We start from the raw sequence: 55,514 nt of genomic DNA, 5'->3' as shown, positions 1-55,514 counted from the left end.
CCACCGTGGAGATCGCCGAGCGGGTCTCAGCCCTGAGGGACGCGCTAGACGACTCGACCCAGATCGGCATCCACGCCCACCACAACCTGAGTCTCGGTGTCGCCAACTCCGTCGCCGCCGTCGCCGCCGGAGCCCACCGGGTCGACGCCAGCCTGGCCGGGATGGGCGCAGGAGCCGGCAACGCCCAGATCGAGGCCTTCGTCGCCGTCGCGGACCGGATGGGCCTACCGCACCACGTCGATCTCGCAGCGCTGATCGACGCGGCCGACGACCTTGTGCGACCGCTGCTGCCCGCCCCCGTCCAGGTGAACCGGGACACCCTGACGCTCGGCTACGCAGGCGTCTACGGGACGTTCCTGGCTCCGGCGAGGGAAGCCGCCGCCAGGTTCGGCGTGCGCCCCTTCGACATCCTCGTCGAAGCCGGGAGGCGGCACCTGATCGCGGGACAAGAGGGCGCGATCACCGGCATCGCGAAGGCGCTGCGTCGTGCCTACGGCCACCCGCAGGACAGTCCCAAAGATTATCGATAATCTTCTTGCCGTGGGGCTGGACGAGTGCTAGTTTGGATTTCGGAACAAGTGTTCCGAAACGATCCGAACAAGGAGACTTACCGTGAGCCGTGAGAAGCTGACCGGCATCTACATTCCGATGGTGACGCCCTTCAATGCCGACGAATCCATCAACTTCGCCGGCATCAAGTCCGTGACCGACTTCCTCGTCGACAACGGCGTCAGTGGCGTGATCCCCTCCGGCAGCACCGGCGAGATGGTCGCGCTGACCAAGGACGAGCAGATCGCGGTCAACAAGGCGACGGTCGAGGCCGCTGCCGGTCGCATCAAGGTCGTCGCGTCCACCGGCGCCTACCGCACGAAGGACGTCGTTGACATGTCCGTGGCCGCCGAGGCCGACGGCGCTGACGGCGTCATGGTCGTCACCCCGTGGTACATGGCCCCGAACACCGACGAGCTGTACAAGCACTACGAGACGCTGCGCAAGGCCATCGACATCCCCGTGATGGTCTACCACAACCCGTACTACTCGACCTGCCTGATGACCGACGAGTTCATGGCGAAGCTGTACAACGACGGCCTCATCGACGCCGTCAAGGAGCGCCAGGCCGACGTGTACCGCCAGCAGGACCTGCGCTACCTCACCGACGACAACTTCGGTATCTTCTACGGCTACGACGTCTGCCCCGTCGAGTCCGTGTCCTGCTGGGCCGACGGTTGGGTCTGTGGCACCGGAAACCTGTTCCCGAAGGAGAACACCGAGGTCTTCCACCTGGCCAAGGAGCGGAAGATGGAGGAGGCCATGAAGGCCCACTTCGAGAAGGTCCGTCCGTACCTGCCCCTGTTCACCAAGCCGACCGCGACCGGCCTGCCCACCCCGTGGCTGCAGATCATCAAGGAGGGCCTCAAGCTCCGCGGCGTCGACGCCGGCTTCTGCCGCAAGCCCGTCATCTCCGAGCTCCCCTCCGACGTGGTCGCCACCCTGAAGAGCACGCTCAAGGAGTACGGCTACCTCGCGTAGTCCGGAGGGCGCACGCCACGGCGCCGGCCAGGCAACCACCGTTCCGGCACCGTGGCCCGCGCAAAGCGATCGCGATTGCTCCGTCCCGCCACGAGCGCGACGGAGCAATCGCGTCCCGAGCCCGCGCCGGACGGCACGGCGTCCGGCGAACGCCTAGGGTTGGCACACCGGCCAGCCGGAGGCCGACCGACAGGAAACGGAACGATGAGGCAGCAGGACTTCCAGTCAGGCGAGACCATCCAGATGGTCGAGCGCGCCCTGAAGGTCCTCGATGTCGTCCGCAACAGCACCGCCCCGGTCGGTGTGCAGGAGATCGCACGCACCTGCGAACTCAACCCGTCCACCGCGTTCCGCATTCTGAAGACGCTCGAGAAGTCCCAGTGGGTGTTCCAGCTGGCTGACGGCAGTTATGTCCTCGGCCAGAAGCTCGGCTTCCTGACCGAAAAGCGCAGCCTCAACCTCGCCCTTCGTGAGGTTGCCCTCTTCGTGATGCGGGCTCGTACCGCGGAGCTCGGGCCGGCGATGAACCTGATCGTCCGCGACGGCTCCGAGGGCGTCATCATCCAGCAGTCGCGCACCAATAGCCTGGTCGACTACGTGCCGCCGCTGTTGTCCCGGGTGCCGCTCTACGCGACCGCCGGCGGCAAGGTACTCCTCGCCGAACTTCCCGCCGATCTGGCGCTGAGGGTGCTGTCGACTGTCGAGCTCAGGCCGCTGACGAGTCACACCATCACCGATCGCGACGCGCTCCTGGCCACCCTCCGGGATATCGCCGAGCGGGGCTACGCATTCGACGACCGTGAGACCTCCGAGAGCGGATTCTGCATCAGCGTCCCCGTCCGTGACCATGACGGCACCACGGTTGCCGCCCTGTCGTTCAGCGGCATCATCGGAGTCAGCGACCCGGGTGAACTGCTCAAGTACCTGCCAGCCCTGCAGGACGCTGCGGCCGAGATCTCGCGCAGCCTGTTCGACAACTGGCAGTGGTAGCCGAGGGCTGACCTCCCTCGGGACGATCGCCGCGACGGCGGTCGATCGGCGCAGCCGGGACTCAGCCCGGCGACGCGCACCGACACGAAAGGGACCGATCCGTCATGCGTGGAATCATCCTCGCCGGAGGCTCAGGCACGAGACTGCACCCCCTGACCATCGCGACCAGCAAGCAACTGGTCCCGGTGTACGACAAGCCGATGATCTATTACCCGCTGTCCACGCTCATCCTGGCCGGCATCCGCGACATCCTCGTGATCACGACACCCCACGAGCAGGGCGCGTTCCAGCGCCTCCTCGGGGACGGTAGCCAATTCGGCATCGAGCTCACCTACGCCGTGCAGCCGGAACCGAAAGGGCTCGCCCAGGCGTTCACCATCGGCGCCGGGTTCGTTGCCGGACACTCCTCCTGCCTCATCCTCGGCGACAACATCTTCCACGGTCCCGGTCTCGGGACGAGTCTTCGGGGCCAGGCCGACGTCACCGGGGCGACCGTGTTCGGCTACTGGGTCGACGACCCCACCCGCTACGGCGTGGTCGAAGTGGGATCCGACGGACGCGCGCTCTCGATCGAGGAGAAGCCCGTGCAGCCGAGATCCCACTACGCCGTTCCCGGGCTCTACTTCTACGACGAGGACGTCGTCGGCATCGCCGCCGACCTCATGCCGGGACGGCGCGGTGAGTACGAGATCACAGACGTCAACCGTGCCTACCTCGAGCAGGGCCGACTGCACGTCTCCATCCTGCCCCGTGGCACCGCGTGGCTCGACACCGGAACGCTCGACTCCCTGCTCGACGCCGGGGAGTATGTCCGGACGCTCCAGGCACGGCAAGGGCTCCAGGTCGGCTGCCCCGAGGAGGCGGCCTGGCGCGCAGGGTTCCTCGGCGACGCCGCCCTCAGCGAGCGGGCCGACGCCTTCGCCAGGTCGAGCTACGGCAGCTACCTTCGCGGCCTCCTGCAGGACCGGCCATGACCAAGCAGAACCAGGGCGCGGTCGGTGTCGCCATCGTCGGCGCCGGATTCATCAGCACCCAGTACCTCGACACCCTCAGCACCTTCCCCGACCTGGCTGTGCGCGTGATCGCCGACCGCGACCCCGACGCGGCCAGACGACGCGCCGAGCAGTACGGCATCGCCGAGTCCGGACCGCCCGAACTGGCTCTCGGTCATTCAGGGGTCGAGATCGTGGTCAATCTGACAGTTCCGGCCGCGCACGCCGACGTCGACCTGGCCGCGATCCAGGCGGGCAAGCACGTCTGGAGCGAGAAGCCACTCGCCCTGGGACGCGACGAGGCACGGACCGTGCTCACCGCAGCACGAACGGCGGGGGTTCGCGTGGGGTGCGCTCCCGACTCGGTCCTCGGCGCCGGCATCCAGTCCGCCCGGCGAGCAATCGAACGGGGTGACATCGGCACACCCCTCACCGCCATCACCCTCTTCCAGGTACCCGGCCCAGAGTCGTGGCACCCGCGACCAGAGTTCCTCTACCAACGTGGCGGCGGGCCACTGCTCGACCACGGCCCCTACTACCTCAGTGCACTGGTACACCTCCTCGGCGGTGTCCGCCGGGTGGCCGCAACAGGATCGGCCTCGCTTGCCACTCGGGTGATCGGCACCGGTCCGCGGGCCGGCGAGGAGTTTCCGGTCGAGGTCCTCACCCACGTGAGCGCCATCACCGAGTTCGAGAGCGGCGCGTCAGCGATCAGCGTCTTCAGCTTCGAGTCGCCCCTGGCGCGAAGGGGCTTCTTCGAGGTGACCGGCACCGAGGGCGTCCTGTCGGTGCCGGACCCGAACCTCTTCGACGGGCCGCTGCGGATCTTCCACCCAGGAGACGAAGAGTGGAGCAACCTGCCGACCACCGGGCCCTCCGACGGCCGGGGCCTCGGCGTGCTTGACATGGCCCGCAGCATCCGGGAGGGGTCGGACCACCTGGCCTCTGGCGATCTCGCCTACCACGTCCTCGACGTGATGCTGGCGATCGAGGAGTCCATCGACGCTGCCTCGTTCGTGGACGTCGCGAGCTCGGCTCCCGACCTCCGCACGGTGCCAGCCGACTGGGCGCCCCGCGCGCCCACGATCTCGAAAGGATGACTCGGCAGTGAGCACCGCGGTTCGACACCTCGACTCTCCGAGGGCCTGGCTCATGTGGGGACTGGGCCTGTTCGCCTACGTCGTGGCAGTGATGCAGCGGACCAGCTTCGGAGTGGCCAGCGTCCAGGCGACCGACCGGTTCTCGGCCGGCGCCTCGCTCGTGAGCCTCTCTGTGGTCGTCCAGCTGCTGACGTACTCCGCCATGCAGGTTCCGGTCGGGGTGCTGGCCGACCGATTCGGGAGCCGGACGGTGATCGGCTGCGGCGCGGTACTGATGTTCCTCGGTCAGCTCGACCTCGCGTTGAGCACGAACGTCGTCTCCGCGATCGTGGCCAGGGTCCTCGTGGGGGCCGGTGATGCGATGACGTTCGCGGCGGTGCTCCGCCTCATCCCTGCCTGGTTCAGCCCCGGACGGATCGCCGTACTGAACCAGCTGACAGCGATGGCCGGCCAGGCCGGGCAAGTGCTGAGTTCCTTTCCCCTCGCCGCCATCCTCGCCACCGCCGGCTGGCAACCGGCGTTCGTGAGCGCTGCAAGCCTCTCCGGGATCGCGGCAGTGCTGATCTTCGCGGTGTTGCGGAACGCGCCGCCGGGCCGGTCCGCACACCGAAGCCCGGCCGACGTGAGCGCCCTGCAGCACGTCCGCAACGTCGTCCGCATCCCGGCGAGCCTGCTCGGTTTCTGGATCCACTGGATGTGCTCCTCGTGGATCGTCACCTTCGCCATGATGTGGGGCTACCCGTTCATGACCAAAGGATTGGGCTACCCGCAGCCGGTCGCCGCAGCGATGTTCACGCTCATGGTGATCGCCGGCATCCCGTTCGGCCCGATCCTCGGCATCCTCAGCCGGCGAGCGCCGCTGCAGCGGACTAACCTCGCCCTGTTCGTGTCGGCGATGGTCGCGGTCCCCTGGGTGGCGATCCTGCTGTGGCCCGGGGCAGCACCGGTCTGGCTGCTGGCCGTCCTGATGATCGGGATGGCGGCATGCGGACCCGGCGGGTCGCTCGGCTTCGACGTCGCCCGGGCATCGAACCCGTTGCAGCAGATCGGAGCCGCCACCGGGTTCGTGATCGTCGGCGGCTTCTTCGGCGGGATGCTCAGCGTCCTGTCGATCGGCATCACGCTGGATGCCCTCGGCGGATACACGCCCGACGCGTTCCGGTGGGCGATGGCGACCCAGTTCATCTTCTGGGGAATCGGAGTGGTCGGCGCCTACGTGACGCGCCGCAGGGCCCGGCGCCTTGATCGGGCCCGCGGCGTTCGCTACCGGACGCTCGGGGCCACGGTGCGGCGGGAGTTGTCGAACTGGTTGGTGCAGTGGCGGATCTTTTCCAACCCCGATCAGCTCCCTCCTGCGGACGAGGCCCTCGAACTCGTCGTCGAGGACGGACGGACGGTCCGGATCCCGGCCGTCCTTCCCGGGATCAACGGCGAACTCACGGCCATCGACACTGCGGCCAACGAGGCGGCGCCCGAGTGGTGGCGCAGCCGGGTTGACGAGTACCTCTGCCTGGTCGCCACTCCGGAACTGGAAATCGGCTCGATCGAGATCCGGTGCCGCGACTCCGCGGACGTGCTGGCCGTCCGTGCCGAGATCCTGTCTGCGCTCGCAGAACGGGAGGCAGGTCTCAGCTTCGAAGTGACGCCGTGGGCGAGGACCCGGCCGTCCGGCGTGTGACCCCTGGCGGGAGCGTGCTTGGCGCGCGAAGACGTCGGTCAGATGTCCGATGCCGTCCTCACCCGACGGGCCGCGAGCCAGGTAACCAAGCCCCCGACAAGAGCGAGAGCCGCGCACGCGGCCAGCAGCCCGGGGTAGCCCGCAGGCGTGTCGACGAGGCCGATCAGGGGGCCCGCGAAAATCGCGCCCACACGACGGGTGTTCACGAAGAGACCGGTCGCGAGGCCGGGCTTCGGCACCATCAGCTGGAAGAGAGTGAGGCCCATGGCCGCCACGGCGGCGAAGAAGATCGCGTTGAGCGCTTGGGCGAAGACCAGGGATAACGGGTCGATCACGAAGGCCAGGGCTGCAAAGTAGCCCGCGCCCGACCCGCAGCCCACGAGCAGCAGCCTCGCGGGCACGGTACCTGAGTGGAGGCGGCCCATCGCGAGCAGAGCCGGGATCTCCAGGGCAGCGGCCGCGCCTAGGGCAATCCCAGCCCACGCCAGGGGGAGTCCTAGGTACTCACCGACCAGGAGCGCCATGACCGACACAGCGGCGACATCTGCGGCCTGGGCCACCGAAAGCGCCGCGAAGACTACCGCGACCCGGACCCGCCGCTGGGGGACGTCGGCGGATGGGTGAGGTGCCAATTCGGCAACCTCGTGGCGCACGAGCCTGCGGCCGCTTCTCACTTGGACGGCGCCGACGAGGGCGCTCCCGACGGCGGCCAGGCCAACCACCGCCAGGACGGCCAGCCCTCCGGACCACGCCATCAACGCGGTCGCGACCGGGGGACCCAGTACCCAGGCGAGCGAGAACATCGCTCGGGCGTCGATGATCTCTGCGGTCGAGCGCCCCGCGGCACGCAACTGAGCGAGAAGGAGCGGTCCGCCGACCCCGGCCGGGGCGCCGAGGAGGATGAGCGCCACCGTGGCCCAGGGAAGGCTCGTGGCGACGGCAAGGGTGAAGGCCAAGGCCAGGGACAGCCCAGCGCAGACGAGCTGGGGGAGCAGGTAGTTGCCGCGTCGGTCCGCCCAGTACGTGAGGAGCAGTGAAGCGGCGAATCCGGAGGCGTTGTACGTCGCGAGCACCCAACCCACCTCGGTAGCCGTCGCGCCGTACAGCGAAACCAGGAGGAGGGCGAGGACCGGTGCCAGAACGGCCAGCTGAAGCCCCCAGAGCAGGGCCGGAAGTCGACCGCCTCGGAACGGTGGCGCCGAACGTTCCAGCCCCACCGCACCGGCCAATCTCCGGGCCACGGGTTCCTTCCCCTGCAGCGCTCGCATGGGGTAATATTATCGATAATATGTGAGAGAAGAAACTGGCGCAGCCGTGCGTGTGAGTTAGCGATAAATGGAGCGACGAAATGACGCAGGTTCCTGACGTGTGCACCGACTCGATGTGGCTGGTCAGCCATGCTGTCCGGCTGGAGCTCTTGCCGCTGGGGGCGACCCTGCGGCGTTTCGAGGTGCTTCGACCAGACGGTTCGTGGCGCAACATCGTGCTCGGCTCTCGCCACATCCCCGATTACTTGGGCCGGAACCTCTACCTCGGCATGACGATCGGGCGCTACGCCAACCGGATTGCCCGGGCGCGCTTCACGCTGGACGGGGTCGAGAACTGCCTGGACGCCAACGAGGGACGCACCCAACTCCACGGCGGAACCGGTGGATTCCACGCACGAACCTGGGAGATCAGCGAGCAGACCCTCAGCACGGTCGAGTTCAGCCTGGTCAGCCCCGACGGAGACCAGGGCTTCCCCGGCGAACTCCTCGTGTCGGTCCGCTATGAGCTGCTGCCGGGCGGCGCACAGGTGACCTACCGAGCGACGACGGATGAGGCCACCGTTGTCAACCTCACAAACCACGCCTACTTCAACCTGAAAGGCGAGGGCTGTGGTTCGACGGACGACCATGAGTTGGTCGTTCATGCGTCCGGGTACACCCCGGCAGGCTCCGACCTGATCCCCACAGGCGAAGTCCGCGACGTGACCGGCTCGGCTGCCGACTTTCGCGGCGGGCAACTCCTCGGGCCGTCGCGCGCAGCCGCTGTGGCAGAGGGCATCGCGCTCAACGAGGGCTGGGACCACAACTTCGTTGTCGATGGCGATGGCTTTCGCGAGCACTGCCGGCTGACCGGTCCTGATGGCACGGTCCTCCGGATCCTCAGCGACCAGCCAGCGATTCAGGTGTATTGCGGTGATCACTTCGACGGCAGCCAGATCGGCACCTCGGGCAGGCCCTACGCCCGCCGGGCCGGGATCGCGCTGGAAACGCAGCACTTCCCCGACTCGCCCAATCAGCCAGCCTTCCCCACGACAGTACTTCGACCGGATGAGGAGTATACGAGCACGACCCGGTGGCTGGTCGAGTGATGCCCAACTGCGCCAACTCAGCGACCACGGCGCCGAGACGGCGGCGATCGGACTCCGCCGCATCCGCCTCGCTAGGGAGTGAAGGATGAAGGTTGGAGTCGTCGGCGGCACGGGCAACATCTCGACGAGCGTGGTTCATCTCCTTCTCGAGCGGGGCCACGATGTCAGCTGCATCACCCGCGGGTTGCGACCGGGGCTCCCCGATGGCGCCCGTCCTCTCGTGGGCGATCGTGACGACGAGGCGTGGTTCGTGCCCGCAGTTCGCAAGCAGCGCTTCGATGCGGTCATCGACTTCGTGTGCTACACGCCGGACCAGGGGCGAGTGAGCCTGGAGGCGTTCCGCGGTGTGGGGCATGTCGTTCACACCTCCACGGTGGTGACCATCGGTGAGGAGTTCGACGAACTCCCCGTCACGGAGCACCATCCACTGCGGGCCACGATGCCATACGGCATCCGCAAGGCGGAGATCGACCAGCTCTACCTCGTCGCACACACATCCGAGAACTTCCCCGTCACGATCATCAAGCCGTCTACGACTTACGGGCGACAGCGAGTCGTCCGGCAGATCGGCGTGGACACTCGCTGGATCAGCCGGATCATCCAGGGCCGCCCGATCATCAAGGTCGGGGACGGCAACGCGATCCATCACCTGCTGCACGTGGACGACGCGGCGATCGCCTTCGTCGGAGTACTTGAGCGAAGCCATTGCATTGGCGAGACCTACCTGCTGGTCAACCCTGAACACACCGACTGGAACACCGTGCATCGGACGGCGATGAAGGTGCTGGGAAGGCATGTCGACCAGGTCGGGGTGCCAACTGATGTGCTCGTCGAACTGGACCCCGCGCGGTTCGAGATGGCGAAGGGCATTTTCGCCCACAACCTCTTCTACAGCGCACAGAAACTGCAGCAGGACGTACCAGAGTTCCGGCCCCGGATCAGTCTGGCCGAAGGGCTGGCCGACGCGTTCACATTCCTGCTGGAGCACGGGCTGGTCGAGCCCGTCCCGCGTGGTGACTGGGAGGACCGTATCATCGCGGCACAGCGGTCGGTGGTCCGATCTGCGACCGCACCCTCATAGGGCCGGGGGCAGCCGGCCGAGTGTCGAAGGGGGCGGGTAGCCGGCGCCAATCGGGTCGACATTGCCGGCGGCTCAACCATCGCGAGATGGGCAGCCGCTCGCCTCTCGCTTCGGTCCGGTCCAGTTGTCGGTCGACACGTCCAGTCCCCGCCGGTTCGGTGTGGCGCACAGCTATCTCGGGACGATTTCGGCGCAACGCGGCGGATTGGCTCCCGTCCGCGAAACGGTGATCGCAGCGCACGCAAGGGCGCGCTGGATGGCTCCTCGGATTGTCGCGGCTGACGAGCATCGTAGCTGCGCGCGCTCTTCTAGCTGTACGCCAAGCAGGTGTGCTCGAGCAGGCTCGAGATCAGTCCGGCCATGAACGAGTCACCGGCCCCGACCGTGTCGACCACGCGGGTAGGGAGCGTGGCGACTCCGGAAAGCTGTCCGTCGGCGAGGAGCAGCACGTCGTCGACGCCTTGGGTTGCGACGCAGATGGCTGGACCCAACTCGGCCCAGCGGCACATTGACTCGGTGAGTGTCGGACGGCAATTGGGGTCGTAGGGCACTGTGGAGTGGCCGCGCGCGGCGCGCAGCACCTCCCACACCGCTTCGCCGCCGGGTGCGAGCGTCGCACCGATGGATCCGGTGTACAGGTCCGCCTTGCGGGACTCGTACCGTGGCCGGATCGAGTGTTCCAGTCCAGGTCGAACTCGTAGGCGGCGACGCCGGCGGCGTCCAGAAGGGCCGCTGCGGTGGACGTCCGCGTCGCTGTGGTGCTTCCCGAGGTGAGCGCGACGTCCTCGGCGGCCATGAGGGCTGTGATCCGCCGGCCGTGTTCGTCGGTGGCGATGTGGGTAGCGAGCCGAACGGAATGTCCGAGGCGGGCCAAGCCGACCGCGACGTTCGCGGGGCTGCCGCCGACGTGTTCCTCGGCCGGGCCGGCTGGCGGGTGGACGATGTCGATGAGGGCTTCCCCGACGACGGTGACGGGGGTTTGCACGGACTTGGGTTGCGTTTCGGGGACTCGGTGCGGATGCGGCTCGACGGCTCGCGGCGTGGCATCACCGAGTTGCTGGCGGGACCGGGGGTTTGTTCGGATGTCTCCGCCGGGCCGGTCATGAGCTTTCGCCCGAGAGATCAGACAGGAGTGCCCGGAGTCCATCCTCAATGACGAGGAGTTCGTCGGTTGGCGTGGCTGGTGGAACGTGAGCACTGGTCAGGACCCAGGTGGATGCGTGGAGCTCCTTGGCGGCGGCCACCGAGCGGGGCTCCGTGGCCATTGCGGCTTCACCCGGTCCGGATCTCAACGCATCCGCGGCGGCGGCAGCCCCGGCGAGGAAGTCCGGGGTGAGCCCTTCGAACGCGGCGGCGCGTTCGAGGAGTCGGCTGAGGGCATGCGGGTCGATCGCGGCGAGCAGAGCGCGTCCGGGAGCGGATTCGGCCAACTCGAACCGCATGCCGGGCCGCGGTGTCTGAGGCAATGGCCGGGTTCCGAGTCGAACGTCTAGGCACAGCAGCGTCGAGCCTTGCGGAACCAGCAGCAGTACGGTGTGCCCCCTGAGCCCCGGCTGGCGCTCACACGCCCTGATGAACCGTCTCAGCACGGCGGTCTGGCCGACCCAGCTGGATGCGAGTCGGTCGAGTCGGCTGCCGAGGTGGAACTGGCCGGCGGCGTCCCGGGTCAGGAGCTGTTGCTCGACGAGCGTTCCGGTGACGTCGGAGGTGGTGGACTTCGCGAGGCCCACGTTGGCGGCGAGGCTGCTGATGGCTTGCCCGTCGTTGCGGGCGATCTCGGCAAGGATGGTTGCCGCCCGGGCAACGCCGGGAACCTGCGGCCGGCGACGCACGGGGGTGGCGCTCACGAGGCCCCCCACGGCTCGTAGGTGCTGACATCGTCGTGTGTGACCAGCCGGGTCGGAAGGGTCAGGGTCCGCCCTGGCATCGTCGTTCCGTTGGCCAGTCCGATCCCCACGCGGACAGCGGTGCTCGCCAGGCGCTGCGGCTCCTGCGCCGCTGTTGCTGTCAGCGGACCACCGGAGGCAATGAGCGCCGCCGCTTCGGGTGACCCGTCGACCGACACCACCATGGGTGGATGTGCGATGTGGTCGAGCATGTCGATGACGCCGAGCGCTGTGGGGTCGTTGATGGCGAAGATCCCCGTGACTCCGGGGATGGTCTCGAGGATGCGCCGCGCTGCAACGCGGCCGGCCTGGCGCGAGTTGTCGCCGGGTTCGATCGTGACGATCGACATCGCCGGGTTGTCCGCCAAAGCCTGCCGGAAGCCCTCGATCCGGTCGGTGATCGCCGTCACCGGGGAGCCGCCGACGATCGCGACCCGGCCGTGCCCTTCCAGCCTGTCCGCGAGATGACGGGCGACCAGTGCTCCGGCTTGTGCGTTGTCGGTGACGATCGTGGCATCCGCCCCGGCGGTTGCGCCGTTCACCGACACGATGGTGACCCCGCGGGCGCGAGCGCGGGCGAGGACGTCCTCAAGTCCGTGGCTGGCGACCGGATCGACGATGAGCAGCTCCACGCCGCTGTCGGCTAGTTCGACGATGTCCCGGTTCTGCTGTTCGACGTCCTGGTTCGCGGCGCGATGGTCGAAGTCGGCGCCGATCGCCAGCGCTTCCGCCCTGGCTGCCGCGATCTCGGCGTCGAAGAACGCGTTGGTGGAGTTGGGGACGCTGATCCCGATGCTGTGGACGGTGGCGCCCCGCTGGCGGCGGGCCGCAGAGAGTTCGGCGATCGCGGGTCCGAGCCGGTAGCTGCCGTCGGCGCCGCGGGTGAGGAAGCGTTCTGCCACGAGCGCCTGAGACACCGCGTACACGGTCGACTTGGGGAGCCCGACCTGGCGGGTGAGGTCGGCCAGGTTGGTGGGATGGGATGAGCTGGCCACCTCCTCCAGGATCGCGACCGCTCGCACGATGGAGGGGACGCGGCCCTGTGGGTGTTCCTCCTGCATGTTGCTCTCCATCGCGATCATTCCGCCCTTGCTCCCATGAGCATGCCCGATCCCAACCGTTTGCCGGGAGCTCATGGCGTCCCTTGACAGACATGGCATCACAACGGCATCGTTCTGTGCAACATCTCGTCAAGATGTTCGAAATACAGAACAGTCCAACGGAGGCGTGGCAATGACGCATCGCAACATCCACCGCGTGGCGGTGGGTCTCTCAGCACTACTCGCCCTTTCCCTGACCGCGTGCGCGACGCAGTCCACTCCTGCCACAGGCGGCAGCGCGGAGGGCAACCAGAAGTTCGTCACGGTGGTGAAGCTTCAGGGGATCGCATGGTTCGACCGCATGCAGGTCGGCCTCGACCAGCAGGCCAAGGCGATCGGCGCCACGTCGACAATGGTCGGCCCCGATGACGCCAGCCCCGAGAAGCAGGTCAAGATCATCCAGGACCTGATCGCCCAGAAGCCCGCGGCGATCGCAGTCGTACCCCTATCGCCCCAGGCGCTCGAAGGCGTCCTCGGGCAGGCCCGCGCCGCCGGCATCAAGGTCATCACCCACGAGGCTCCCAGCCAGACCAACACCGACCTGGACATCGAAGCGTTCGACAACGCTGCCTACGGCCAGCACCTGATGGACAAACTCGCCGAATGCATGGGCGGACAGGGCGAGTACGTGACCATGGTCGGCTCGCTCACCGCCGAGAGCCACATGAAGTGGGCACAAGCCGAGCTCGACCAGGCCAAGGCCAAGTACTCCGGTATCACCCGGGTCGCCGATCCCATCGAGACCAAGGAAGACCTCACCCAGACCTACGAGAAGACCAAGGAGATCCTGGCCAAGTACCCGAACATCAAGGGCTTCCTCGGCTCCGCAGCCTCCGACGTCGCCGGCATCGGACGCGCGATCAGCGAGGCCGGCCTGCAGGACAAGACCTGCGTGATCGGAACCTCGATCCCCTCGACATCCGGCAAGTACCTCAAGGACGGTTCGGTGGACGCCATCACCTTCTGGGACCCGAAGGTCACCGGCCAGGTTCTGGTGACCCTGCAGGACAAGCTCGCCCGCGGCGAGAAGGTCGGCGTCGGCACCAACCTCGGCATTACCGGCTACGAGAACCTCCAGGCAACCGACGGCAAGGAGAACGTCCTGCACGGCAACGCCTGGGTCGACGTCACCAACGACAACGTCGCGGACTACAACTTCTGATGGACGGCCGACCCCACCAGGACACGGCGCCCGTACCCGTCGTCCAGGTTGACTCGATCACCAAACACTACGGGGGCGTCCGAGCCCTGGACGGGGTCAGCCTCAACCTCCTTCCCGGCGAGGTGCACTGCCTCGCCGGGGAGAACGGCTCCGGCAAGAGCACGCTGATCAAGATCATGAGCGGGGTGGAACGCCCCACGTCCGGCGTGATCCGGATCGGCGGTCGCGAGCACCCGCACCTGACGCCGCGAGAGGCAGTCGGGCAGGGGATCGACGTGATCTTCCAGGACCTCGCCCTGTTCAAGACCCTGACCGTCGCGGAGAACATCGCGCTCCCCGCCGCCCTGTCCCAGGGGCACCAGACCGTCGACCGCGCCCGGATGCGCAGGGTCGCTCAAGAGGTCACCGCCACCCTGAATCTCGACCTCGATCTGGACGCCCGGGTCGAGGACCTCTCGGTCGCCGACCGGCAACTCACCGCCATCTGCCGCTCCATGGCCCGCTCAGCCCGGGTCGTCTTCATGGACGAGCCCACGACCGCCCTCACCCACCGCGAGGTGCAGTTCCTGTTCCGCGCCGTGGAGGAGATGACCCGCAAGGGCGTGTCCGTGGTCTTCGTCAGCCACAAGCTCGACGAGGTCCGGGCCGTGTGCCAGCGGATCACGGTGCTGCGGAACGGGCAGGTCGTCGCAGAAGGCGCCATGGCCGACTTCGACACCGCCCGCATCTCAGCGGCCATGACCGGACGCGACCTCGCCGAGATGGCGCCCGAGACCGCCCCGTCCTCCGACACCCCGCCCCTGCTCACCGTCGAGGGCCTCGGGCTCGCGGGCGTCTTCGAAGACGTGTCCCTTTCGGTGAAGCCCGGTGAGGTCCTCGGTATCGCGGGGCTGCTCGGCTCCGGCCAGACCGACATCGCAGAGGCGCTGTTCGGGCTGCAACCGGCCGACAAGGGACGCATCACGATGGACGGCCAGGCCGTAAGGATCGACGGCGTCGGCGATGCTTTGCGGCACGGCATCGGGTACGTGCCCGGTGACCGGCTGAGCCAGGGACTGTTCCTCGAGCAGTCGATCAGCGACAACCTGCTGGTCGGCTCGGTCGCCCAAGCCACCGGCCGGACCGGCCTGCTCGACCGGCGCAAGGTGCGCGAACTCGACGCCGAGTCGATCCGCTCACTGTCGATCAAGACGCCCTCCGCCGCCGACCCGGCGTCCAGCTTGTCCGGTGGCAACCAGCAGCGGGTCGTCATCGCCCGATGGCTGGCTCGCGGCCCCCGGCTACTCATCCTCAACAGCCCCACCGTCGGCGTCGACGTCGGCTCCAAGGCAGGCATCCTCGACATCCTCCGCGAGCGCGCGAAGGAAGGCATGGCCGTCGTGATCATCTCCGACGACCCCACCGACCTCGTGGCGATCTGCCAGCGGGTCCTGTTCGTGCGCCACGGCCGCCTCGCCGGCGAACTCGTCGCACCGAACATCACAGTCCAGTCGATCACGAAGGAGTTGGCAGCATGACCACCCCTCCTCGGCAGGCACTCACCCGCCTGCGCGGAGCCAACAACGAGGGCGTCTTGGCGGCACTGATCCTGCTGCTAGTCATCACCGTGGGGGTCGTCGCACCCAGCTTCTGGAGCGCCGCCACCGCGATCAACCTGCTGGCAAGCGCAGCCTCAACCATCGCTTTCGCACTCGGTGTACTCCTCGTCCTCATCTCCGGAGGCATCGACGTCTCGTTCATGGCCGTAGGGATCTTCGCCGCGTACGCCACGCTGCGCGCGGCAACGGGCGCCGGCTGGCTGTCCGCGAACGCGTGGCTGCCGTTCCTGATCGCCACGCTCGTCGGCGTCCTCCTCGGACTAATCAACGCCGGCGCCATCGCCGGACTCAAGATACCCACCCTCATCGCCACCCTCGGCACCCAAGGGATCATCCGCGGCATCCTCATCACCTTCGTCGGCTCCCGGGTGATCTCCGACCTGCCGGGATCGGTTGCCGACCTCTCGACCAGCTACCTGGTCGTGGTCGGCGGCAAGGTCCAGACCCCGCTCACCATCCTCGTCGTGCCACTCGCAATCCTCGCCGTCCTGATTGCGCTCCTGCTCAACCGGACAATGCTCGGCCGCTCGGTCTATGCCATCGGCTCCGACCTCGAATCAGCCCGCAGAATCGGAATTCCCGTCGCCCGAACACAGGTCGTCGTCTACGCCATCGCCGGCGGACTGGCCGCCATCGGCGGCTTGTGCCACGTGATTCTGGTTCGCGAAGCCGACCCGTTCGCCCTCGTCGGCGGCGAACTCGACGTGATCGCGGCCGTCGTCCTCGGCGGCGCGTCGATCTTCGGCGGCAAGGGCACGGTGACCGGAACGGTGCTCGGAGTGCTGCTGATCGCCCTGATCAACAACTCCCTCATCCTCCTCGGCGTGCCCGGCTCCTGGCAGCGCGCGGCGGTCGGGCTCCTCCTCATCATCGGTGTCAGCGTGCAGGGACTGCAGGCCGTCCGACATCGCCGTCCCACGATTCTGGAGGTGCCCGCATGACCCGGCAACCGCCCGCCTGGGCACGCAAGATGCCCATCCAGCCGTCGAGTTGGCGACTGATCGGCCTCGCCGCCGCGGTCTGGCTGGCCCTGTCCCTCTCCACGCCGATGTTCAACTCGGTGCTCAACTACCAGTCGATGGCCTTCCAGGTTGCCGAGGTCGGCCTGTTCGCACTCGTCATCGCCCTGTCCATGCTCACCTCCGGCATCGACTTGTCGATCGTCTCCGTCGCCAACCTCTCGGCCATCGTCACCGCCAAGGTGTTCGTCGTCATCGGCGCGACGAACGGCGGCGTCGGGGCGCTGGTCCTCGGCGTGGCCGTCGGACTTCTCGTTGGCGCCGTGTGCGGACTGGTGAACGGCCTGATCATCACCCGCCTCAACGTGAGCCCGATCCTCGCCACGCTCGGCACGATGCAGCTCTTCAACGGCATCGCGGTCGGCTGGACCAACGGCGAAGCGGTCTACGGAATGCCGCCGGCCTTCCTCGCCCTCGGCAGCGGCACCGTGTCCGGCATCCCCACCCCATTCCTCGTGTTCGCGGTAGTGGCCGGCATCGTCGCAGTGCTGATCGCCCGCTCGGGACTCGGCTTCCGGATCCGGATGATCGGCGCCAACGCGGTCGCATCCCGCTTCGCCGGCGTACCGACCCGGGCCGTGCTGGTGAAGGCCTACCTGCTCTGCGGCCTCATCGCCGCCGTCGCCGGCATGGTCGTCTCTGCGCGAACAGCCAGCGCAAACGCCGACTACGGGCAGTCGTACGTCCTGCTCGCGATCGTGATCGCCGTGCTCGGCGGCACGGACCCCAACGGTGGCCGGACCTCCATCCCCGGCGTCGCGCTGGCCGCGCTCGTCCTCCAGATGGTCGCCAGCGGCTTCAACCTGCTGGGCCTGAGCCAGTTCACCTACCAGATCGCCCAAGGCGCGATCCTCATCGCCGTCATGGGCGTGGCAACGCTGACTGGGCGCCTCGACTGGCGCAGGTTCCTCGCTCGTCCCCTTCCCACTGTCCCAGCCGGGTCAATCGAGTCATGGGACGGCCCGGACGCGCCGGGCAGCCCCACCACGCCCATTGAAGAAAGGCACACTGCATGACCACCACAGACAAGGTCCGATGGGGCGTACTCGGCGTCTCCTGGGTGAACCAGCTCACGCTGCCTGGCATGACCACAGCCGACAACGCCGAGCTGGTCGCCATCGCCTCCTTCGACGACGACCGTGCGCGCGAGGAATCGGCCCGATGGGGAGCGCAGCGCTGGTACCGCGGTTTCGACGCGCTGCTGGCCGACCCCGACGTCGAGGCCGTATACCTGCCGCTGCCCAACACCAAGCACTCCGAGTGGACCATCAGAGCACTCGAAGCTGGCAAGCACGTGCTCTGCGAGAAGCCGCTCACACCCAGCTCCGCCGAGATCGAACGGCTCATCGAGACGTCCCGGCGCACCGGCCGGCTCGTCATGGAAGCCCTGATGTACCGCTTCACACCGCGGTGGCAGCGCGCCCTGCAGCTCATCCGGGACGGGGCCGTTGGCGATCCGCGGGTCGCCCGGCTCGGGCTCGCGTTCAAGCAGCACTACGAGGGCTATAACATCCGCTTCGACCCGGACGCCGCGGGCGGGGTCGTGTGGGACATGGGCTGCTACGCCGTCGACATGGCGCGCGAACTCCTGCCCGGCGAGATCAGGACGGTCACCGCCACCAGCTGGTCCCGTCCCGGTGAACGGGTCGAGACCTCCGCCGAGGCCATCCTCGGCTTCGACGACGGCCGCAAGGGCCTGATCAACGTGTCGTTCGACTACCCCAACCCCTATGCCCAGGCCGAACTGATCGGCACCGACGGCTGGCTCACCCTGCCCGGCAGCGGCATGCGCGGCGAGCCCTACACGAGGCTGCTGTGGCACACCTACGGCGACGAGGTCTTCCTCGACGGCGTCGAACCAAACCAGGAGAGCTTCCCCCGCGCCGACGCCTACCGGCTCGAGGTCGAACACCTCTCCGACTGCATCCGCACCGGCCAGCAGGTCCGCTACCCGCTCGAACGCTCGCTCGCCAACACCCAAGTGCTGGAAGCAATCTTCGAATCCGCCGCCAGCGGGACCACCGTCGGGCTCGACTGAGCACGGCATCACTTCAAGGAGGAAACCATGCCCACGCCCAACTACAAGCAGATCGCCCTCGTCGTCAAAGACGTCTACGCGACCATGGACCAGTGGCACCGCCTGCTCGGCATCGGCCCCTGGGACGTCCGACACTTCACCCCGGAAACCGTTCGCGACTTCAAGGTGAACGGCGAGCCGGTCACCGAGCACTTCGACTTCATCTGCGCCGTCACCTGGGTCGGTGAGGTGGAGCTCGAACTGATCCAGCCCATCGCCGGCCCGAACATCTACTGGGAGCATCTGGAGAAGTACGGCGAGGGGCTGCACCACATCAAGGACGTTATGCCCGACTCCGAGATCCCGGCTGTCCTTGCCGACTTCGAGGCCAGAGGGGCCCGAGTCCTGCAGACCGGCTGGATCGACCAGGACGTCCACTACTACCTGGACACCAAGGACGCTCTCGGACTGGTGTACGAGATCGGCAACGGCGGCCCGATCGCCCCGGCGAAGGAGCGCTACCCCCTGGTCTGATCGAAAAGCGCCTGGATGCGGTCCTGGCGGCACTTGCCCCGCCCGTAGTTGCGCGCCTTCCGACCGAGGGCAACCGGTGTGGCGGGGATGCAGTACTGTGCCAAGAATGCAGCGGGGCGGCAGGACTCCAGCCTTCCCAGGGCCGACCCGCCGTTCGGGCAGGTGTGCAAGTACGCCTCCGAGTGGGGCTATGACGGGTTGGAGATCGCGTGTTGGGGTGACCACCTCGACGTCTACCGGGCCGCGGAGGACGACGCCTATGTGGCGGAGAAGAAGGCGACCCTGGGGCGGTACGGGCTGGGGGTGTGGGCGATCTCCAACCACTTGAAGGGTCAGGCCGTCTGCGATGACCCGATCGACTTCCGGCACTGCGACATGGTCTCCGACACCGTGTGGGGCGACGGCGACCCCGAAGGCGTCCGCCAGCGTGCCGCGGAGGAGTTGAAGCTGACCGCGGTCGCGGCCCGCAAGCTCGGGTCGACACCGTGGTGGGGTTCACCGGGAAGCAAGATCTGGCAGTACGTGGCGATGTTCCCGCCGGTGCCCGACAGCGTGATCGAGGCCGGCTATCAGGATGTCGCCGACCGGTTGGAACCCGATCCCTGGACGTGTTCGGCAGCGAGGGCGTCCGCTTCGCCCACGAGGTGCACCCCTCGGAGATCGCCTACGACTACTGGCTGACCGTCCTCGCCCTGGAAGCGATCAACCATCGGGAAGCGTTCGGGCTGAACTGGGACCCCTCTCACATGATGTGGCAACAGATCGACCCGGTCGGGTTCCTGGTCGACTTCGCCGACCGGGTCTACCACGTCGACTGCAAGGACACCAAGATGGCAACGGCCGCAACGGCCGGATGGGCTCCCACCTGCTTAGCAACCGTCGGGACGCGGCCACCGCGGAGAGCCCCGCATCGTCACCGCCCGGCTCCACAACCACGCTGGCATCATCGGCGCCGCCGACAGCGCCCGCACACCGGCGAGCACTTCGGTCGGTTTCTGAAGGTTCGCTTGATGCTTGAGTGGAGGATCCTCAACCGTCGACGGGCGATCCTCCGCGTCCGTTACGACGAGGGCTCAAGATCGCGGACGGCCGTGGATCCTGGGCAGGGCGAGGAGTGCCTGGGCGAGGCCCACGTCCATCACGGCCTCGTTAACCATCCCTGACCGGCACACACTAAGAACCGATTTGGCCTTCGCGACTCCTGCCACCGCGGCGATCACCCGTGGCGTTCGCCGGAGCTGGTCGGGCGACACGCTGAGGGTGTGGCGCAGGAACCGCGGGTTGACGATGTCGCCGTCTTCGGTGAACGGGATGCCGCAGATTTCGGCTTGGGCACCGCCGCCGAGGAGGAGTTCCTGGATGTGTGGGGGCAGGATTTCCAGCACCTGGGTGACCCTCGGGTTGAGGGAGCCGACTGCCACGATGGCGGCATCGAGGCGATCGAACAGGCTAAGTACCTCGGCGACTTCGGGCTGCTTGCGTAGGGCGGCCGCAGTTCGGGCGTCCTCGATGAAGAACGGGGCGAAGATCGCCTTCGCGGGAGTCCCGGTGATTTCGGCAGTCTTCCGGACGAGCTCGATGACGGGGTTGGGCAAGCCGGAGCCGATGCTTCCTGTCAGTTGAACGCTGTCGACGCGTGGCAGCTGGTCGAGGCTGTTCACCATGTCGGTGAGGGTGCGGCCCCAGGCCAGGCCCAGGAGCTCGCCGTCCTTGAGGGTGTTGCCCAGATGGTTGCCGGCGGCCCGCCCGACCGCGGCCCGCACCTCGTCCGGCTCGCCGTACGCCTCTACGACCACCGCCCGCTGAAGGTTGAGGTGCTGCCGCACTCGTTCGGACAGGTCGGCCGCTACGCCGCCGGCGTTGACGGTAATCGTCACCACGCCTTGTTCACGGGCTTCTGCGATGAGTCGCGCGACGCGGAAGCGGGACATACCGAGTTCGGCGGCGATGTCGCTCTTGGACTTGTCCTCCAGGAAGTAGGCTCTGCTGACCTCGATCATCTCGCGCCGGCGGTCCAGACCCCGCTCACCTTCGTCGCTCATGTGAGCAGCATACGCGATTTCTCCTTGCACGCATGAGGCCGTTTCGGGGCGTGCTCATCTGAGCAGGCGCGCGCACCTGGCCTGGAGGTGCCGGGGGAAATCGTGGTGAGCGGGCCACGTCTGGCTCTCTCCGAGAAGAGATGCTCAAGTGAGCGAGAACCACTGGAATGTGTTGCACAGATGTGTCGGATCGTGTGATCGTTGATGCCAGCAGTCACATCCTGAAGGAGCAGCTGTGCCAGTCCTGGTAGCGGGCGTGGACACCTCGACCCAGTCGTGCAAGGTGGTCCTGCGCGATCTCGAGACCTTCGAAGTGGTAGCGAGCGGCTCTGCGCCGCATCCCGTCGTCACCCCGCCGCTGAGCGAGCAGGAACCGCAGGTCTGGTGGAGTGCCTTCCTGACCTCCTTCGGGTCTGCCCTCGCGGCAGCGCCCGCGGGCAGCACCGTTGCCGCGATTTCCGTCGCGGGGCAGTGTCACGGGCTGGTGGCCCTTGACGCCGGTGGGCGCGTGATCCGTCCGGCGAAGCTGTGGAACGATACGACAACGTCGGCTGAGCTGGAGGCGTTGCGCGAACGGATCGGCGACGGCAGGTTCATCGCTCGCACCGGATCGCTGCCGACCGCAGCTTTCACGATCAGCAAGGTCGCGTGGCTGGCCCGACACGAGCCGAACAACTTCCGGCGCCTCCGCACGATGCTGCTGCCGCACGACTACCTCACTTATCGGCTCACCGGTCACTTCGTCACTGATCGCTCGGAGGCGTCCGGGACGGGCTACTTCGACGCCGCGGCGAATGAGTACGTGTTCGACTTCCTCCGCGAGATCGACCCGGCCGTGTCCTGGGAGGACATGGTGCCGAAGGTCCTCGGTCCCGAGGGTGTTGCAGGCACGGTCCAGCCGGAGGTTGCCGCCGAGTTGGGCATCGCGGCTGACGTTCTGGTCGGGGCCGGTGCCGGCGACCAGCACGCCTCCGCGGTCGGGCTGGGCTTGCGCGACGGCGAGCTCACGGTTGCACTCGGAACCTCCGGGGTGGTGTTCACCCCGACGCCCCTCCCGGTCCGCGACCCATCTGGCCTGATCAACGGGGTAGCCTCGGTCACTCCGGGCTTCCTCCCCCTGGCTTGCACCTTGAATGCAGCGAAGGTCACCGACACCTTTGCTCGCCTCCTGGGGGTGGACCATGCCGAGCTGACCCGCCTCGCCCTGGCGGCTGAGGGCGACGACGGCCCCACCTTGGTGGCCTACCTGGACGGTGAGCGGACTCCGGATCGTCCCGGCGCGAGCGGCCTGCTGGCACACATCAGCACCGAGGCGACGCGGGAGCAAGTGGCTCGTGCGGCCTACGAGGGCGTCGTCTTCGGGCTCGCCTACGGCGTCGAGCGTTTGACCCGGTGCGGGGTCGACACCGGCGGCAGTGTGTTCGCCGTAGGTGGGGGAGCACGGTCGGCCGCTTACACCCAGTTCCTGGCGGATGTACTGGACCGTCCGGTTCTGGCCGCCGACGCCGAGGAGGCGACCGCACGAGGCGCCGCGGTCCAGGCACTGGCAGTCGTGACCGGGCGAACCGTAGCCGAGGTGGCCGAACGCTGGCGGCCGCCGAGCCGGACCGTCGCGGAGCCCCGGGGGTTCAGCCGAACCCGCTGGGATCGCTATCTGGCCGCGTGCGCGGTGACCGAACTCGACCGGCCGGCGGGTGGGCGGTGACCGGGCGCGCGCACGGGGTGGACGTGGCACCGTGGGTCGGCGAGATGCGTACGGCAACGGTGGGCGCCAGCATCTACGCGCTGCCGGCCTCCCAGCGCATCCGCGGCGCCCATGCCGCACACGAGGCCGGATGTTGGATTCACGCGGACGTGATCCTGCGCTATCGCCGGGACGCTGGGTTCGTGAGCGTCGGCGTGACCCTGGAGCAGTTGGAGGCCGTCGCCGCCGCCCTTCCCGGCGCGGCGATCGACGTCCACCTGATCCTGCTCGGCGACGCACCGGAGATTCGGCGCGACCAGGTCATCGATGAGGTAGCTGAATGGCTTGAACGGCTTTCGCCCACTCGGGTGTCGGCTGCCGCGGCTGTTCTCGACCGCATCGGGCGTCGATTGCGTGCAGCGTGCCCGGATGTCGAGTTGTGGGGGGAGCTGTGGCCGGCCCCGGAGTGGGCAGGCGCAACCCGGTTGGACGGTGCGTTGGTCATGTTGATCGAGCCCGGAACCAAGCAGCTTGCCGACCCTGGCCGCCTCGGCGTCGTCAGCCGGGTCGCCCGCACGCTTCCGGTCGGCGTCGACGGGGGCATTTCCAAGAACACTGCGATGGACGCCGTGCGTTCGGGCGCCAGCTACCTTGTCCTGGGGCGGGCCCTGTTCGACCCCGCACCGATGGCCCCGGAGGGTGCCGAGTGAGCGTCACCGGGAGGTTGGCCGACATCCTGCGAGAACTCAGCGCCAACCGGGCCGCGATCGACGAATCCGGCCCGTCCGCCCTTGTGGACGAACTACTGGGTGCGCGGCATCGCTTCATCGCTGGTGCCGGACGCTCGGGGGTAGCCATCCGCGGCTTCGCCAACCGACTGCACCACCTGGGTCTGTCGGTCTCGGTGGTGGGCGAGATGACGAGTCCACACACTGGTCCAGGCGACCTCCTGGTACTCGGGTCGGGTTCGGGTGCGACCGAAAGCCTCGTGAGCCTCGCCCGACGGGCGTCGGCGGCCGGCACCCGGATTGGTCTGGTGACCACGAATCCTGCCTCGCCGATCGGAATGCTCGCCGATGCCGTCGTCACCCTTCCCGGAACGTCCCCGAAGGTGGACCGGCCGGGAGGCGAGCGTTCGATCCAGCCGATGGGCTCAGCCTTCGAGCAGTTGTCGTTCCTGCTCTACGACGCGATCGTCCTCGAGCTGATGGACCGGCTCGGCGAGACCTCCGAGTCGATGTTCGCACGCCACGCCGACCTCGAGTAGTCCGTCGCCCCATGCTCAGGTGAGCATTCCCTTCCATCGGACCTGCTCAAGTGACCCTAGCCGCCACTTGACGCTGCTCGCAGCACTCCGCAGGTCGCTCCCCGATCCATCCATCGGCTTCAATCCCGCCTCCGCTTGGCGATTCGAGCTGTCCCCGTCAGGGTTGTGGCGGCGCTGGCAGCCCCTCCTGGCCCGATGCCCAGGAGCCGTAACCATTTCGTTATGCTCAAATGAGCGTCTTTGGGTAAGGATGGTTGCACACTTGGCGACCCGATGTGATCGTTGATGTACCGAGCCAGCGTGGGCACGCAGGTCCGGTAACCAGAAGGGATCCCGAGGGATCAATGGGTTAGCAAGGACCTCGAAAGGGAGGCGCAGATAATGGCAAAGAGACGCCGACTGCCGGAAGAGATGGGCATCTTCGGAGTGCTCGTGCTCGTTGCCGCGGTGATGTCCATGTTGTCGCCGGAGTTCATGACTCTGGGCAACGTCCAGGTCCTGATGCTGAACGGCACCGTGGTGGCGTTCCTCGCTCTCGGCCAGACGTTCGTCCTGCTCACCGGCGGCATCGACCTCTCGGTGGGCTCCAACATCGCCCTCACCGGCATGCTGGCGGCGATCTCGATGCAGCTGGGCGCCAACTGGTGGATGGCAGCGCTGATCGCGCTGGTCGTCGGCCTGCTGGTCGGCCTGTTCAACGGCGCAGTGATCCACTACGTGAAGCTGCCACCCTTCATCGTTACGTTCTCGACGTTCGGGATCTCAGCGGCGATCCCGCAGATCCTCACGGGCGCGAAGTCGGTCACCGTCGCCGACCCGCTGTTCGCGATCTGGGGCCGCGGCTCACTGTTCGGCGTCCCGATCCCGGTGATCCTGCTGGCACTGTTCGCCGCGGTGTTCATCGTTGTCCTGAAGCAGACCCCGTCGGGTGTGCACATCTACGCCGTGGGCGGCAACGCCGACGCCAGCCGCCTGGCGGGCGTCAACATCGGCCGCAAGATCCTCACGGTCTACGCCATCTCCGGAATCTGCGCCGGCATGGGTGGCGTGATCACCACAAGCCGGCTCATGGTCGGCTACCCCACCGCCGGCTCGGGCAACGAGCAGTTCTACAGCATCGCCTCGGCCGTCGTCGGCGGGGTCAGCCTCTTCGGCGGGGTGGGCACCATCGTCGGCGCACTGCTCGGCGCGATCCTGATCGCGACCGTCTCCAACGGCATGAACGTCGTCGGAGTCGACAGCTTCTGGCAGCCCCTGGTCATCGGCGTGATCATCCTCCTGGGCGTCAGCCTCGACGCCGCCCGCCGCCGGATCACCATCGCCGAGGGCATCCGCCGCCTGTTCTCCCGCTCCGGCGAGACCCCACCGCCCACCTCCGCGGCTGAGACACCCCCACCCCCGCAATCCGCAAGCAGCTCCGGGCCCGTCCCGAGCGAATCAACCCACTAAGAGAAGGAGAAGCAAGCATGCTCAACTGGAAGACGTCGGCCATCGCGGGGCTTGCCGTGATGACGACCACCCTCACCGGCTGTGCCGGGCTGAACACCGGGGCCGCCTCCAGCGCCCCCGCCGGGGGCACCGGTGCCGCGAAAGCCAAGCCGGCCGCCTGCTCCGACGCCAACCCCTACGTTGCCGTCGCGCTGCCCAACTTGACCAACCCCTACTACGTGGCCATGAAGAAGGGCTTCGAGGAGGAGGGCGCGTCCGCGGGCTTCAAGGTCGAGGTGCAGATCGCCAACGACGATGACGCCAACCAGCTCGCCCAGGTGCAGGCCATGCTGCAGAAGAAGCCGTGTGCCCTCGCGCTCAACGCCGTCAAGTCCGAGCCGGCTGCCGGCATCGTCAAGGCAGCCAACGACGCCGGCGTCCCCGTCTTCACGGTCAACGTGATCGTGGACGAGAACGCGCTCAAGGCGCAGGGCGCCACGATCATGCAGTACCTCGGTGCTGACAACAAGGCCGGCGGCACGCAGACCGGCGAGCAGGTGCTGAAGGACCTCGGGGCCGACGCCAAGCTGAACATCGGCTTCGTCACCGAGCCCGACGAGCGCCCGGTCGTGATCCGCGACGAGGGCTTCACCGAGGCCATCAGCAAGAACCCGAATGCGAAGGTCGTGGCCAAGGTCGACGGCAACGTCAAGCCGGACGACTCGCTGAAGGTGACCTCCGAGATGATGCAGGGACACCCCGAGATCAATGTGATCTTCGCATCCACCGGCCCGGCCGCCTACGGCGCGATCCAGGCCACCGAGGGCAAGGACGTCAAGGTGTACGGCTTCTGCGCTTCCGAGCTGAAGCTGACCGACAGCTACCCGTCCTGCGTCGCGCAGGAGCCGGAGGACTACGGACGCCGGGTCATCCAGCAGGTCAAGGCTTGGAACGGCGGCGGCAGCGTCGAGGCGCAGATCCTGCGTCCGCTGAAGCTGTTCGTGAAGCCCGACACCCCCGGCCCCGGCTTCGTCGGCTGAGCCTGATCGATCGTCGTCGTAGGTGAGAAGGAGTGAGTGACGTGGAAGAGTTGGTGCTGCAGGCAGTCGGAATCCGGAAGCTGTTCGCCGGCGTGCCCGCGCTGGATGGGGTCGACCTGACCCTCACCGCCGGGAAAGTGGTCGGGCTCGTCGGCCACAACGGGGCGGGCAAGTCCACTCTGCTGAAGGTCCTGTCCGGCGCGTACCAGCCGGACGGGGGCGAGCTCCTCATCGGTGGACAGAAGGTCGCCCACCACTCACCTGCGGCGGCGATCGAGGCCGGGATCTCGACGGTCTACCAGGAGCTGTCGCTGCTACCCAACCTGACCATCGCCGAGAACACCTTCCTGGGCCGCGAGCTCAGGAAGGGTGGCCGGCTGGACAAGAAGGGAATGCGCGAATCCGCCCAGCAACTGGTGGACAGGTTCGGGATCGAGGCCGACGCCGGCCGCCTCGTCGGGGAATACCCGGTGGCCACCCGGCAACTGCTGGAGATCGCGATCGCGACCTCCCGCAACGCGAAGTTCCTGCTCCTCGACGAGCCCACCACCAGCCTCGAGGGCGACCAGGTCGAACCCCTGCTGAAGATGGTGCGCGGCCTGGCCACCAACGAAGGCCTCGGCATCGTGTTCATCAACCACAAGCTCGACGAGCTCTTCGCGATCTCCGACGAGGTGGTCGCGCTGGTCAACGGCAAGGTTCAGATCCGCGGCACCACCGACAAGGTGAACCGTGCCGAGGTGATCAAGGCCATCGCCGGCTCCGAACTCCCCGAGAAGGACGACTCCGGCGCGACCCACGCGGCCACAAAGGCCGATCCGAACGCTGTCCGTGACGTAGTGCTGTCAGTCACCGGGCTGCACAGCGCCGAGCTCAACGGCGTCGACCTCGAGGCCAGCTCCGGCCGCATCCTCGGCATCTACGGACTGGTCGGCTCCGGCCGCACAGAGTTCCTCAGGACCCTGATCGGCCTCCTCCCACCGACCTCCGGCTCGATCACCCTGTTCGGAAACGACTACCGTCCGTCCGATCCCGCGGACGCCCAGCGCCACGGCGTGGTGTACCTCACCGAGGAACGCAAGATCGACGGCATCGTCCCCGGACTCGACTCGATCACCAACGCCGTGCTGCCCATCGTCGGCCAACACACCCGCGCCGGCCTCCTCGACCACCGCAAGCTCCGCGAGATCGCCACCGACCTGCTCACCCAGCTCGGCATCCGCGGGAACATCCACGCACCTGTGGTCACCCTTTCCGGCGGCAACCAGCAGAAGGTGCTGCTCGCCCGGGCGCTCGCGCAGAAGCCCAGGATTCTGCTCCTGGACGAGCCGACCAAGGGCGTCGACATCGGCGTCAAGGCCGAGATTCACCAGTTGCTGCGCACACTCGCCCACGAGGACGGCCTCGCCGTGATCATGGTCTCCAGCGAGGAGGAGGAAATCCTCGAAGTCTCCGACGATGTCGTGACCTTCGTGCTCGGCAGCTGCGACGGCCAGGAGATCCCCGCCGGCCAGCTCAGCGTGCAAGGCCTGCGCCACAAGGCGTGGGAAGCCGCCTGAGGACGGGGGAGACATGAACCAGGACTTTCGCGAACTCGCGCATGAACGGGTTGCCATCGAAGCCGCAGCCCTGCAGTCGGTGACGGCGGTGTTCGACGAGGCCACCGACCAGATCCTCACCCTCCTCTACAACTGCAGCGGCAAGGTGTTCGTGACCGGCTCCGGCACCTCGGGCACCATCGCCCGCCGAATGGCGCACCTGTTCTCGGTGAGCGGCACACCGTCGGTCTTCATGCAGCCTTCGGACGCACTCCACGGCACCATGGGCGCGCTCAGTCCCGGCGACGTACTGATCTCGATCTCCAAGGGCGGCGAGTCCGACGAGATCAACAACCTCAGCGCCCGCGCCCAGGAACGGGGCGTCACCGTCGTCGCGCTCACCAGCGAGCCGGACTCCAGCCTCGCGCGGCTGGCCGACCACATTCAGGTCTTCGCCGTCGCCGACCAGGTCGATCCCGGCAACCTCATCGCGATGGGCTCCACCCTCATGCACGCAGTCTGGGGAGACTGCCTGGCCGTCGCGCTGATGCGCATGCGCGGCTACAGCTGGACCGACGTGGTATTCACCCACCCGCTCGGCGCGGTCGGCAAGCTCGCCGATCTCCCCGGTGAGCTGGAAGGCTTGCCCGCACCGCCAAGCAGCACGTCCTAGCCGGGTCGCCCACCTCGACGTGAACCTCATAACAGACTGCAAAGCGATAGAATCCAGGCATCCCAATGACGCGCGCCGCTCACGCGGCGGGCTGGGCCGTGCCCACTTCGAGAAGAGCAGATGACAGAAACAGCCGTGGTTGCCACGCTGCCCAGCTATCCGATCGACCTCCGGCTCGTGGTGACGGACCTGGACGGGACGCTGCTGGACGGCGACGGCGAGATCCCGGACCGACTGTGGCGGGTGCTGCCGAGGCTGCGCGAACGCGGGATCAGGCTGGCCCCGGCGAGTGGTCGCCAGTACGCGAGCCTGCGCCGGCTGTTCGGCGACAGTGCCGACGGGATGGCGTTCATCGCGGAGAACGGGACGCTGGTGGTCCTGGACGGGGATGAGCTCAGTTGCACCCCGCTTGAGCCGGCCTTCGCCTCTGAGCTGGTCGGGATGGTCCGTGGGCTCGTTCTGGAGGGGCATGACATCGGCCTGGTCTGGTGCGGCCGCGAGGCGGCGTACATCGAACGGTCCGACGAGCGTTTCGTGGCGGAAGTCGCGAGGTACTACGCCGCGCTGGAGACCGTCGACGACCTGCTGGACATCGGCGAGGCGGCGATCAAGTGCGCGGTGTTCGACTTCGGGGGTGCGGAGGCCGGCGCCGCCCGGCTGCTCGCAGAGCGTTGCGCCCCGCACCAGGTGGTGGCTTCCAGTGAGCACTGGGTGGACATCATGAGCGCGGACGCCAACAAGGGCGCCGCAGTGGGGTCACTGCAGCGTGAGCTGGGTGTCACGCCCGAGCAGACCGTGGTGTTCGGGGACTACCTGAACGACTTGGAGATGCTCACCGGCGCGCCGAACTCCTTCGCCATGGCGAACGCGCACCCTGATGTGATCGAGGCGGCACGCTTCGTCGCGCCCGCGAACCGGGAGCACGGCGTCGTGACGGTGATCGAGCGGCTGCTGGAGGCGTCCGAGCCGGCAGCCTGAACTCAGCCGAGGGCAATCCGCTGCCGGCTCCGGCCCCGAAGTTTCGAGCCTTCCTGGGTCGATGCCCTTGGCAGTCGCGGGGCCGTGGCGCGGCTTGGTGTCGGAACGGGGCACTCTTCGCGAGGCCCGGAAAGTAGCCACCTCCGACGTGGCCAGGATATGTCTCAGTTCACCCCTGTCCGGGCGCGTCCGTAGGGGGCTGGCCAGAGAGCGTATTGGCTAGTCACGGGACTGATGCACCTTTAGGTGACAGGTTGGGTTAGGCGGCCTGGGTGGCCGGTGTGGTCATGATGGTCTCGTACTCGATGGGGGTCAATCGGCCGAGGCTGGCTTGCCGGCGTCGGCGGTGGTAGGTCCGTTCGATCCAGGTGATGATGGCGAGCCGGAGCTCGTGCCGGGTGCTCCAGCGGTGCCGGTCGAGGACGTTCTTCTGCAGCAGCGCGAAGAAGGATTCCATGGCGGCGTTGTCGCCGGCCGAAGCGACCTGACCCATCGATCCGGCCAGTTGGTGGTGGCGAAGCGCAGCCAGGAATCTTCTGGAGCGAAATTGGGCGGATTCAACCGATCGTCGCAACACCGCCTTGTTGGAGCAAGAGTAGGTGGTCGTTGAGTACTTCGGCGGGGGTCTTCCAGCCGAGTGTCTTGCGTGGCCGGTTGTTGAGGGCTACGGCGACGGCGGTGATCTCCTCGGCGCTCCAGCGGGACAGGTCGGTGCCTTTGGGGAAGTACTGACGCAGGAGCCCGTTGGTGTTCTCGTTGGTGCCTCGCTGCCAGGGGCTGTGCGGGTCGGCGAAGAACACGCGCACGCCGGTAGCGATGCTGAAGCGGGCATGGTCGGACAGTTCTTTGCCGCGGTCCCAGGTCAGGGACCGGCGCAGCTGTTCGGGCAGGGTGGTGATGGTCGAGGCGAGCGCGTTGGCCATGGTGACCGCGCCGTAGCCGGCCAGTGCCGGGCCGTTCTTGGTGCGAGGGATGATGCCGTAGCCGGCTTCGCGGGGCAGGTGGACCAGCATCGTGAACCGGGTGGTCCGTTCGACCAGGGTGCCGATCGCTGAGCGGTGGAGGCCGATGATCAGGTCTCCTTCCCAGTGGCCGGGCACGGCCCGGTCGTCGGCCTCGGCGGGACGTTCACTGATCAGGGTCTCGGCGGTGACGTGCGCCCATGCCTTCTGGTGGGCGCGGGCACGTGGAACCCTGAGTGCGCGGCCGGTGCGTAGGCAGGTGACCAGTTCGCGTTGCAGCGCGCCGCGTCCCTGGACATAGAGCGCCTGATAGATCGCCTCGTGGCTGATCCGCATGGACACATCATCAGGGAAGTCGACTGGTAGCCGGCGCGCGATCTGTTCAGGGCTCCACGCCTGGACCCAGCGCCGATCGCCGCGGTGCGGTTTGTTCCGGCCCTTCCACGTTGGCCCTTCGGCACCGACAACGGTGCCGTCGGCGGCGTTGATCACCCCGGAAAGCCGGTCCTGGACGTAGCGGCGCAACCGGTCGTTGCCGGCGAGCTTCGCCGGTCTCGGCCGGCGTGCACGCCGCTCAGCGTGCCACTGAGCTGTCGAGGCTTTGTAGTCCAGCCGGTAGGTGCGGGTCGAGGCGTTGCGGCGCAACTCGCGCGACACGGTCGACGGGTCCCGGCCGAGCCGGCGGGCGATCGCTCGAACACCCAGGCCCTGGGCGCGCCACAACGCGATGTCCTCCCGCTCGGAGAACGACAGATACCGACCCGACACCGACGCAGGAAGTCCGGGATTCACCCCGCCAGCGTGGCGGAACCACCGGAACCCGACCGGGCTGGACACGCCCGCCTCCACGCAGGCGTCCTCGGTCCTCACCCCGCGAGAGATCGCCGCCCAGAACCTGACCCGATCCTCACGCCAGGCAACCGTCGGTCGCCCCGGCGAGGGAAGCTGACCCCGATACTCACGAACATTCCGCTGCCTATTCCCGACCCCCACCCAACACCTCCACGATCAAGGTGTTGCGACCACCAGTTGAATCCGCCTTGCGACCCTCGGTCGGAATGCACGATGCAGCCAGCCACCTGGCCTCGGCGGGCGACGGCCATGTTGAGTGCGTCGACCGCGATCCTCGATTTCATCCGGTCACTGATCGAGTAGCCCACGATCCGGTTCGACCACTCGTCCTTGATCGCGCACAGGTACACCTTTCCCTGCCCGGTCCAATGCTCGGTGATGTCGGTCAGCCACAGCTGGTTCGGACCTTGGGCGGTGAAGTCCCGCTTCACCAGGTCGTCGTGGGCCGGCGGGCCGGGCCGCTTGCCGTTACGGCCGCGTGGCTTGCCGAACACGCTCCACCACCGGTTCGCCGCACAGATCCGCCACACCGTCCGGTCACAGCCCGACAGGCCGGCCTCGCGGGCCTCATCGGCCAGCAGCCGGTAGCCGAACTCCGGATCATCGGCGTGGGCGTCGAAGATCGCGCTCGCCAGGTACGCCTCGTCGAGCTCACGACTTCCGATCGGGTGGGCGAGCCAGCGGTAGTAGGGCTGGCGGGCGAGCTTCAGCACCCGGCACGCGACCACCACCGGTATCCCGTCGGCAGCCAGCTCACTAACGAGCGGGTACATCATTTTCCCGGCAGATTGGCCTGCGACAGATACGCAGCCGCCCTGCGCAGGACCTCGTTCTCCTGCTCCAGCAACCGGTTACGGCGCTTCAACTCCCGCAACTCGGCCGACTCCGACGACGTCACGCCAGGGCGGACCCCGTCCTCAACATCGGCCGCGCGCAGCCAGTTCCGCAGGCACGACTCACTGATCCCGAAGTCCTTCGCGACCTGAGCGATCGGCGCCTCGCCCTTCCGGGCCACCGCCACAACATCGTCCCGGAACTCTCTCGGATGGGGTTTCGGCATGGTGCACATCCTTCCAGCAGGGCCCACAGGCCCCACAGATCGAATGTCACCTACTCATGCAGCAGTCCCCATCGACACGACCAGGATATTCGACACGCGTCGTGGTGCCAGCGGAGGCGGCGCCTGCTCGCCTTCGACAACCGAACCCGGGACCCCAGGTCCGCGGGAGGCCGGCGCTCGGCTCTGATCGCCTCCATCGCGGGATGGGAGGCCGCAGGTGCCCTGCAGCCGAAGTGGACGACATCCTGCTGAGACGCGTGGAGTTCGCTACGCTTTGCCGCAAGAACGTGCTCCGGGGTCGGTGAAACTCCGAACCGGCGGTGATAGTCCGCGACCCGGCGGCTCCTTGTGAGCCAATGGTTGAACCGGTGGGATTCCGGTACCGACGGTTAAAGTCCGGATGGGAGGCGCACGCGGTTCGTGGCATTGCCGCGCGCCGACGCTCCTGCGTTGGCGGGTCCGGCTTCGCTGCGCGCTGGCATGTCCCTGCCCCGGAGTCGTCACACGAGACGACGGAGGGGCAGATGAGTCCGACCATCCTGGAAGACCGGCGATCAGCCGATGCGACCACAAGCGCGCACGAGAGCGCCATGGACCGTGCCCTCATGCTCGCCGCCCGGTCCCCGCGGGCCGACCCGAACCCACGCGTCGGCTGCGTCCTGGTCGACGATGACGGCCGGATCGTGGGCGAGGGCTGGCACCATGGCGCCGGAACGCCGCACGCCGAGGTTGAGGCGCTCAGCGGCGCCGGTCCGGACGCCGCGGGCGCCACTGCGTACGTGACCTTGGAGCCCTGCAACCACCATGGCCGCACCGGTCCCTGCGCCGAGGCGCTGCTGCGCGCCGGCGTCCGTCGCGTGGTGTACGCCCAGGCCGACCCGAATCCGCCCGCGTCCGGCGGCGCGGCCACGCTGGCCGCGGGTGGAGTGGAGGTGCTGGGCGGCGTCCGGGCAGCGGAAGCGGCCCTCCTCAATGAGGCCTGGACGTTCTCGGTGACGCACGGGCGTCCATTCGTCACCTGGAAGGTTGCGGGCACCCTGGACGGCCGGACCGCCGCCGCGGACGGCACGTCGGCGTGGATCACGGGCCAGCCCGCCCGGCTCGACGTCCATCGGTTGCGGTCCCGCTGCGGGGCGATTGTCGTCGGGACGGGGACGGTGCTGGCCGACGATCCCCGCCTCACCGTCCGCCGCCCCGACGGCACGGAAGCGCCCCGGCAACCCGTCCGGGTGGTCGTCGGACGTCGCCCGATCCCCGCTGACGCCCGTGTCCTGTCGCCAGACGCGTCCACGCTGCTGCTCGCCGACGACCCGGCAGGTGTCCTGGCACGCCTGCAGGAAGCCGGTGTCCGTCATGTCTGGCTGGAGGGTGGGGCCACCCTCGCCGCGGCGTTCGTCACCGCCGGCCTGGTCGACGAGATCGTCGCCTACCTCGCGCCCGTCCTGGTGGGTTCCGGCTCCCCGCTGGTCGGCGACCTCGGCGTCGCCACCCTCGCGGACGCCCACCGGTACGCCCTGGTCGATGTGCGTCGTCTGGGCGACGACGTCCGGCTCACCCTCCGCCCCCTCCCCGATCTTTCAGAACCCCAACCGAACTCTGGCAAGGAGTGATCATGTTCACCGGCATCATCGAAGAACTGGGCGAGGTCGTCGAGATCCGCCACCTGGAGGACTCCGCCGTCGTGACCGTCCGCGGTCCGCTCGTCACCTCCGACGCCACCCACGGCAGCTCGATCGCCGTCAACGGTGTCTGCCTCACCGTGACCGGCCTGGACGGGGACCTGTTCATGGTCGACGTCATGGCCGAGTCACTCCGGCGAACATCGCTGGGCGGCCTCACCCCGGGGGACCGGGTCAACCTGGAGCGGGCGATGGGGTCCGACGGCCGGTTCGGCGGGCACATCGTGCAGGGACACGTCGACGGAACGGGCCGCATCCTGTCCCGTACGCCGGGCGAGCAGTGGGAGGTGGTCGAGATCTCCTGCCCAGCCGAGGTGCAGCGCTACCTGGTCGAGAAGGGCTCGGTCACCGTCGACGGCGTGTCCCTGACCGTGTTCGACATCCGGCCGGACCGGTTCACGGTCTCGCTGATCCCGACCACGCTCGAGCTGACGACCCTCGGTCCCGCCGCTGTCGGGGCGGTCGTCAACCTCGAGGCGGACATCCTCGGCAAGTACATCGTCGCCCACCTCGAGCGTCTCGAACTTGGCGCCCTGCGGGAGACCACCCATGCCTGAGTTCGCCACCATTCCCGCAGCCCTGGACGCGCTGCGCGCCGGCCGTCCGGTCCTGGTCCTCGACGACGCCGACCGGGAGAACGAGGGGGACGCCATCTTGGCGGCCTCGACGGCGTCCGCCGAATGGGTCGGGTGGATGGTGCGGCACACATCGGGCTACCTGTGCGCCCCCCTGCCCGTCGACTGGGCCGACCGTCTGGGCCTGCCCCTCATGGTTCCCGACAGCGCCGACCCGTTGCGGACCGCGTACACCGTCAGCGTGGACGCGGCGTCCGGGGTCACGACCGGGATCTCGGCGGCGGACCGGGCCACCACGCTCCGCGTCCTCGGCAACCCGGACGCCGCGGCGTCCGACCTGATCCGGCCCGGGCACGTCCTGCCACTGCGCGCCCGGCCCGGCGGGGTCTTCGAACGGCAGGGGCACACCGAGGCGACCGTCGACCTGTGCCGGCTGGCCGGCCTGCCGCCCGTGGGCGTGATCGGTGAACTCGTCCACGATGCGGGTGAGGTGATGCGGACGCCCGACGTCGTCGCCCTCGGCGCGGCCGAGTGCCTGCCCGTCATCACGATCGCGGACCTGGTCGCCTGGCGCGACCTGTACGACCGCGTCACGCTGGCCGCCGTAACGACGCTGCCCACCGCCCACGGGACGTTCGCGTTGCACGGCTACCGGGACCGGCGCACCGGCGCCGAACACCTCGCCTTGATCAGCCCACGCGGCCTCACCACCGATGGCGCGGCACCGCTCGTCCGCCTCCACTCCGAATGTCTCACTGGGGACGCGTTCGGTTCCCGCCGCTGCGACTGCGGCCGCCAACTCGACGAGTCCCTCGCCGTCATTGCCCGTCAGGGGGGTGTCGTGATCTACCTGCGAGGTCACGAGGGGCGCGGCGTGGGGCTGCTCGCGAAGCTGTCGGCGTACGCCCTCCAGGACGTCGGCGCGGACACCGTCGACGCCCAAACCCTGCTGGGCCTACCGGTCGACGCCCGCGAATACGGCGCCGCCGCCGCCGTCCTGACCGCCCAAGGGGTGGTCCGGGCCGAACTGCTCACCAACAACCCGGCCAAGGCCGACGGCCTGCGCACGGCGGGGATCGACATCACCGGCCTCCGTCCGCTCATCGTGGAGCCCAACCCCGACAACGTGCACTACCTGTCCACCAAGCGCGAGCGGATGGGCCACCGCCTACCCACCGCGTCCACCCTCGTCCAGGAGGCCTGATGGCTGGCTCCGGCACCCCCCACCTCACCGTCGACGGCCGCGGCCGACGCATCGCCGTCGTCGCCTCGTCCTGGCACGACCTCGTCATGAACTCTCTCGTCACCAACGCAGTTACCACGCTGGAACGGGCCGGCGCGACCGTCACGGTGGTCCGCGTCCCGGGCACGTTCGAGCTGCCGGTCGCCTGTGCCCGCCTGGCCCACCACTTCGACGGGCTGGTCGCGCTCGGTGTCGTCATCCGGGGCGGGACACCCCACTTCGACTACGTCTGCGCAGGCGCCACCCACGGCATCGTCGACGTGATGACCCGCACTGGAACGCCCGTCGGTTTCGGTGTCCTCACGTGTGACACCGAGCAGCAGGCGCTCGACAGGGCTGGGCTTCCCGGATCACCGGAGGACAAGGGACGCGAGGCGGCCGAGGCCGTCCTGGCCACCCTCTCTGCGCTGACCGCCGCGGTGCCCTGATCCTCCTACCATTGCAAGCGCCCGGACACCCGGAATGGCCGCCGCCGGTGAGCCGTTCGATCGTCTGCGCGTGTCACCACGTTCAAGGCGTGCGTGGCAGCTGGGCGACGTCCCTCACCTCTCCGATTGCTCGCTCGACGACGTCCTCGAGGATCGCGGCACCGATCGTTTCCTCACCGTCGACGACGAGCGCGAAGTGGGTGCCGCCCGCCTGCATGGCGGCCACGGCGGCCTCCAGGGGGGCGTCCTTCGCGATGGTCGCCAGCGGGCGGAGAAATGGACCGCCCGGCGCCACCCCGGCCGAACCCGCCACCAGTGGGGTCGTCGTCGACCGCACGCCGCACCCGGTCCCTGTCATCAAGGGTGGTGGCGACGTCTGGTCCGCCGACGTGGACGTCCGACTCTGGATTCGGCGGACAGGGACGATCCGTAGCGCCAGTCTCCTGGTGGCTTCGCGTCGCCCCTGTCCGCGAGGAGGAGCCGGAGCCCGTTAGGACGGATGTCGTGTTCGCTCGCCGCCGCCAGGAGGACGCCCATGAACCCCGAGCCACACCACCATGTCACCGGGACAGGATTGTGGCTCCAGGAGGCCGACGTCCACGGCGTCCTGCGCCGACGCGGGGCAAGTCGTACACCGAGATCGCCGAGACTGTGGGAGGTGTGACATGGAGGCCGTCGCTGTCACGTGCGTGGTTGCCCGAGGGCTCGTGGACGCCTTGGAGGCACTCCTCTTGAGCCTGCCTGGTCGGCGCCGCTCTGCTGGCAGCGTTGCGGTGAACGCCGGGTGGGTTGGGGCTGCGACGCTTGGCGGTCGTCGGCCTATGCTGAAGGCAGTCTTGGACGCGAGGTCCGCGCGGCCTTGGCTCCGGTGCTATTCCCCACGTATTCCCCACGACAAGGTGACGAAGTGGCAATCAACCCACATAAGACCTTGTCAGGGGGCCATTATCGGCTGACAGAAGAGAGCTTCAACTCCTCTCTCGCGCACCGCAAGGTGCCTCTGACAAGGGCAAACACGGAATCATGGATCCTCTCTCGTGTTCCTTTCCGATATGCCTCAGATCCTTCTGACTAGGGCTTTCGCGTGGTGGCGTGGGGGCTGATAGCCAGATGAACCCACTCGGGGCCGCTCCTGCTCCACGGAGAATGGCCCGCGAAAACTGGTTCTGACTAGGTGCGATAAACGACTGGGGCATCTCCGGACGGTCTGTGCTGCCCCACGCTTGCCCCACGAGAACTCAGAAACGGTACAAGAACCCAGGCGCCCCTGTAGCCCCGCGACGCCGCCATCGAACCCTGCTTTGTCGACGCGGTTGAAAGCTAACCCTGTGTCGCCACTCGATTCTTGACCCCCGTAGCCGACCCGCATGGTGCACTCGACCTGTCGGGGTGTCTCGTTGGGATCTGGACCCTACGGAGCAGGTGTGCCAGAAGTCGAGAGTCGGACCCTAACGAGGCGCTTCGGCGGCCAGCGCGGTGTGTCGCGCTGGGGTGTACCTCGCAGTGACGAGTGACTGGGTTGCGGCTGCTAGCCGACCGGTGCGAGGCCAAGGGCGACGACGGCTCCGATCACGGTGAGCGCGGGGGGTTGGATGTCGGCGGCGTCGGCGAGGGCGGGCAGCGTGGCCACGGTGCCGCGCACCACCTGTTGGTCGGGTAACGCGGCCTTGGCGACGATGGCGGCGGGGGTGTCGCCGTCGAGGCCGCGGCTGGTCAGGCCGGTGCAGATCTCGGGGAGGTGGGCGACGCCCATGAGGATCACGATGGTGCCGGTGCTTTGCGCGAGCGCGTCCCAGTTCACGGTCGAGGCGGGGTGGTCGGGTCCGACGTGTCCGGAGACGACGGAGAAGTTCTGGGTGATGCCGCGGTGGGTGAGGGGGATGCCGGCGAGTTCTGGTCCGGCGATCGCGGAGGACACTCCGGGGATGACGCGGATGGGGATGCCGGCCTCGGCGCAGGCGAGCCATTCCTCGCTGCCGCGTCCGAGGACGAACGGGTCGCCGCCCTTGAAGCGGACGACGGTCCTCCCTCTGCGCGCGTGGTCGATCAGGAGGGCGTTGATGTCGGTCTGGGCGGTCTGGCAGCCGCGGGGGATCTTGCCGACGTCGATGAGGGTGGCGCCGGGGCGGGTCTGGTCGAGGCAGGCGAGCGGTGCGAGGTGGTCGTAGAGCACGACGTCGGCTTCGCGGAGTGCGCGGAGGCCGCCGATGGTGAGCAGGTCGGGGTCGCCGGGTCCGCCGCCGACGAGGATGACCTGGCCCGTGGTGGGGGTGTCGGTGTCCATGCGGGTCCTTTCGTGGTGCGTGGTCGGAGTCAGCCGGTTCGTCCGTCGGTACCGCACAGGGCGTTGACGGCGGCGACGGTGACGGCGCTGCCACCCCGGCGTCCGTGCACGACGAGGTAGTCCAGGCCGAGGGTGTTGTCGGCGAGGGCCCGTTTGGACTCCGCCGCCCCGATGAAGCCGACCGGGATGCCGAGGACGGCGGCCGGCGCGAGCTCCGGGTCTTCCTCGACGATCTCGAGCAGGTGGAACAGGGCGGTGGGCGCGTTGCCGATCGCGACCACGGCGCCGGCGAGGTGGGGGCGCCACAGCTCGACGGCCGCGGCGGTCTTGGTGGTGCCCAGTTGGGCGGCCAGGTCGTAGAGTCGCGGGTCGCCGAGCAGGCAGAGGATCTGGTTGTCACGGGGAAGGCGGGAGCGGATGATGCCACTGGCGACCATCCGGGAGTCGCACAGGATCGGGGCGCCCTGCTGCAGTGCGGTGGTGGCGGCGGGGGCGAGCCCTTCGGACCAGGCGAGGTCGTCGAGGAGGTCGACCTGGCCGCTGGCGTGGATCATCCGGACCGCGACCGCCCGGAGGCCTTCGGGCACCTTGTCGAGGTCGGCTTCGGCTGCGATGGTGGCGAAGGACTGCCGGTAGATCTCGGCGCCGTCCTTGATGTAGTCGTAGCTCACAGCGATTCCTGGTTGACGACCTCGAGGAACCGGTCCCGCACCCGGCGGGCGCGCAGCGGGTCGTGGCTGGTGATGGCGGCGACGGTGACGCCGGCGGTGTCTCCGGTGGCCGGGGTCCAGGCCGAACCGTCGTCGGCCCGGTCGGCGCGGACGCAGTAGGTGTGGCGCGTCTCGGCCTCGGCGACGATGGCGGCATTGGCGGCCGGGGAGTCGGTGAGGGCGAGCACGTACCAGGCGCCGTCGAGGTCGGCGGGCTCGAAGCTGCGCGCGTGCCAGGTGATCGCGCCGGCTTCGGCCAGGCCGGCGAGGCGGCTGTGCACCTCGGGGGAGATGACTTCGACCCGGGCGCCGGCGTCCAGCAGTTTCGGGACGCGGCGGCGCGCGACACACCCTCCGCCGACGACGACGACCTTCCGGTCGCGCAGCAGCAGGCCGGTGAGGTAGGCGGGGGAGCCGGTGGTGGTGCGGGCCCGGAGCGCGCCTTCCTTGTATCGCTGGGCGACGACCTGGGCGAGTTCGTCGCAGGGCCCGATCACGTCGGCGATCCGGATGAAGGTGTCGGGGTGGGCGGCGCGGAACTCCTCGACCTGTTGGTGGACCCACTGGTCGAGCCGTCCGGTGAACAGGAAGTGGGGCATGACCACGATGCGGCGGCTGCCGGAGGCGTGGTACTGGCGCAGGATTTCGGTCAGCGAGGGCCGGGCGACCTGGATGAAGGCGGACAGCACCTGGTGGTAGCCGCCGGTCTCGAACACGATCCTGGACAGCCGGACGTGGTCGGCGTTGGCGTCGGTGTGGCTGCAGCCGCGTCCGACCATCACCACGTCGGTGTCCTCGGCGGACCAGTCGGCGCGGGCGGCGGCGATCCGGGCGTGGACGGCGTTGACGAGTGCCTTGGGGGAGCCGAGGTGCCGGGTGTAGACGACGGTCGCCGCGAGGTGGCGGGCCCTGGAGGCGTCGATGGCTTCGGGGATGTCGTCGCGGACGTGGCCGCCGGTGCCGATCATCAGCGGCACGACGACGGCGGAGGTGGCGTCGGCGAGCACGGTGTCGAGGGCGGCGTCGATGGTGGGTGGGGTGAGTTCGACGAACCCGGCCTCGACGCGGACGCCGGGCAGCAGCCCGCGGACCTTCTCGACCAGTGTGGTGGCGGCGTCGGCGCCGGCGTTGACCCGGGTGCCGTGGCCGGCGATGACCAACGGTGGCGGGGTGGCGGGTACCGCGGGAGGGGCCGGGGTCGGGGTGACGTGGCTCATCGTTCCATCCAGTGGTAGTCGCGGGGAGTGACCATGGCCGTGCGCCCGGTGCCGGCGGGCAGGTAGCGGGTGGTGGAGGAGCCGACCACGACCAGGGAGTTCATGTTGACCACGTCGGGGTCGAAGTCGGCCAGGGTGGCGAGGGTGACTCGCTGGTCGGGCCGGTCGGCCTCCTCGACGACCGCGACCGGGGTGCTGGGCGGGCGGTGGGCGGCGAAGATGGCCAGCGCATCGGGCAGGTGGTGCAGCCGTGTGCGGCTGCGCGGGTTGTACAGCACGGTGACCAGGTCGGCCTCTGCGGCGGCGCGGACGCGGGTGAGGATGGTGTCCCAGTCGGTGTGCAGGTCGGACAGCGAGATGGTGGCGTGGTCGTGGCCCAGGGGTGCGCCGAGGATGGCGGAGGCGGCGAGGCTGGCGGTGACGCCGGGCACGATCTCGATGTCGATGCCTTCGGTGCCCTGTTCGAGGGTGGGGGAGGCCATCGCGTAGATCGCCGGGTCGCCGGAGCAGACGAGGGCGACGTTGTTGCCTTCGCGCGCGAACTGGATGGCGGTTGCGGTGCGTTCCTCCTCCTTGCCCATCGGGGTGCTGGCGATCCGGACCCCGGGCCGAAGCAGGTCCTTGACCTGTGCGACGTAGGGCCGGTAGCCGACCACGACGGAGGCCTGCCGGATGGCCTGCTGGGCGCGGGGGGTGGTGAGGTCGCGCGAGCCCGGGCCGAGGCCGATCACGGTGAGCTTGCCGCGGGCGGGGATGCGCCCGATCGCACAGGTGGCCTCGGCCGTCCTCTGCTTCTCGACCAGCAGGGTGGCGCCGTGGGCGAGGACGGAGGCCTCGGCGACGCTGGGGGTGCCGACGGCGACGCGGGGTGCGTCGCTGGGGTTGGGCACCTCCAGGGTGGCGAGCTGATCGGCAGGGTAGGTGACCAGCGGCACGCCGAGGTCGGCGGCGAGCTGGACGAGCCCGGCTTCGTCGGCCTTGGCGTCGACGGTGGTGATCGCGGCGAGCGACCCCAGGGCGAGGCCTGCCTGTTCGAGGGTCTGTTCGAGCAGGCGGCGCAGACTGGTGGTGCTGGTGCCGCGGTTGCAGCCCAGGCCTGGGACCAGGCTGGGCGGGTTGAGTACCACGCTGGGCAGGCTGCCGGGGTCGGTGAGCTGGTCGGTGACCAGGACCCGAGCGATGAGGCCGGTGGGCTCGGGGTCGTCTGGTCCCAGCACGCTCACGGTCGCCGGCAGCGGCGGCAGCGGCCACGGCTGGCTGCGGCGCACCGCGACCGGTTCTCCGTCGAGGATGGCCCGGGTCACAGCGGCGACATCCCCCGTCCAGCGCCAGCCGAGGGTGTCCAGACCGGGCACGCCGGCGGCGTCGGTGGCGGTGGTGAGGACGGCGGTGGCGCCGAGCCCTGCGGCGATCCGGCTGGCGAGGTCGTTGGCCCCGCCGCCGTGGCCGCCCACCAGCGGGATGACGAACCTCCCGGCGTCATCGATGACGACGACGCCCGGGTCGGTCGTCTTCGATGCCAGCAGGGGGGCGAGGATGCGGGTGGTGGCGCCGAGGGCCAGGTGGCTGACGATCAGGTCGCACTCGGCCCACGCCTGCGGGAGGCCGGCGACGGCACCGTCGGTGTAGCGGCGGCTTTCCTGGCCGAGGATGGCGTCGATCTGGTCGGCGCGGGCGCGGCTGCCCGGGCCGCTCGTGACCTGTCCGATCATGGCTGTTCTCCGATGACGAGGGGTGATGGGTGGCGGGTGGGGCCGGCGACGCCTCCCGGCCACGGCGCGTCGTCGTCGGCGGGGTGCCGGTCGAGGACGAGGACGACGTTGGGTTCGCGCGGGACGGTGGTGCGCGCAGCGGCGGTGGTGAGGACACGGACGCGTTCGTCGGGTTCGCCGAGCCGCTCGGCCAGGACGAACCACCGGCCCAGGCCGTCCAGGGCGGTGGCCAGCTCCCTGATGCCGTGCTCCGCCGAGGTGAACACCGCGACCTTTCCGGCGGTGTGCACCAGGTCGAGGGCCGGTTCGAGTGGACGACCGTGGACGCTGACGACGGCGGCGTCGTCCCAGGGCAGGCCGACGGCGGCGAATGCGGCCGCGATCGAGGACACGGCCGGCACCACGCGGGGACGAAGACCCGCAGCCCGCAACGTCCTGACGACGCCGAAGTACAACGGGTCGCCGCTCGCGATCACGACGACCACCTGGTCCTCGGGCAGAGTGGCCAGCTGTTCGACGGCCGGTCGTAGCGCTCCGAGGGTGATGCGTCGGGAGTCGTCGACCTCGAGGGCGTCGAGGTGGCGTTGGCCGCCCACCACCCAGTCGGCGGTGGCGGCGGCCACCCGCAACTCGAGGGTGGGAGTGCCGAGCAGGCCGTGGACGGTGATCACGTGTCGGTCCTGGTCACCAGTGGGGTGCCGTCGGCGGCGCGGTACTCGTGGCGGAAACCGGGGTGGTAGAGGTGGCTGCGGGTGTCGTGCTGCTCGGCCAGGGCTGGTCCGACGAGCACGACGGTGTGCTTCCACAACTTGTGGGCCTTCATCGTGGCCGACAGTTCGGCCAGGGGGCAGCGCAGCATCAACTCGTCGGGCCAGCTGACCCGGTAGCCGACGATGCAGGGCGTGTCGGCCGGGTAGCCGCCGGCGAGCAGCTCGTCCTGGAGCACCTTGTTGCGGGCCGCGGACAGGTACAGCGCCATGGTGACGCCGTGAGCGGCGAAACCGCGGACCGTCTCCCGGTCGGGCATCGGGGTGCGGCCGCCTTCGAGGCGGGTGAGGATGAGGGTCTGGGAAACCTCGGGGATGGTGATCTCGGCGTCCATGCGGGCAGCGGCGGCGGAGAAGGCCGAGACGCCGGGGATGGTGCGGTGCGGGATGCCGATCCGCTCACAGATGCGGCGCTGCTCGGCGGTGGCCCCGTAGATCGACGGGTCGCCGGTATGGACGCGGGCGACCAGCAGGTCCTCGTCGTGGGCGCGCTGATACAGCGGGGTGATGTCCTCCAGCGACTCGGTCGCGGAGTCGACCACGAGCGCGCCGGGCTTGGTGTTCGCAACGATGGCGGCATCGACCAGGCTGGAGGCCCAGATCACGATGTCGGCCTGCTCGATCACCCGGGCGCCACGCACAGTGATCAGGTCCGCTGAGCCCGGGCCGGCGCCGACGAAGACGACCTGGCCGCTCACAGTGCGCCGCCGGTGGTGGTGCGCCGCGGTGCGACGAGGACGGTGCTGAAGTAGGGCGCGCTGGTGGCCTCCACCTCGCTGAGCGGGGTGATGGTTTGGCCGGGCAGGCCCACGTTCACCCCAAGCACGCCATCCAGGCCGCGGTCGTGGACGAGTGCGAGCAGGTCGGCCAGCTGGCGTCCGCCCTTGTAGGCGACGACGGTGTCGGCATGCTCGAGGGCGGCGCCGACCGCGGCCAGCCCGGCCGTCACTGGTACGAGGGTGAGGCTTTCGCGTCCCTCGACGAGCGGGGTCAGGCTGGCCGCGGCCAGCGCCTGCATGGCAGTGATGCCCGGCACGACCGACACGTCAACGTCGGGCACCACTGCCTGTACCTGGGCGGCGAGGTACGAGAACGTCGAGTAGACGCTCGGGTCGCCGACGGTGGCGAAGGCGACCGTGGCCGCCCCCGCCTGGAACGCGTCGACGGCGGCCTGCGCGGACGCCTCCCACGACTGGCGCCGCTTGGCGCCGACACCAGTGCGTTGCGCCATGCTGAACGGCACCCGACGCAGCTTGCCCGCGGCCTCAGGGCAGGCGGCGAGCACGACCTGCTCGGCCCGGCCGGCGTCGTCGCCGCTGGCCTCTGTGCTCGGCACCAGGATCACGTCAGCCCGATCGAAGGCCGCCACCGCTTTTCGGGTGACGAGTTCGGGGTCGCCGGGGCCGACGCCCACCCCAACCAGGGCAGGAATGCGTGCAGCAGTGTCCAAGGGAGCCTCCTCAGGTGTCCTCGCCCGATCTCGTTGCTCGGCAGTGAGGCGAGTTCCTGGCTCCCGGTCCACGCGTGGTGCGTGGACCGGTCACAGTGGCGGGACCGCCCCGGACTTGCCCTTTCGGGCTCACCGGAGTTCCTCGGCACATCTCTGCGGCGCCCAGTCTGGCACACTCGATGGCGAACAATTGCCACCGGCGAAAGGTTGGTCATGGAAGCACCGGGGACGGCGACAGCTGTCGGCCTCGCCCTGGGCTGGGCGGCCGACCAGCTGCTCGGTGACCCGCTTCGCTGGCACCCGGTGGCCGGCTTCGGCCGCCTCGCCACTGCGGTGGAGGATCGCACCTACGCCGACGACCGGCTGCACGGAGCCGTCCATGTCGCCGTGCTGGTCGGGGGCGCGGCCGCTGTCGGGAGCCTGGTTGCCCGCAGCGCCAGACACCCGGTGCTGGCGACCCTGGCGACCGCAGCAGCCACCTGGACGGTGCTGGGTGGGAGGTCGCTGGCCCGTGAGTCCGAGGCGGTCGCGGCCCACCTGGACGCCGGCGACCTGTCCGCGGCACGACTCCAGGTCAGCCACCTGGTCAGCCGGGACCCGCAGACCCTCGATGCCGACGGCGTGGCCCGCGCCGCCCTGGAGTCGGTGGCGGAGAACACCTCCGACGCGGTGGTCGCCCCACTGTTGTGGGGTGCGGTCGCCGGCGTTCCCGGGCTGTTGGCCTACAGGGCGATCAACACCCTCGACGCGATGGTCGGCTACCGCAACGACCGCTACGGCAACTTCGGCTGGGCCGCGGCGAAGCTCGACGACCTGGCCAATCTCCTGCCGGCACGGGTCAGCGGCGGGCTTGCCGTCCTGGCCGCCCCACTGGTGGGCGGACGACCCGCGGACGCCCTGCGCGCCGTGCGTCACCAGTCAGGGCGGCACCCCAGCCCCAACGGCGGTGTGGTCGAGGCCGCCTTCGCCGGTGCCCTGGGAGTCACCCTGGGCGGCCGCAACACCTACGGCGGCGTCGAGGAGGACCGCGGCGAACTTGGACGCGGCCCCGCACCGTCGGCGGCCGACCTCGCCCGCGCGAACCGTCTGGCACTGGCGGTCTCGGCCGGGGCTGCCGGCCTGAGCGTCCTGGTCGCGCTCGCGAGGCGGCGATGAACGTCCTGCTGCTGGGCGGCACCGCCGAGGCGCGCGAGCTCGCCCGCCTGCTCCACGCCGAGGGCATCTCTGTCGTCACGTCGCTGGCCGGCGCCGTGGCCGACCTGCACCCGCCGCAGGGCACGACCAGGGTCGGCGGCTTCGGCGGCGCGGACGGACTCGCCGGCTACCTGCGCGGCCAGCACGTCGACGCGGTGATCGACGCGACCCACCCGTTCGCCGAACGGATGAGCGCGAACGCGGCTGACGCCTGTGCCCGGACCGGGGTGCCGTTGCTGCGACTGTCACGGCCCAGCTGGGCCGTCCATCCGGACGCCGCGTCCTGGCACTGGGCCGACTCGATCGACCAGGCACGGGAGATCGCGGGCGGGCTGGGCGAACGGGTCTTCCTGACGATCGGGCGGCAGTCGCTGGCCGAGTTCGCCGACTGGGGCGACCGCTTCGTCCTCGCCCGCGTGATCGACCCACCCGACATTGCGATCCCGGCCTCCTGGACGGTGCTGCGCGCACGCGGCCCGTTCCGGATCGATGACGAACTCGACCTGCTGCGCAGGTACGAGATCGATGTGCTGGTCACCAAGGACTCCGGCGGCCCGACCGACGCCAAGCTCGCCGCGGCGTCCGAACTGGAGGTGCCGGTCGTCATGCTTCGCCGGCCCGCGCCGCCCGACAGGGTGCGGTTGGTGACGTACGTGGCCGATGTGATGGTGTGGGTGAAAGGGCTTCGCGTGGGCGTGGCCGGTCAGCGTCGTCGCAGCAGGTAGGTGTCGAACATCCAGCCCTTGCGGGCTGCGGCCTCGGCGCGGACCCGCACGATCTCTTCCCGAACGTCCTGCAGGGGACCGGACACGAGAATCTCGTCGGGGGTGCCGAGGTAGGCGCCCCAGTAGATGTCCAGGCCTTCGGGTTCGATGGTTGCGAATGTCTGGGCACCGTCCAGCATCACCACCACGTCGTCGACGTCGGTCGACATTCCGCCGCGCAGTAGCCGGGCAGGGCTGATCTGGAGCGCGCGGCCCTGCCGGTTGAGCGGGATCTGGTGCCGGGCGGCGAGGGCCAGCACGCTGCTGATTCCCGGCAGCACGCGCAAGGTGATCGGCGCGCTGTCGGCCGCCGCCGCCACCAGTTGGTCGGCGATCGCCAGGGTGCTCTCGTACAGGCTCGGGTCACCCCAGACGAGGAAGCCACCCACCTGCCCTGGGCCGAGCGATCGACCGACGGCAAGGCTCCACTGCTCGAGTCGTTGGGTGCGCCAGCCGGCCACGGCCTGGTCGTAGTCGGGGGCGGTCCGCCAGGGCCGTGGCGGGTCGCTGAGTTCCACGATCTGCACGGGAGTGGTGCGATGCCGCTCGACCACGACTCTCCGCGCCTCGACGAGGTCGTCCAGGTCACCCTCCTTCACCACCACAAAGAGGACGTCGAGTTGCTGGATGGCACGGGATGCTTCGATCGTGACCCAGTCGGGATCTCCGGCGCCGATGCCGATCAGGAACAGTTCACGGCTCACCGTCTGCCTCCTGTTTGTGGCGAGCCCGAGTTGAGCCCCGGCGAGGGTTGCGGTCAGGGCGTCGGCAACCTCGGGCGCCGGCACCTTGATACGGATCCAGGTGGGCCCGAGGCCTGGGAACGACTCGCCTCGCCGGACGGCGAAGCCGGCCACGGCGAGGGCGGGCCGGACCGAGTCGGGGCCGCAGGAGGAGGTGTCGACCAGCACGAACGGCGCTGCGGACGGCACGCTGGGGAACCCGGCGTACGACAGTGCCGCGACCAGGTGGTCACGGTCGGCGTTCAGGGTGAGGTACCGGCTCGCAGCTTCGGTCCGTGCGGCCGCGGTGCTGGTGGCGATCATCGCCGCGATGGCGGGCGCTGAGACCGGCCAGGAGGGTTGGGCCTGCGCCAGGCGCGTGATCAGGCGGGGGTCGCCAATGACGTAGCCGACCCGCAACCCCGCCAGGCCCCACGTCTTCGACAGGGACCGGAGCACGAGCCGGTTCGGCATGTCCGGTTCGATCAACGACTCGCGCTCGTCGGTGGCGTCCATGAACGCTTCGTCGACCACCAGCAGCCGACCGTGGCCGGCTTCGAGCAGGGCCTCCCGACGATGGAGCCAGCCAGTGGGGTTGGTGGGGTTGCCCACGAACAGGGCGTCGGCCCACGCGGGCAGCCCGGTGAGGGCGGGGACGCCGTGGTCGGTGCGGACGGGCAGAAGCCACCGCTGGACGGCGTGCCCGGCGGCCCGCAGGGCCGATTCGGGTTCGGTGAACTGAGGGTGCACCACCAGTGGGTGGGTCGCGGTGAGGACCCGGGCGATCAGCGCGAACGCTTCGGCGCCGCCGGCGGTGGGGAGCACCATCTCAGGCCGAACTCCGTGGGCTGCCGCGATCGCGGTCCGCGCCAGCTCGACGTCGGGATAGCGGCCCAGCGTGGTGGTGGCGGCGGCGATCTGGCCAGCCAGCCAGCGCGGAGGGCCGGGCAGCATGACGTTGACGGCCAGGTCGACCAGGTCGGGAGCCGTGTCGTGGTCGCCGTGGTGGTGGAGGTCGATCCCGTCGACGCGGCCGGTGTGCCCTGGGGCCGGCTCGATGCCGCCGGTTCGGGCGGTGAAGGCGGCAGCGGCGCGGGCGAAGCGCTGGGCACAGTCGGGCTGCCCGGCCCAGTGCAGGTGCAGGTACGAGGCGTGCAGGGTCGGGGTCCCGGTCCGGGCGGGGTCGAGGGAGAAGCCCTCACTGGTGTCCGACCAGGCCCAGGCCGGGCTGGGGCCGGCCGGCGGGGTGGTCTGGGTGCGGTGGAACTCGTGGCCAGCGACCTGGGTCCCGGCCGGGCAGAGCAGGGTGTCGGTGTGGGTGGTGGCGGTCCGGTAGCCGAGGGTGAGCCGGGGAGTCATCCGGCTGGTGGCGAGCAGCGCCCCGACCATCGGGTGGCCGTCGAGGTGTTCGGTGAGATACAGCTGGCCGGCGCATTCTGCGACGGTGGGGAGCCCGGCGGCGATCGCGTCGGCGACCGCGGCTCGCAGCTCGGCGTTGGCGCTGAGCTCGACGGCGTGGACCTCGGGGAAGCCGCCGCCGATGTACAGCCCGGCCAACCCCCGGGGGAGGCGGGTGTCGGTCAGCGGGTCGATCTCGACGACTCGGCAGCCGGCCGCGGTGAGCAGTTCGGCGGTCTCGGCGTACCGGAAGGTGAACGCGCGGCCGGCGAACATCCCGACGAGCGGCCGCCCGGCCACCTGGTTCACGACCGTGGCCGGGTCCCACGGTGTGGCGTCGAGGGCTGTGGCGCTGCCGGCCAGGTCCAGGACGGCCGCCAGGTCGACGTGCTCGGCGATGTGCGCGGCGAGGGTGGTGATGGTCGCGGCGGATTCCGCGCGTTCGGCGGCGGGCACGAGACCCAGATGGCGGGACGGGGCGGCGATCCCGGCGCTGCGAGGTACCAGGCCGAGCACCGGAACGCCGGCACCGGCGAATACGGCTGCGAGTTCGGCGCCGTGGCGCGGACTGGCCACCCGGTTCACGACCACGCCACCGATGCGGATGCGCTCGTCGAAGCCGCGCAGGCCCAGCGCTGCGGCCGCGGCGGTCCGGGACGACCCGGCCGCATCAACCACCAGCAGCACCGGCGCATCGATGAGCCGTGCGACGTGGGCGGTGGAGCCGAACCCGTCGCGTCCCAACTGGCCGTCGAAGAGCCCCATCACGCCTTCCACGATGGCCACTTCTGCCGGGGCGGGGGAGAGTGTGCCGTGCAGGAACAGCCGGGGCACGATCTCCTCACCGGTCAGGACGGCGTCAAGGTTGCGTCCGTCCCTGCCGGTCGCGAGCGCGTGATAGCCGGGGTCGATGAAGTCTGGGCCGACCTTGAAGCCGGCCACCTGTCGTCCGGAATCGGCCAGCGCAGCCATGATTCCGGTGGCGATGGTGGTCTTTCCCGCCGAGGATGCGGCGGCGGCGACGACGAGCCGGGGGATGGTCACCATTCGACGCCCGCCTGGCCCTTCTGGCCGGTGTCGAAGGGGTGCTTGCGCTTGGTCATCTCGGTGACGGTGGTGGCGATCTCGACCAGTTCGGCCGGGGCTGCCCGTCCGGTGACCACGACGTGCTGCAACCCGGGCCGGTCACGCAGCGTCGCCACCACCTCGCCGACGTCGAGCCAGCCCCAGATCAGCGGGTAGGTGAGTTCGTCCAGCACGTACAGCTGGTGTCGCTGCACCGCGAGGCGGGACGCCACTTCGGCCCACGCCTCCCGGGCCGCGTGGGCGTGCCCGGGCTCGGCCCCGGGCTTGCGGACCCAGCGGCGTCCGGCGCCGGTGGCGTACCACTCGACCTCCCCGCCGGTCCCGCTGCGTTCGTGCTCGGCCCCCAGCGCCTCGAGCGCGGCGCGTTCGCCGGTGACCCACTTCCCGGACTTGATGAACTGGAACACCCCGATCGACCAGCCCTGGTGCCACGCCCGCAGCGCGAGGCCCATCGCCGCGGTGGTCTTGCCCTTGCCCTCGCCGGTGTTCACGATCAGCGCGGGCAGGAGCCGCCGCTCCTTCGTGGTCAGCCCGTCCCCGGCGATGTCGACGGGTTCGCCCTCAGGCATGTCGGGGTCCGGTTCTCCTGCTCACGGCCCAGATTGTGCCGCATCCGGTTAGGGTGCTCGCCATGAACGACCACACCGGGAGTCCGGGCCAGCTCAGCGCCGGGTTGCCCGATGATGCGTTCGTCACCGACGGACTGCTGACCAAGCGGGTGCTGCGCGCTTACGCCCTGGCCGTGCTCGCCCCACGACCGGGGGAGCGGTTGTGGGACCTGGGTGCCGGCACCGGCTCGATCGCCATCGAGTGGTGCCGGTTGCATCCGGGCAACACGGCGATCGCGGTCGAACGGGACCCCGAGCGGGCCACGCGCATCGCCACCAACGCCACGAACCTGCAGGTTGCCGGCCAGCTCGCTGTGCGGGTCGGCGACGTGGCGTCGCTGCCCGCCGAGCTCCCCGCGCCCGACGCGGTCTTCGTCGGCGGCGGCGTGGAGGACCAGGTGCTGCAGGACTGCTGGGCAGCGCTCAGACGCAACGGACGACTCGTCGCCCACAGCGTCACCGCCGACTCCGACGCCGTGCTATTGGAGGCCTACCGGCGCTGGGGCGGCGAACTGAGCCGGATCGGGGTCGAGGTCGCCGAACCGATCGGACGTTTCACCGGCCTGCGGCCGCTGCGCAGCGTCACGAGCTGGGCCGCGACCAAGCGCTGACCCCGGACCGGTCCAGGCGGGCGCTGAGACGGGCGTCCCAGAATTACGCAATCTTGCTCATCGGGGCGTTTCGGGGTGCAAGGATCAAGTGCCGTCCACGACACGGAACCCGGTGAGAATCCGGGACGGTCGGGCCACTGTGACCTCAGCGATGGGGAAGTCAGATACGTGCGTGGGCGACGGTTCCTTAGGCCACGTCACCTAGAAAGGGAACTCACTGATGCATATCGCTGAGGGATTCCTACCTGTCGTTCACTGCGTCGCTTGGTACGCAGTCTCAACCCCGTTCGTGATCCGCGGAGCTCGCAAGGTCATCCAGGAGGCGAAGGAGCATCCGGAGTCCCGGCTGCTGCTCGCCGCCGCCGGCGCCTTCACCTTCGTCCTGTCCTCGATCAAGCTGCCCTCGGTCACCGGCAGCTCCTCCCACCCCACCGGCACCGGCCTGGGGGCCGTGCTGTTCAGGCCACCCGTGATGGCGTTCCTGTCCACGATCGTGCTGATCTTCCAGGCCTTGCTGCTGGCCCACGGCGGCATCACAACCCTGGGCGCGAACGTGTTCAGCATGGGCATCGCCGGGCCCTGGGTGGGTTACTGGTTCTGGAAGCTGTCCAGCCGTCTCGGCTGGCACCGCAATGTCGGCGTCTTTCTCGCCCTCGCCTTCGCTGACCTATCCACGTACCTGGTGACCAGTGTCCAGCTGGGTCTAGCCTTCCCCGACCCCGTCTCCGTCCTGGCCGGCTCGGTGGCCAAGTTCATGGGCGTGTTCGCCATCTCCCAGATCCCGCTGGCAATCGCCGAGGGCATCCTGGGGGTGCTGGTGTTCCGGCTGCTCACCGATGTCGCCAAGCCCGAGCTGGAACGCCTCGGCATCTTGCGCCCGGTCGTGAAGGAAGCGGTGGCCTGAGATGAGCAGGAAGACCTGGACCACCATCGCCCTCATTGCCGCGCTTGTCCTGATCTTCGGGATCAGCTTCGTTGTCGGTGGGCTTCACACCAACCCCGACGAACGCTTCGCCGGTACCGACTCGGTTGCCACCAGCACCATCCAGGAGTCCAACCCGGACTACCAGCCGTGGTTCGAGCCCTTCTTCCAGCCGGAATCCGGAGAAGTCGAGTCCGGACTGTTCGCACTGCAGGCGGCTCTCGGCGGCACCGTCCTCGGATTCGCCATCGGCGGCCTGTGGGGGCGTCGTCGCAGTGAACGGTCGCCCGCGACCGCTGAACCCAACGGGCCCGCTCCCGAGCCCGCGACCTGATGGCGCACGGCCTGGCGCTGGACCACGCAGCGTGGTCCAGCCCCTGGCGGTCGCGTTCGGTCAGGGACAAGGGCACCTTGTCGCTGGGCCTGCTCCTGGCCGCCATCTCGCTACCGCCATTCCCCGGTGGCGCCGCGGTTGCTGTGCTTAGCCTGGTGCTGCTGCTGGGCCCGATCCGCGTCGGCTGGACCCGGCTGGGCCGCATCGTGTGGCTGCCGCTGGTCTCCATCCTGATCGGCGTGGCGACGGTCGCGGTAAGCGTCAGCTGGGGCGCCAGCCTGCGCGTGCAGGTCACCCCTGCCGGTCTGGATCAAGCCGCGCAACTTGCCGTCCGTGCGGTCGCGGCCACCCTGGCGATGTTCACCCTCGCCTGCTCGACCCCGATGATCGACCTGCTGTCCTGCCTGCGGCATGCCCGCATCCCGGACCCGCTCATCGAGATCGCGGCACTTATCTATCGGTTCAGCTTCGGCCTACTGGAGAGCGCTGGAGCGATCCACCAGGCGCAGGAGGCACGGCTGGGCTATTCCACCCGATCCGCAGCGATGCGCTCGGCGTCCATGGGGGTGGCGGTGCTGTTGCTCCGCTCCTGGGACCGGGCCCGTCGCCTGGAAGCGGGGCTTGCTGCACGGGGCTACGAAGACACGCTACGGACCCTGGAACCGGCACGGACCAGGTCCACCGGCTTCCTGGTCACCAGCGTCGCGACACTCGCAATGCTGGTTGCCGGCTCGGTGGGCTGGATGGTGTTGCGATGAGCCACCGCCAACTCTCCGCCGAAGGTCTTGAGGTTGCCTTCGGGCACCGGCAAGTGCTCCGCGGCGCAGACCTCGAGATCCCGCGCGGACGGTGCCTCGCCCTGCTCGGCGCCAACGGATCGGGCAAGACCACGCTGCTACGAGCGCTGGCTGGCTCGGTCAAGCCGGGCCACGGGAACGTCCTGGTCGACGGCGCTGCCGTGGCGTTCGACCGGTCTGGTCTGCGGGCGCACCGGCAGGTCGTCCAGCTTGTCGCGCAGAACCCCGACGACCAGTTGTTCGCCGCCGATGTGTACCGTGACGTCTCCTTCGGTCCGCTGAACCTCGGATTGGGCGAAGCCGAGGTACGACAGCGGGTGGCGCAGGCGTTGGCCGTCCTGTCCATCGAGGACCTCGCGGAGCGGCCGATCCACGAGTTGTCCTACGGGCAGCGAAAGCGGGTCGCGATCGCCGGGGCAGTGGCAATGCAGCCTTGCGTCATGCTGCTCGACGAGCCCACCGCCGGGCTCGACCCGCAAGGGGTGGACGAGATGGTGGCCGCCCTGGAGAGGCTGCTTGAAGCTCACACCACGGTGGTCATCTCCACCCACGAGGTCGACTTCGCCCTGTGGTGGGCCGACTCGGTCGCCGTGTTGGTGGACGGTCAGATCCGCCACGGGTTACCCGCTGACCTGCTCTCCGACGAGTCCCTCGTGGCGGCGGCCCGGCTCCGGCGACCGCTGGTGCTGCAGGCCGCCGCCGCGCTCGGTCTTCCCTCGGGATCAGTCACCGACGTGCCCGGACTCGTCGCCGCCGTGCGGGCGGCCGGGGACCTCGGCGAGGGCGCAGCCTGACGATGATGGCGAGGTCCGGGATGCGTTGCTGCTCAGCTGCGAGCCAGTCGCAGCAGCGCATCCATATCGGCGTGCTGCTGCAGGGCGTCGGCCAGTTCGTCGAGCATCTGGGTGCGACGCTCGGCGAAACCGAGGGCGTCCGGGACGGGCTGCCAGGCCGAGCCGACCGTGCCGGCCAGCTCGGTGAGCCAGGCGCGGCGGAAGCCGTCATTCTCGAACGCGCCGTGCCAGATCGTGCCCCAGGTGTTGCCGACCCGCACCCCGTCGAGGAACGGCTCCCCTCCGGACGGCTCGACCACCCCGTGGTGGATCTCGTAGCCGGTCACGGGGTGCCCGCGCCAACTGCCGGACGGCTTTCCGAGGACTTTCTCGGCGTTGAACCGGACCGTCGCCGGCAGCAGGCCAAGCCCCGGCTCGGTGCCCAGGGCGGATTCGATCGGGTCGTCGATCACCTCGGTCAGCATCTGGTACCCGCCGCAGATTCCCAGGATCGGGCCGCCCGCCGAGGCACGACGGGCGAGGGCGTCGGCAAGCCCGAGGCGCCGCAGCCAGTCCAGGTCGGCCAGGGTGCTGCGGCTGCCCGGCAGGACGACCAGGTCGGCGCTCGCGATGTCGGACGGGCTGGCAGTGGCGAACACGTCCAGGCCGGGCTCGGCGGCCAGGGAGTCCAGATCGGTGGCGTTGGAGATGCGGGGGAACCGGATCGCGGCGACCCGCAGCGTCCCGGCACGGCCGGGCAGGCGCGGCCACTTCGCGAAGGCCAGCGCGTCCTCGCTGTCCAGCCACACCTGGTCCAGCCAGGGCACCACGCCCAGGCAGGGCAGGCCCGTGCGGGCGCTGAGCTCGACCAGCCCCGGATCGAGCACCGACTGGTCGCCGCGGAACTTGTTGATCAGGTAGCCGGCCAGAGTGGCCCGGTCGTCGTCGCCGCTGATCGCCCAGTGGCCGTAGATGGAGGCCAGCACCCCGCCACGGTCGATGTCCCCGACCAGCACCACTGGCAGCCCGAACTCCCTGGCCAGGCCGAAATTCACGTAGTCACCGGTCCGCAGGTTGATCTCGGCCGGCGAGCCTGCGCCCTCCGCCACCACCAGGTCGTAGCTGGCCTCCAGCTGCCGGTAGGCGTCGAAGGCCGCCGCCGCGAGCCGGGCACGACCGTTGGTGTACTCGCCGGCCTCCAGGGTTCCCCCAGGCTGGCCGCCGAGCACGATGAATGCCCGGCGGTCCGTGGCGGGCTTGAGCAATACGGGGTTCAACAGTGCGGACGGCTCTACCCCGGCCGCCACGGCCTGCAGGTACTGGGCGCGTCCGATCTCGGAACCGTCCGGGCAGACCATCGAGTTGTTGCTCATGTTCTGCGCCTTGAACGGCGCCACCCGCACGCCGCGCCGCGCGAACGCACGGCACAGCCCGGCGACGATCAGCGACTTGCCGGCGTCCGACGAAGTGCCCGCCACCAGGATTCCTGCCACCCGCGCATCCTCCCATGGACGCCGGGCGACCAGCGCTACAACCCCAAGACCGAACCGGGACAGGCTCCCGGCAAACCGAAGGAGAACCGATGAACAGCCCAGTGGTGCGCACCCCCGTGCAGGCCCCGAGCAACGCCGCTTACGCCGCAGCCCGAACCCTCAGCGACGGGCAGGCGAAGC

The 55,514-nt window shown here is 69.1% G+C and carries 55 protein-coding genes, 3 pseudogenes and 3 riboswitches (2 of these 61 only partly in view); of the genes and pseudogenes, 36 read left to right on the top strand and 22 right to left on the bottom strand.

Annotation, left to right across the window (positions count from 1 at the left end; all coding sequences use genetic code 11):
- From dmpG to ACFQQJ_RS02890, 6 genes are all read left to right on the top strand, one after another.
- Positions 1-530 carry the 3' portion of a 4-hydroxy-2-oxovalerate aldolase gene (gene dmpG / locus ACFQQJ_RS02915; protein ID WP_377103879.1) on the top strand. Its footprint begins 514 nt before the window's first position, so only the last 530 of its 1,044 coding nucleotides appear in the window; the start codon falls outside the window, past its left edge; its stop codon occupies positions 528-530.
- Positions 531-612: 82 nt separating this feature from the next.
- Positions 613-1,530 carry a dihydrodipicolinate synthase family protein gene (locus ACFQQJ_RS02910; protein WP_377103877.1) on the top strand — a complete coding sequence of 306 codons (918 nt, stop codon included), beginning with the start codon at positions 613-615 and terminating at the stop codon, positions 1,528-1,530.
- Positions 1,531-1,773: 243 nt separating this feature from the next.
- Entirely contained in the window at positions 1,774-2,520 is a 747-nt protein-coding gene (locus ACFQQJ_RS02905) for an IclR family transcriptional regulator (RefSeq protein ID WP_377103875.1), read from the top strand.
- Between the two features lie 104 nt (positions 2,521-2,624).
- Positions 2,625-3,494, top strand: a complete 870-nt coding sequence (rfbA, locus tag ACFQQJ_RS02900; RefSeq protein ID WP_377103873.1) for a glucose-1-phosphate thymidylyltransferase RfbA — start codon at positions 2,625-2,627, stop codon at positions 3,492-3,494.
- Complete coding sequence (locus tag ACFQQJ_RS02895) at positions 3,491-4,612, top strand: Gfo/Idh/MocA family protein (protein WP_377103871.1); 1,122 nt, start codon at positions 3,491-3,493, stop codon at positions 4,610-4,612. Before rfbA ends, ACFQQJ_RS02895 begins: the two co-directional genes overlap by 4 nt.
- A gap of 7 nt (positions 4,613-4,619) precedes the next feature.
- Positions 4,620-6,290, top strand: a complete 1,671-nt coding sequence (locus ACFQQJ_RS02890; RefSeq protein ID WP_377103869.1) for a nitrate/nitrite transporter — start codon at positions 4,620-4,622, stop codon at positions 6,288-6,290.
- A gap of 38 nt (positions 6,291-6,328) precedes the next feature.
- Here the strand turns inward: ACFQQJ_RS02890 and ACFQQJ_RS02885 are convergent, their stop codons facing one another.
- Entirely contained in the window at positions 6,329-7,558 is a 1,230-nt protein-coding gene (locus ACFQQJ_RS02885) for an MFS transporter (protein ID WP_377103867.1), read from the bottom strand.
- Between the two features lie 80 nt (positions 7,559-7,638).
- Between ACFQQJ_RS02885 and ACFQQJ_RS02880 the strand changes: the two genes are divergently transcribed.
- Together ACFQQJ_RS02880 and ACFQQJ_RS02875 are read left to right on the top strand one after the other, a co-directional pair.
- Complete coding sequence (locus ACFQQJ_RS02880) at positions 7,639-8,646, top strand: aldose epimerase family protein (RefSeq protein WP_377103865.1); 1,008 nt, start codon at positions 7,639-7,641, stop codon at positions 8,644-8,646.
- An 85-nt stretch (positions 8,647-8,731) separates the two neighbouring features.
- Positions 8,732-9,727: an NAD-dependent epimerase/dehydratase family protein gene (locus ACFQQJ_RS02875; RefSeq protein ID WP_377103863.1), complete on the top strand. Its 996-nt coding sequence runs from the start codon at positions 8,732-8,734 to the stop codon at positions 9,725-9,727.
- Positions 9,728-10,035: 308 nt separating this feature from the next.
- Here ACFQQJ_RS02875 and ACFQQJ_RS02870 read toward each other — a convergent pair whose 3' ends face one another.
- The 4 genes and pseudogenes from ACFQQJ_RS02870 to ACFQQJ_RS02855 all read right to left on the bottom strand — a co-directional run bounded on the left by ACFQQJ_RS02870 (position 10,036) and on the right by ACFQQJ_RS02855 (position 12,695).
- Positions 10,036-10,236: a PfkB family carbohydrate kinase gene (locus ACFQQJ_RS02870; protein WP_377103861.1), complete on the bottom strand. Its 201-nt coding sequence runs from the start codon at positions 10,234-10,236 to the stop codon at positions 10,036-10,038.
- 212 nt (positions 10,237-10,448) lie between these two features.
- Positions 10,449-10,874: pseudogene (locus ACFQQJ_RS02865) on the bottom strand (PfkB family carbohydrate kinase); the annotation flags it as partial.
- The gene (locus tag ACFQQJ_RS02860; protein ID WP_377103859.1) at positions 10,828-11,574 is read right to left on the bottom strand and encodes a helix-turn-helix domain-containing protein; all 747 of its coding nucleotides are present in this window, start codon (positions 11,572-11,574) and stop codon (positions 10,828-10,830) included. The gene ACFQQJ_RS02860 and the pseudogene ACFQQJ_RS02865, both read right to left, overlap by 47 nt.
- The gene (locus tag ACFQQJ_RS02855; protein WP_377103857.1) at positions 11,571-12,695 is read right to left on the bottom strand and encodes a substrate-binding domain-containing protein; all 1,125 of its coding nucleotides are present in this window, start codon (positions 12,693-12,695) and stop codon (positions 11,571-11,573) included. Before ACFQQJ_RS02855 ends, ACFQQJ_RS02860 begins: the two co-directional genes overlap by 4 nt.
- Before the next feature lie 151 nt (positions 12,696-12,846).
- Here ACFQQJ_RS02855 and ACFQQJ_RS02850 point away from each other — a divergent pair, with 151 nt between their 5' ends.
- From ACFQQJ_RS02850 to ACFQQJ_RS02815, 8 genes are all read left to right on the top strand, one after another.
- Positions 12,847-13,875: an autoinducer 2 ABC transporter substrate-binding protein gene (locus ACFQQJ_RS02850; protein ID WP_377103855.1), complete on the top strand. Its 1,029-nt coding sequence runs from the start codon at positions 12,847-12,849 to the stop codon at positions 13,873-13,875.
- Positions 13,875-15,392: a sugar ABC transporter ATP-binding protein gene (locus ACFQQJ_RS02845; protein ID WP_377103853.1), complete on the top strand. Its 1,518-nt coding sequence runs from the start codon at positions 13,875-13,877 to the stop codon at positions 15,390-15,392. The genes ACFQQJ_RS02850 and ACFQQJ_RS02845 overlap by 1 nt, the downstream gene beginning before the upstream one ends.
- Complete coding sequence (locus tag ACFQQJ_RS02840) at positions 15,389-16,414, top strand: ABC transporter permease (RefSeq protein ID WP_377103851.1); 1,026 nt, start codon at positions 15,389-15,391, stop codon at positions 16,412-16,414. Before ACFQQJ_RS02845 ends, ACFQQJ_RS02840 begins: the two co-directional genes overlap by 4 nt.
- A complete protein-coding gene (locus ACFQQJ_RS02835; protein ID WP_377103849.1) occupies positions 16,411-17,508 on the top strand; it encodes an ABC transporter permease in 1,098 nt (365 codons plus the stop codon). The genes ACFQQJ_RS02840 and ACFQQJ_RS02835 overlap by 4 nt, the downstream gene beginning before the upstream one ends.
- Positions 17,505-18,530 (top strand): Gfo/Idh/MocA family protein, encoded by a 1,026-nt coding sequence (locus ACFQQJ_RS02830; RefSeq protein ID WP_377103847.1) that lies wholly within the window; start codon positions 17,505-17,507, stop codon positions 18,528-18,530. The genes ACFQQJ_RS02835 and ACFQQJ_RS02830 overlap by 4 nt, the downstream gene beginning before the upstream one ends.
- 27 nt (positions 18,531-18,557) lie before the next feature.
- The gene (locus ACFQQJ_RS02825) at positions 18,558-19,043 is read left to right on the top strand and encodes a VOC family protein (RefSeq protein WP_377103845.1); all 486 of its coding nucleotides are present in this window, start codon (positions 18,558-18,560) and stop codon (positions 19,041-19,043) included.
- A gap of 87 nt (positions 19,044-19,130) precedes the next feature.
- Complete coding sequence (locus ACFQQJ_RS02820; protein WP_377103843.1) at positions 19,131-19,724, top strand: TIM barrel protein; 594 nt, start codon at positions 19,131-19,133, stop codon at positions 19,722-19,724.
- The gene (locus ACFQQJ_RS02815; RefSeq protein WP_377103841.1) at positions 19,652-20,206 is read left to right on the top strand and encodes a sugar phosphate isomerase/epimerase family protein; all 555 of its coding nucleotides are present in this window, start codon (positions 19,652-19,654) and stop codon (positions 20,204-20,206) included. The genes ACFQQJ_RS02820 and ACFQQJ_RS02815 overlap by 73 nt, the downstream gene beginning before the upstream one ends.
- Here the strand turns inward: ACFQQJ_RS02815 and ACFQQJ_RS02810 are convergent.
- A complete protein-coding gene (locus tag ACFQQJ_RS02810; protein WP_377103839.1) occupies positions 20,117-21,085 on the bottom strand; it encodes a sugar-binding transcriptional regulator in 969 nt (322 codons plus the stop codon). The two genes, ACFQQJ_RS02815 and ACFQQJ_RS02810, sit on opposite strands and share 90 nt — an antisense overlap.
- 256 nt (positions 21,086-21,341) lie before the next feature.
- Here ACFQQJ_RS02810 and xylB point away from each other — a divergent pair, with 256 nt between their 5' ends.
- The 8 genes from xylB (at position 21,342) to ACFQQJ_RS02770 (ending at position 29,693) form a co-directional block, all read left to right on the top strand.
- Positions 21,342-22,790 (top strand): xylulokinase, encoded by a 1,449-nt coding sequence (xylB, locus tag ACFQQJ_RS02805; protein WP_377103837.1) that lies wholly within the window; start codon positions 21,342-21,344, stop codon positions 22,788-22,790.
- Positions 22,787-23,479: a hypothetical protein gene (locus ACFQQJ_RS02800; protein ID WP_377103835.1), complete on the top strand. Its 693-nt coding sequence runs from the start codon at positions 22,787-22,789 to the stop codon at positions 23,477-23,479. Before xylB ends, ACFQQJ_RS02800 begins: the two co-directional genes overlap by 4 nt.
- On the top strand, positions 23,476-24,036 hold the full coding sequence (gene hxlB, locus ACFQQJ_RS02795; RefSeq protein ID WP_377103833.1) for a 6-phospho-3-hexuloisomerase: 561 nt from the start codon (positions 23,476-23,478) through the stop codon (positions 24,034-24,036). Before ACFQQJ_RS02800 ends, hxlB begins: the two co-directional genes overlap by 4 nt.
- Positions 24,037-24,417: 381 nt before the next feature.
- Positions 24,418-25,485: an ABC transporter permease gene (locus ACFQQJ_RS02790; RefSeq protein ID WP_377103831.1), complete on the top strand. Its 1,068-nt coding sequence runs from the start codon at positions 24,418-24,420 to the stop codon at positions 25,483-25,485.
- Positions 25,486-25,502: 17 nt separating this feature from the next.
- Positions 25,503-26,504 (top strand): substrate-binding domain-containing protein, encoded by a 1,002-nt coding sequence (locus ACFQQJ_RS02785; protein ID WP_377103829.1) that lies wholly within the window; start codon positions 25,503-25,505, stop codon positions 26,502-26,504.
- A gap of 41 nt (positions 26,505-26,545) precedes the next feature.
- A complete protein-coding gene (locus ACFQQJ_RS02780) occupies positions 26,546-28,063 on the top strand; it encodes a sugar ABC transporter ATP-binding protein (RefSeq protein ID WP_377103827.1) in 1,518 nt (505 codons plus the stop codon).
- Between the two features lie 13 nt (positions 28,064-28,076).
- Positions 28,077-28,715 carry an SIS domain-containing protein gene (locus tag ACFQQJ_RS02775; protein WP_377103825.1) on the top strand — a complete coding sequence of 213 codons (639 nt, stop codon included), beginning with the start codon at positions 28,077-28,079 and terminating at the stop codon, positions 28,713-28,715.
- A gap of 120 nt (positions 28,716-28,835) precedes the next feature.
- Positions 28,836-29,693, top strand: a complete 858-nt coding sequence (locus ACFQQJ_RS02770) for a Cof-type HAD-IIB family hydrolase (protein WP_377103823.1) — start codon at positions 28,836-28,838, stop codon at positions 29,691-29,693.
- A gap of 259 nt (positions 29,694-29,952) precedes the next feature.
- Here the strand turns inward: ACFQQJ_RS02770 and ACFQQJ_RS02765 are convergent.
- From ACFQQJ_RS02765 to ACFQQJ_RS02750, 4 genes and pseudogenes are all read right to left on the bottom strand, one after another.
- A pseudogene (locus ACFQQJ_RS02765) lies at positions 29,953-30,258 on the bottom strand (integrase core domain-containing protein); the annotation flags it as partial.
- Positions 30,251-31,447: an IS30 family transposase gene (locus ACFQQJ_RS02760; protein ID WP_377103964.1), complete on the bottom strand. Its 1,197-nt coding sequence runs from the start codon at positions 31,445-31,447 to the stop codon at positions 30,251-30,253. The pseudogene ACFQQJ_RS02765 and the gene ACFQQJ_RS02760, both read right to left, overlap by 8 nt.
- 74 nt (positions 31,448-31,521) lie before the next feature.
- The gene (locus ACFQQJ_RS02755) at positions 31,522-32,283 is read right to left on the bottom strand and encodes a DDE-type integrase/transposase/recombinase (RefSeq protein ID WP_377103821.1); all 762 of its coding nucleotides are present in this window, start codon (positions 32,281-32,283) and stop codon (positions 31,522-31,524) included.
- Positions 32,280-32,567 (bottom strand): transposase, encoded by a 288-nt coding sequence (locus ACFQQJ_RS02750; protein WP_377103819.1) that lies wholly within the window; start codon positions 32,565-32,567, stop codon positions 32,280-32,282. The genes ACFQQJ_RS02755 and ACFQQJ_RS02750 overlap by 4 nt, the downstream gene beginning before the upstream one ends.
- Before the next feature lie 284 nt (positions 32,568-32,851).
- Positions 32,852-32,983: riboswitch (FMN riboswitch) on the top strand.
- Between the two features lie 108 nt (positions 32,984-33,091).
- Here ACFQQJ_RS02750 and ribD point away from each other — a divergent pair.
- From ribD to ribH, 4 genes are read left to right on the top strand one after another with little or no spacing between them, the layout of a single operon-like run.
- A complete protein-coding gene (ribD, locus tag ACFQQJ_RS02745) occupies positions 33,092-34,177 on the top strand; it encodes a bifunctional diaminohydroxyphosphoribosylaminopyrimidine deaminase/5-amino-6-(5-phosphoribosylamino)uracil reductase RibD (protein ID WP_228383365.1) in 1,086 nt (361 codons plus the stop codon).
- 2 nt (positions 34,178-34,179) lie between these two features.
- A complete protein-coding gene (locus ACFQQJ_RS02740) occupies positions 34,180-34,803 on the top strand; it encodes a riboflavin synthase (protein ID WP_068750359.1) in 624 nt (207 codons plus the stop codon).
- The gene (ribB, locus tag ACFQQJ_RS02735; protein WP_377103817.1) at positions 34,796-36,025 is read left to right on the top strand and encodes a 3,4-dihydroxy-2-butanone-4-phosphate synthase; all 1,230 of its coding nucleotides are present in this window, start codon (positions 34,796-34,798) and stop codon (positions 36,023-36,025) included. Before ACFQQJ_RS02740 ends, ribB begins: the two co-directional genes overlap by 8 nt.
- On the top strand, positions 36,025-36,492 hold the full coding sequence (gene ribH, locus ACFQQJ_RS02730; RefSeq protein ID WP_068750356.1) for a 6,7-dimethyl-8-ribityllumazine synthase: 468 nt from the start codon (positions 36,025-36,027) through the stop codon (positions 36,490-36,492). Before ribB ends, ribH begins: the two co-directional genes overlap by 1 nt.
- Before the next feature lie 82 nt (positions 36,493-36,574).
- On the opposite strand, the gene ACFQQJ_RS02725 is transcribed toward ribH, so the two are convergent.
- The 8 genes from ACFQQJ_RS02725 to cobI form a co-directional block, all read right to left on the bottom strand.
- Positions 36,575-36,829 (bottom strand): hypothetical protein, encoded by a 255-nt coding sequence (locus ACFQQJ_RS02725; protein ID WP_076062268.1) that lies wholly within the window; start codon positions 36,827-36,829, stop codon positions 36,575-36,577.
- 1,191 nt (positions 36,830-38,020) lie between these two features.
- The gene (gene cobA, locus ACFQQJ_RS02720; protein ID WP_377103813.1) at positions 38,021-38,776 is read right to left on the bottom strand and encodes a uroporphyrinogen-III C-methyltransferase; all 756 of its coding nucleotides are present in this window, start codon (positions 38,774-38,776) and stop codon (positions 38,021-38,023) included.
- Between the two features lie 29 nt (positions 38,777-38,805).
- A complete protein-coding gene (locus tag ACFQQJ_RS02715; RefSeq protein ID WP_377103962.1) occupies positions 38,806-39,453 on the bottom strand; it encodes a precorrin-8X methylmutase in 648 nt (215 codons plus the stop codon).
- Positions 39,444-40,703 carry a CbiX/SirB N-terminal domain-containing protein gene (locus ACFQQJ_RS02710; RefSeq protein WP_377103811.1) on the bottom strand — a complete coding sequence of 420 codons (1,260 nt, stop codon included), beginning with the start codon at positions 40,701-40,703 and terminating at the stop codon, positions 39,444-39,446. Before ACFQQJ_RS02710 ends, ACFQQJ_RS02715 begins: the two co-directional genes overlap by 10 nt.
- On the bottom strand, positions 40,700-42,415 hold the full coding sequence (gene cobJ, locus ACFQQJ_RS02705) for a precorrin-3B C(17)-methyltransferase (RefSeq protein WP_377103809.1): 1,716 nt from the start codon (positions 42,413-42,415) through the stop codon (positions 40,700-40,702). Before cobJ ends, ACFQQJ_RS02710 begins: the two co-directional genes overlap by 4 nt.
- A complete protein-coding gene (gene cbiE / locus ACFQQJ_RS02700; protein ID WP_377103807.1) occupies positions 42,412-43,086 on the bottom strand; it encodes a precorrin-6y C5,15-methyltransferase (decarboxylating) subunit CbiE in 675 nt (224 codons plus the stop codon). The genes cobJ and cbiE overlap by 4 nt, the downstream gene beginning before the upstream one ends.
- Positions 43,083-43,880, bottom strand: coding sequence for a precorrin-4 C(11)-methyltransferase (gene cobM / locus ACFQQJ_RS02695; protein WP_377103805.1), 798 nt, complete (start codon positions 43,878-43,880; stop codon positions 43,083-43,085). The genes cbiE and cobM overlap by 4 nt, the downstream gene beginning before the upstream one ends.
- Positions 43,877-44,632, bottom strand: a complete 756-nt coding sequence (cobI, locus tag ACFQQJ_RS02690; protein WP_377103803.1) for a precorrin-2 C(20)-methyltransferase — start codon at positions 44,630-44,632, stop codon at positions 43,877-43,879. Before cobI ends, cobM begins: the two co-directional genes overlap by 4 nt.
- Positions 44,633-44,661: 29 nt before the next feature.
- Positions 44,662-44,813, bottom strand: a riboswitch (cobalamin riboswitch).
- A gap of 32 nt (positions 44,814-44,845) precedes the next feature.
- Between cobI and ACFQQJ_RS02685 the strand changes: the two genes are divergently transcribed.
- Positions 44,846-45,787, top strand: coding sequence for a cobalamin biosynthesis protein (locus ACFQQJ_RS02685; RefSeq protein ID WP_377103801.1), 942 nt, complete (start codon positions 44,846-44,848; stop codon positions 45,785-45,787).
- Complete coding sequence (locus tag ACFQQJ_RS02680) at positions 45,784-46,551, top strand: cobalt-precorrin-6A reductase (protein WP_377103799.1); 768 nt, start codon at positions 45,784-45,786, stop codon at positions 46,549-46,551. The genes ACFQQJ_RS02685 and ACFQQJ_RS02680 overlap by 4 nt, the downstream gene beginning before the upstream one ends.
- On the opposite strand, the gene cobF is transcribed toward ACFQQJ_RS02680, so the two are convergent.
- From cobF to cobO, 3 genes and pseudogenes are all read right to left on the bottom strand, one after another.
- Entirely contained in the window at positions 46,530-47,294 is a 765-nt protein-coding gene (cobF, locus tag ACFQQJ_RS02675; RefSeq protein ID WP_377103960.1) for a precorrin-6A synthase (deacetylating), read from the bottom strand. The two genes, ACFQQJ_RS02680 and cobF, sit on opposite strands and share 22 nt — an antisense overlap.
- A gap of 6 nt (positions 47,295-47,300) precedes the next feature.
- Positions 47,301-49,754: pseudogene (locus ACFQQJ_RS02670) on the bottom strand (cobyrinate a,c-diamide synthase); the annotation flags it as partial.
- Positions 49,751-50,365: a cob(I)yrinic acid a,c-diamide adenosyltransferase gene (cobO, locus tag ACFQQJ_RS02665; protein WP_377103797.1), complete on the bottom strand. Its 615-nt coding sequence runs from the start codon at positions 50,363-50,365 to the stop codon at positions 49,751-49,753. The gene cobO and the pseudogene ACFQQJ_RS02670, both read right to left, overlap by 4 nt.
- Positions 50,366-50,427: 62 nt before the next feature.
- Between cobO and cbiT the strand changes: the two genes are divergently transcribed.
- The 5 genes from cbiT to ACFQQJ_RS02640 all read left to right on the top strand — a co-directional run bounded on the left by cbiT (position 50,428) and on the right by ACFQQJ_RS02640 (position 53,862).
- Entirely contained in the window at positions 50,428-51,015 is a 588-nt protein-coding gene (gene cbiT / locus ACFQQJ_RS02660) for a precorrin-6Y C5,15-methyltransferase (decarboxylating) subunit CbiT (protein WP_377103795.1), read from the top strand.
- Between the two features lie 69 nt (positions 51,016-51,084).
- A riboswitch (cobalamin riboswitch) is annotated at positions 51,085-51,206 on the top strand.
- Between the two features lie 29 nt (positions 51,207-51,235).
- The gene (locus tag ACFQQJ_RS02655; protein ID WP_377103793.1) at positions 51,236-51,919 is read left to right on the top strand and encodes an energy-coupling factor ABC transporter permease; all 684 of its coding nucleotides are present in this window, start codon (positions 51,236-51,238) and stop codon (positions 51,917-51,919) included.
- 1 nt (position 51,920) lies between these two features.
- Positions 51,921-52,271, top strand: a complete 351-nt coding sequence (locus ACFQQJ_RS02650; RefSeq protein WP_377103791.1) for an energy-coupling factor ABC transporter substrate-binding protein — start codon at positions 51,921-51,923, stop codon at positions 52,269-52,271.
- The gene (cbiQ, locus tag ACFQQJ_RS02645) at positions 52,271-53,029 is read left to right on the top strand and encodes a cobalt ECF transporter T component CbiQ (protein ID WP_377103789.1); all 759 of its coding nucleotides are present in this window, start codon (positions 52,271-52,273) and stop codon (positions 53,027-53,029) included. Before ACFQQJ_RS02650 ends, cbiQ begins: the two co-directional genes overlap by 1 nt.
- Positions 53,026-53,862 (top strand): energy-coupling factor ABC transporter ATP-binding protein, encoded by an 837-nt coding sequence (locus ACFQQJ_RS02640; protein ID WP_377103787.1) that lies wholly within the window; start codon positions 53,026-53,028, stop codon positions 53,860-53,862. Before cbiQ ends, ACFQQJ_RS02640 begins: the two co-directional genes overlap by 4 nt.
- Before the next feature lie 32 nt (positions 53,863-53,894).
- Here ACFQQJ_RS02640 and ACFQQJ_RS02635 read toward each other — a convergent pair whose 3' ends face one another.
- Positions 53,895-55,334: a cobyric acid synthase gene (locus ACFQQJ_RS02635; RefSeq protein WP_377103785.1), complete on the bottom strand. Its 1,440-nt coding sequence runs from the start codon at positions 55,332-55,334 to the stop codon at positions 53,895-53,897.
- Positions 55,335-55,423: 89 nt separating this feature from the next.
- Here ACFQQJ_RS02635 and cobT point away from each other — a divergent pair, with 89 nt between their 5' ends.
- Positions 55,424-55,514, top strand: the 5' end (the start) of a protein-coding gene (gene cobT, locus ACFQQJ_RS02630; protein WP_377103783.1) for a nicotinate-nucleotide--dimethylbenzimidazole phosphoribosyltransferase. Its footprint extends 953 nt past the window's final position; the window shows 91 of its 1,044 coding nt (coding positions 1-91); it begins with the start codon at positions 55,424-55,426; its stop codon lies off the right edge, out of view.

The organism is Propionicimonas sp. T2.31MG-18 (genome assembly GCF_964266745.1).
Taxonomy (GTDB): Bacteria; Actinomycetota; Actinomycetes; order Propionibacteriales; family Propionibacteriaceae; genus Propionicimonas.
Note: the sequence above shows the minus strand (reverse complement) of the source record. Positions and strands in the feature narration are given on the sequence as shown.

Coding starts and splice junctions, on each gene's coding strand:
- ACFQQJ_RS02905 (WP_377103875.1), top strand. CDS start 1,774: ATGGTCGAGCGCGCCCTGAAGGTCCTCGATGTCGTCCGCAACAGCACC.
- rfbA (WP_377103873.1), top strand. CDS start 2,625: ATGCGTGGAATCATCCTCGCCGGAGGCTCAGGCACGAGACTGCACCCC.
- ACFQQJ_RS02895 (WP_377103871.1), top strand. CDS start 3,491: ATGACCAAGCAGAACCAGGGCGCGGTCGGTGTCGCCATCGTCGGCGCC.
- ACFQQJ_RS02885 (WP_377103867.1), bottom strand. CDS start 7,558: ATGCGAGCGCTGCAGGGGAAGGAACCCGTGGCCCGGAGATTGGCCGGT.
- ACFQQJ_RS02880 (WP_377103865.1), top strand. CDS start 7,639: ATGACGCAGGTTCCTGACGTGTGCACCGACTCGATGTGGCTGGTCAGC.
- ACFQQJ_RS02875 (WP_377103863.1), top strand. CDS start 8,732: ATGAAGGTTGGAGTCGTCGGCGGCACGGGCAACATCTCGACGAGCGTG.
- ACFQQJ_RS02870 (WP_377103861.1), bottom strand. CDS start 10,236: ATGTGCCGCTGGGCCGAGTTGGGTCCAGCCATCTGCGTCGCAACCCAA.
- ACFQQJ_RS02855 (WP_377103857.1), bottom strand. CDS start 12,695: ATGATCGCGATGGAGAGCAACATGCAGGAGGAACACCCACAGGGCCGC.
- ACFQQJ_RS02850 (WP_377103855.1), top strand. CDS start 12,847: ATGACGCATCGCAACATCCACCGCGTGGCGGTGGGTCTCTCAGCACTA.
- ACFQQJ_RS02845 (WP_377103853.1), top strand. CDS start 13,875: ATGGACGGCCGACCCCACCAGGACACGGCGCCCGTACCCGTCGTCCAG.
- ACFQQJ_RS02840 (WP_377103851.1), top strand. CDS start 15,389: ATGACCACCCCTCCTCGGCAGGCACTCACCCGCCTGCGCGGAGCCAAC.
- ACFQQJ_RS02835 (WP_377103849.1), top strand. CDS start 16,411: ATGACCCGGCAACCGCCCGCCTGGGCACGCAAGATGCCCATCCAGCCG.
- ACFQQJ_RS02830 (WP_377103847.1), top strand. CDS start 17,505: ATGACCACCACAGACAAGGTCCGATGGGGCGTACTCGGCGTCTCCTGG.
- ACFQQJ_RS02825 (WP_377103845.1), top strand. CDS start 18,558: ATGCCCACGCCCAACTACAAGCAGATCGCCCTCGTCGTCAAAGACGTC.
- ACFQQJ_RS02820 (WP_377103843.1), top strand. CDS start 19,131: ATGCAGTACTGTGCCAAGAATGCAGCGGGGCGGCAGGACTCCAGCCTT.
- ACFQQJ_RS02810 (WP_377103839.1), bottom strand. CDS start 21,085: ATGAGCGACGAAGGTGAGCGGGGTCTGGACCGCCGGCGCGAGATGATC.
- ACFQQJ_RS02790 (WP_377103831.1), top strand. CDS start 24,418: ATGGCAAAGAGACGCCGACTGCCGGAAGAGATGGGCATCTTCGGAGTG.
- ACFQQJ_RS02785 (WP_377103829.1), top strand. CDS start 25,503: ATGCTCAACTGGAAGACGTCGGCCATCGCGGGGCTTGCCGTGATGACG.
- ACFQQJ_RS02775 (WP_377103825.1), top strand. CDS start 28,077: ATGAACCAGGACTTTCGCGAACTCGCGCATGAACGGGTTGCCATCGAA.
- ACFQQJ_RS02770 (WP_377103823.1), top strand. CDS start 28,836: ATGACAGAAACAGCCGTGGTTGCCACGCTGCCCAGCTATCCGATCGAC.
- ACFQQJ_RS02755 (WP_377103821.1), bottom strand. CDS start 32,283: ATGATGTACCCGCTCGTTAGTGAGCTGGCTGCCGACGGGATACCGGTG.
- ACFQQJ_RS02750 (WP_377103819.1), bottom strand. CDS start 32,567: ATGCCGAAACCCCATCCGAGAGAGTTCCGGGACGATGTTGTGGCGGTG.
- ribD (WP_228383365.1), top strand. CDS start 33,092: ATGAGTCCGACCATCCTGGAAGACCGGCGATCAGCCGATGCGACCACA.
- ACFQQJ_RS02740 (WP_068750359.1), top strand. CDS start 34,180: ATGTTCACCGGCATCATCGAAGAACTGGGCGAGGTCGTCGAGATCCGC.
- ribB (WP_377103817.1), top strand. CDS start 34,796: ATGCCTGAGTTCGCCACCATTCCCGCAGCCCTGGACGCGCTGCGCGCC.
- ribH (WP_068750356.1), top strand. CDS start 36,025: ATGGCTGGCTCCGGCACCCCCCACCTCACCGTCGACGGCCGCGGCCGA.
- cobA (WP_377103813.1), bottom strand. CDS start 38,776: ATGGACACCGACACCCCCACCACGGGCCAGGTCATCCTCGTCGGCGGC.
- ACFQQJ_RS02710 (WP_377103811.1), bottom strand. CDS start 40,703: ATGAGCCACGTCACCCCGACCCCGGCCCCTCCCGCGGTACCCGCCACC.
- cobJ (WP_377103809.1), bottom strand. CDS start 42,415: ATGATCGGACAGGTCACGAGCGGCCCGGGCAGCCGCGCCCGCGCCGAC.
- ACFQQJ_RS02685 (WP_377103801.1), top strand. CDS start 44,846: ATGGAAGCACCGGGGACGGCGACAGCTGTCGGCCTCGCCCTGGGCTGG.
- ACFQQJ_RS02680 (WP_377103799.1), top strand. CDS start 45,784: ATGAACGTCCTGCTGCTGGGCGGCACCGCCGAGGCGCGCGAGCTCGCC.
- cobO (WP_377103797.1), bottom strand. CDS start 50,365: ATGCCTGAGGGCGAACCCGTCGACATCGCCGGGGACGGGCTGACCACG.
- cbiT (WP_377103795.1), top strand. CDS start 50,428: ATGAACGACCACACCGGGAGTCCGGGCCAGCTCAGCGCCGGGTTGCCC.
- ACFQQJ_RS02655 (WP_377103793.1), top strand. CDS start 51,236: ATGCATATCGCTGAGGGATTCCTACCTGTCGTTCACTGCGTCGCTTGG.
- ACFQQJ_RS02650 (WP_377103791.1), top strand. CDS start 51,921: ATGAGCAGGAAGACCTGGACCACCATCGCCCTCATTGCCGCGCTTGTC.
- cbiQ (WP_377103789.1), top strand. CDS start 52,271: ATGGCGCACGGCCTGGCGCTGGACCACGCAGCGTGGTCCAGCCCCTGG.
- ACFQQJ_RS02640 (WP_377103787.1), top strand. CDS start 53,026: ATGAGCCACCGCCAACTCTCCGCCGAAGGTCTTGAGGTTGCCTTCGGG.